Raw genomic sequence first — 57,671 nt, 5'->3', positions numbered from 1 at the left:
CATGTGTTAACCCGCACTCATCTGCAATTTTCCGGATCACTTCTACTGATTCATTTACGAAAACACCGATTTTTAACACGTTGGCTGGAAGCTCCTCAATGATTTCTTCCGCTCTCTTTGGAGTGATTTTCCGCTTACTTTCTGCAAAAACAAATCCGAGTGCATCTGCGCCGTATTCGCACGCACGTTTTGCTGTTTCCATATCAGTGATGCCGCAAATTTTCACTTTCATATATTCACCTTACAATCTTCAAAAAAACTACTAATAGAAGATGATGTCATAAGCGCCTCTCCAACTAATACACCTTTTGCTCCAGCTCTTTTAACACGAATAATATCTTCTTTTGAATGAATGCCACTTTCACTAATCCAAAGTAGTTTCTCCTCATTCAATCTTTTTCCAAGCTTTTCAGTTTGGCTTAAATCTACTTCGAACGTTTTTAAATTACGATTATTAATGCCAATAACGTGCGGATTTAATACAATCGCAGTTTCTAATTCCTGTACATCATGAACTTCAACAATCGCTTCCAATCCTTTTTCTAACACGTAGCTATACAACTCTTTTAACTTCTCTTTCGTTAACGCTGCTACAATTAGTAAAATAATATCGGCTCCCGCTTCATATGCTCTATCGATTTGAATCTTATCTATTATGAAATCTTTACATAAAAGCGGAATGTTACTTTCTTCTCGTGCTGTTTGTAAATCGTGAAACGATCCTTTAAAAAATTGACCATCTGTTAAAACAGAAACTGCTCCTGCACCACATTCCTCATATGTTCCCACTTGTTTTCGTACATCAACGTGTAAATTGATATCTCCTTTTGATGGTGATGCTCGCTTTACTTCTGCAATGATAGTAAACTGCTGTAACGCTTCTACAAGTGAATGTGTCTTTCTTTTTGCTTTTACTGGTGTATATATTTCATATAACTCCGTAACTTCCTTTTTCTTCTGTTCTACAATTTTATCTAAAATCGTCCCCACTTTAGTTCACCCTTTCTAATTTTTCGTTGCTTGCTGCAATTAATAAGTTTAATTTGGTTAATGCTTTTCCAGAGTCGATGCTATGTGTCGCGAGTTTAATTCCTTCTTCAATCGTTTCCGTTTTTCCATTTGCGAAAAGAGCTAGACCTGCATTTAATAAAACGGTATCACGATAAACACTCTTTTCTCCGCTCAATACGCCGACTGTAATCTTTGCATTTTCTTTTGAATTCCCCCCTCTAATTTCTTCATTTTTCACTCTTAAAAAACCATACTTTTCTGGATCAATACTCATTTCTACTATTTCATTATCTTTTAAAATGACTACGTGATTTTCCCCTTGTAATGACGCTTCATCTAAAAAACCACTTCCATTTACGACAAGCGCTTGTTTCCGGCCTAACTTTTGTAATACTTGTGCAACTGGTAATAACATATCTCGTTTATAAATACCGACAAATTGTGTTTCTAAATTCACTGGATTTGTTAAAGGACCAATTAAATTAAAGATCGTCGGCACGTTTAACTCTTTTCTTATTTTCATAATGCGCCTTAGTGCTGGATGCATCACTGGTGCAAATAAAAATGCAATGCCCACATGCTCTAGTAAATAATCAATTTCGTTTGGCGTACTACTAATATTTACACCTAGTTCTTCTAATAAGTCTGCACTTCCTGTTTTACTAGAAACAGCACGATTACCATGTTTTGCAACCTTTACGCCAGCTCCTGCCAGTACGAATGCTGATGTTGTGCTAATATTAAACGTTTGAGCACCGTCACCACCCGTCCCGCAATTGTCCATTGCTCCTTGTATATGGTTCGAAAATGGTAGTGCCTTTTCGCGAAGAGCTCGAACGAGACCGTATATTTCTTCTGCATTTTCACCTTTCGCTTTCAGTAAGACTAAGAAAGCTGCAATTTCACTTTCTAATATGTTTTCACTTAATAAAAGTAGTCCTGCTTTATACATTTCCTCTTCTGTTAAATGTTGACCCTCCACTAATTTACGAAGATAGTTATTCATACTCTTTCCTCCTCTTTTACTTCTGTTAAAAAGGCACGTATTAACTTTCCGCCTTCTTCTGTTGCGATTGATTCCGGATGAAACTGTAATCCGAAGAGCGGATAATAATTGTGACGGACTGCCATTATCTCTCCGTCGTCCATCGCTGTCGCTAATATGTCAAAACACTCTGGCAAGCTCGTTTGCTCTGCAACAAGGGAATGATAGCGCATTGCCGTTAACGGCTGTGTAGCGTATGAAAAGATTGACATTCCGTTATGTTTCACACGCGATGTTTTTCCATGTTTAATACGTTCTGCTCTAACAATGTCTCCTCCAAATGCAGCTATGATCGCTTGGTGACCAAGACAAATCCCTAATATGGGAACGTTCTTATAAAAATGACGGATGACGTCGATACAAATGCCAGCATCCTCTGGTTTTCCTGGTCCTGGTGAAAGTACAATTCCTCTTGGATTCATCTCTTCTAACTGTTCTATCGTTATTTCATCATTTCTTACAACTACAATTTCTTCTTCATGTTCGCCTAACAGTTGATACAAGTTATATGTGAACGAATCGTAATTATCGATAAGTACAATCATTTCATTACCTCCAAAAGCGCTCTCGCTTTATTTAATGTTTCTTCATATTCAGCTACTGGATCTGAATCGTAAACGACTCCTGCTCCTGCCTGAACGTATGCTTTTTCATCCTTTACGACCATCGTTCGAATAGCGAGCGCCATATCAAGATTTCCTGAAAAACTAACGTATCCAACTGCACCAGCGTATACATTTCTTTTTTCATTCTCTAGTTCATTTATAATTTCCATCGCTCTAATTTTCGGAGCTCCAGAAACCGTTCCTGCTGGTAAGCAATACGCTAACGCATCAAATCCGCCCATTTGTTTTCGCAATGTTCCGTAAACTTCAGATACAATGTGCATAACGTGAGAGTATTTTTCTACTTTCATATATTTATCTATCGTAATCGAGCCGATTTCGCTCACTCTACCAATATCGTTTCGCCCAAGATCTACAAGCATCATATGCTCTGCTCGCTCTTTCTCATTGCCTAACAGTTCTTTTGCGATTTCCTCGTCTTCCCTCTTCGTTTTCCCCCTCGGCCTTGTACCAGCAATTGGATTCGTCATCACTTTATCCTCCCTTACTGATAGTAAACTTTCCGGCGAAGAACCGAGTACAACATAATCTTGAAAATCGATATAGAACATATATGGTGATGGATTTGCAATTCGAAGTTTTCGGTATAACCAGAATGGATCCCCAATACATTCACTTTGTAAACGCTGTGATAGTACGACTTGGAATATGTCTCCCGCTCTTATATATTCTTTCGCAATTTCTACCATCTCACAAAACTCTTTTTCCGTTATAGAAGAAGTGAATGATAATGTGGATTGTATTGCATTTACTTCAGCTTCTTCTCCTTGTAGCACTTCCTCTTTGTATACTCGTAGCCTTTCGTATACTTCCTCATAATCTGCTGAATCATCTTCCCTGCATACATATACAAACGACAACTTTTGGCGTAAATGATCGTAAACGATAAACTCACGATATAGTACAAGGTGTACTTCCGGAATATTTAATGGGTCGTGTAAATCCGCTCCAATGTTTTCATACTGCCGAATGACATCATATCCAATATAACCAACTGCTCCTCCGCAAAATGGAAATGGGCTGTCTACTTGTGATGGTGCGATTACTTCTTCTAACACTTGTAGTACGTTACCTTGTAACTTTTCTGCCCGGCCGTAAATCGTTCGTTCCACTTCCGTACCAACGCTTTTTACTTCTCCATAAGGATTACATCCTAAGTAAGAATAACGCCCTTTATCTTGATGAAGCTGTGAACTTTCTAATAAAAATTTCTTCTTCCCTTTCATACGTCTATATAAAGAAATTGGCGTAATGCTATCTCCTTCTTCTTCAGTGATTACTAAAAATGTCTTTCTCGCTCTTTTTTGTTTTATAAATTCTTCTTTCGTCATCATGTCCTTCACCTCACTCTAGAAAAATAAAAAAGTCCCCTACATATCGAAAATATGTAGAGGACGATAAATATACCGCGGTACCACCTCGTGTTGGATGCAAAAGCATCCCGCTTTGTTCAGGTACAAAATTTATACCTTATCCTTGTAACGGCGGAACCCGGGTTGCCTACTGAAAATAATTGTTCAGCATACCTCTCGTAAGCCCATTCCGTATATGGCACCGTACCGGGCTCCCACCTATTCCCGGCTCTCTGTAACGTCTCCAATATACGTACTCTTCTTACTTAAACGATTTCATTTATTTAATTTTTTATACACAAAAAGGGAGTACTCATCCTATAGAAAGGACGGGTACTCCCGTGGTGCCACCTTAATTCGTTACAAATGTAACGCACTTTACCGTATCAAAAACAATACGTGTCTCTTGTATCGATGAGATCATGTCGCCAAAGCCTACTTCTTTCGTTTCGGTTTGGAAGCTCCGAAGCCCATTCCACATCAATTCCATACTGATTCGCACCAACCATCAGCTCTCTGACATGTTCATCATGTGTACTCTTCTTCATCAACGCTTGCATTTTTTTAAGTTGCACTCATTATAGACCTGACTTTTTTCACAAGTCAATACTTTTTCAAAAATTTAATTTTTCTTTCCTTTCAATATTATATTGACAAAACAACCTCTTTTTATGTAAATATAATAAATACTCTATTAAAAATAAGGTTTTTTGTATGAATATTATATATTAAAAAAGTAAAATGACATCAAAAAACGCTTACATTTCTGAAAATTCGTATTTCTATATGGATTTTTCAGAATAATCATGATAGATTATAAAGTGAAACTTTAATCAGTAGGGGTTTGTTCATCCCACTGATTATTAGTTAAATCAATCGGGCATTTACGGGCAGTTGCTCTCCCACCTAACTTCCTTGCCCAGCCAATTTTAAGGTGGGAGTTTTACTGCCCGTTTATGCGGGATAAATATGCATAACGCATCAAAAGACATGACAAAAGGAAGGGGAACTTCATGAGTACGCAGATGTTAACTTTAACTTCAATCTCTATTTACATGCTCGGGATGTTAGTAATCGGCTATTTCGCCTATAAACGAACGTCCAACTTAACAGATTATATGCTTGGCGGGCGTACACTAGGCCCCGCAGTAACGGCATTAAGTGCTGGAGCATCCGATATGAGTGGTTGGCTTTTAATGGGATTACCAGGTGCAATGTTTAGCGTTGGATTAAGTAGTAGTTGGATTGCGATCGGCCTAACACTAGGCGCATACGCAAACTGGCTTTATGTTGCTCCTCGCTTACGTACCTACTCAGAAATTGCAAATAACTCTATTACTATTCCAGAATTTTTGGAACACCGTTTCCACGACAAATCTCATATGCTACGTTTAGTATCTGGACTTGTTATTATGATTTTCTTTACTTTCTATGTAGCTTCAGGATTAGTTTCAGGCGCTGTATTATTTGAAAATTCATTTGGTATGAACTACCACGTTGGATTATTCATTGTAGCTGGTGTTGTTGTCGCTTACACATTATTTGGTGGTTTCTTAGCAGTGAGTTGGACAGACTTCGTGCAAGGAATCATTATGGTAGTTGCTCTTATTCTTGTTCCTATCGTAACAATTATGAATTCGAACGGACTGGGACCTGCATTTGATACAATTCGTTCTGTAGATCCAACACGTTTAGATATTTTTAAAGGTGCCTCTACTTTAGGGATTATTTCTTTATTTGCATGGGGCCTTGGTTATGTTGGACAACCTCATATTATCGTACGCTTTATGGCGATTTCCTCTGTAAAAGAAATTAAAAGCGCACGAAGAATTGGTATGAGCTGGATGATTTTCTCTGTTGTCGGAGCTATGTTTACTGGCCTTATCGGTATTGCTTACTACTCACAACAAGAGTTAACATTATCTAACCCAGAAACAATTTTCCTTGAACTCGGAAAAATTTTATTCCATCCACTTATTACTGGATTTTTATTAGCAGCTATTTTAGCAGCGATTATGAGTACAATTTCATCTCAATTACTCGTTACTTCTAGCGCTATAACAGAAGATTTATATCGTACATTCTTTAAACGTTCTGCTTCTGATAAAGAACTTGTATTTGTCGGTCGTATGGCTGTACTTGTTATTGCCTTAGTTGGGTGCGCATTAGCGTTTAAACAAAATGATACGATTTTAGCTCTTGTTGGGTACGCTTGGGCTGGATTTGGTTCTTCATTCGGACCTGCTATTTTATTAAGCTTATATTGGAAACGCATGACGAAGTGGGGCGCACTTGCTGGTATGATTTCTGGTGCCGCTACAGTCATTATTTGGACTCAATTCAAATTCTTAAAAGAATTCTTATATGAAATGATTCCTGGTTTTACTATTAGTTTACTAGTAATCGTAATTGTTAGTTTACTAACACAACCTTCAAAAGAAGTTAAAGAGCAATTTGAGGATTTCGAAAAACAACATCGTCATAATTTATAAAAAAATCTCTGCTGTTACGATAACAGCAGAGATTTTTTACAGTTCGACAATCTTCTTATCAAATTTAACAAATTCTTTATGTTTCGTTAAATTTAACATAACACTACTCCTTTATAGTATAAGTATCAGCACTTATACAGAAAGGGGACTCCAACATGTTAGCAGCTTTCCAGCAACAACAAACACGAAAATTTTCACCTATCACAAATACTTCTGCGTCTTGTTTAAACATGCAACCTAACCCGCCTAAAATTTCAATTGCTCCTTCTGTTATTTCAGTCATCGGTGTTCATATGGAAAAACATAAATTAAAAATAAAAACGGGACAAAACATTGTGTTATCAGCTTCCATTTTACCAATACAAGCAACGAATAAAGAGCTTATTTGGTCAAATATGAATTCTGATATCATCACCATATATCCAAAAGGTGACACCGTAACGATTACTGGAAAAAGTGCAGGTAAAGCAGTCGTAATTGTCACAACTGCTGAAGGCAAATTTCGTGACCTATGTGTCATTCATGTACAACCTTATATGACAAATCCAAAGTAAAAGAGTGGCTTCGTAGCCACTCTTTTACTTGATTTCAATATTTTAGTTTTTACTTTTTACAAGGTTAATAAAAAAAGATGAAGATTTATCTTGTTTATGATGGTTGAAATTCGAAATTGCCTGTTCTTCTGTATAAAAATTTGATGTAACTTCTTTCCCTGCTTCATCTATACTATGTTGCCTAACGCATCCTTTTAATACAAAATAACATTTTAACGGAACATTTCCTTGTCTTAGGAGCACTGTTCCTTTTTTATATTCTTCAATTTGTAATTCACTGAGGATCATTTGCTGCTCTTCTTCACTTAGTGTTGTAAATCTATTCATATACTTCTTTAATATCTCTTCCATTTTCCTCCCCCTTCTACGCCCGCATTTCTATAAAACAAAAAGAGAAGTATCATAACTTCTCTTTTCTCCCCTAACACTATAATTCCTGTGTATACACCGGCTCGTTTACGACATTTTTTGCTGTTCGCTTTTGTTGCTGCATTAAGAAAACAGATACACCAAACAATACGAGCATGCTACCGATCATTTGCATTGCATTTAATTTTTCTCCAAGTAAGAAGAACGCAAGTATAGATGCTCCAACAGGTTCTCCTAAAATACTCATTGAAATTGTCGTTGCATTTACATAATTTAATAGCCAGTTATTAATTACATGTGACACTGTCGGCACAACCGCAAGTAAAAGAAAAACAGTCCAATCCCACTTCGTATAACCTGTAAAGGGTACTTGTAATATAACATTATAAATCCCCATAAAAAGACCTGCGAACGCAAAGACTGTAAAGCTATAAATCCAGTGCGATACTTTCTTCACTGTCGTTTGCCCGATAAATAAATAACCGACAACCGCTATTACACTTAGAAAGGATAATATGTCACCATAAATTGCTTGCTTACTTAAACCTAAATCTCCCCAACCAATGCACATTACTCCTAAAATAGCGATTCCCATCGTTGCAATGGCTGAATATGTTGTTCTTTCTTTAAATAGAAAAAAACCTCCAACTAAAGATACGATTGGTTGAAGTGCCAAAATAATTGTTGAACTAGCAACTGTTGTATGCTTTAAAGATTCAAACCATAAAAGAAAATGAAGTGCTAAAAAGAAACCAGATCCAATTAAAAAGCCCCAATCTTTCATTTGAATCCTATTAAATTCCTCTCTTTTTTTCCATACGATAGGCAGCATAATAAGTACGATAATCCATAAGCGGTACATACTTAATATTGAAGATGGTGCTGAGGACATCTTTACAAAAACTGCTGCAAAGGAAATGGCAATTATAGAAATTGCTAATGGTAGTGCGATTGATTTTTCTTGTTTCAAATCCTGTCTCCCCTCTCACCTGTCAAAAATCCCACTTCATTATATCCGTTTTCTTTCGCAACTTAAATACTAATTTTTTAGATTCTTCGTACCATTATGGTAAAATAGAAATTAAGGCACCGATTAGTGAATATTTCTTTCCTTTTCACTACAAGCGTCGCTCTTACAATCGTTACAGTAAATTTTTATTTAGGGGGATTTACATGAGTCAAACAATAGGGAGAATTGAAGAAATTTCATTTTATAGCGCATCACTCCAAGAAGACGTTACACTTCTCGTTTATTTACCAGTAAATTACACGCCACTGCACAAACATACAGTTGTAATTGCACAAGATGGTAGAGATTATTTTCAGCTCGGTAAAGCGCACCGTGTAATTGAGCGCCTTCGTGAAACCGAAGAAATTGACCGTACAATTATTGTCGGTATTCCATATAAAAATGTACATGATCGTAAAGAAAAATATTTCCCAAATGAAGTAAAAAATGCTGCATATATTCGTTTCCTTGCTCATGAACTTGCACCATATATTGATGAAAATTATCCAACGTACCAAATGGGAAAAGGCCGTGTTTTAATTGGTGATTCTCTTGGTGGAACAGTTTCCTTTATGACTGCACTTATGTATCCGCATACATTCGGTAAAGTCGTTATACAATCACCATTTGTGGATGAGACAGTGATGAACTTAGCAAAAGAATTCAAAGATCCACAGGCGTTAGAACTGTATCACGTCATCGGTACAGAAGAAACGGCTGTAAAGCGTACTGATGGACAAGTATCTGATTTCGTAGGGCCGAACCGTGAGTTAAATACGCTTCTTACAGATAAAAACTTCATCACGCATTATGAGGAATTTGAAGGCAATCATACTTGGAAATATTGGCAGACTGATTTACCGAAAGCCTTCTCTCATATTCTATCAATGAAATAATAGAGAGCAGTATTCAGAATAATTTGATATAATAGATAAAGAGATTTATTTATCTCAAAATCTAACTAGACTTACAAAGGGAGGAATTGGAACATGAAATTAGGCATTGTAATTTTTCCATCTAAAATGATTCAAGATAAAGCGAACGGATTGCGTAAACGTTATGACCCGCACTACGCATTAGTTCCGCCACATATTACATTGAAAACACCCTTTGAGGCGCAAGATGAACAATTAGAGTCGATTGTAAACGAGTTACATACAATCGCAAGTAAAACGAACCCTTTCACCCTTCATGTTGGGAAAGTTGGTTCATTCGCACCTGTTAATAACGTCCTTTACTTTAAAGTAGAAAAAACACCTGAACTTACTTTCTTAAATGAAGAAATGCATAGCGGGTTATTCACGCAAGAACGCGAATATGCTTTCGTACCTCATTTAACAATCGGACAAGGCTTATCAGATGCAGAGCATGCTGATGTGTTGGGCCGATTACGTATGAAAGATTTCTATTACGAACAACCAATTGATCGTTTCCATCTTCTATATCAATTAGAAAATGGAACATGGACTGTACACGAAACATTCCGTCTTGGAAAGGGGAACAACTAATTTGCACGCACAGATTGTACAAACGGACGAACAACTAAGAGATGCATTCTCTGTACGTAAACAAGTGTTTGTAAATGAACAACGTGTCTCTGCTGAAGAAGAGTACGATGAGTTTGAAGAAACTTCAACACACGTTGTTATATATGACAATGATGTTCCAATCGGTGCTGGACGTTTTCGCGCCCTTGATGGTATCGGAAAAATGGAACGCATTTGCGTGCTAAGTTCTCATCGAAAAAAAGGTATCGGAAAAATTGTTATGGATGCGCTTGAAGCGTATGCAAAAGAAAATTCGCTACCAAAATTGAAACTTCACGCTCAAACACATGCCGAAGATTTCTATAAAAAACTTGGATATGTAACGAGTTCTGATGTATTTATGGAAGCTAATATCCCGCACGTCGTAATGATAAAAGAATTGTAATTTGAAAGCAGGAGGTGATCCCTCCTGTTTTTTTACATTGCTATTTTCTTTTTCTTCCGCTAAAGTTAAATGTTGATGCTATAGTTTTGAAGGTGAACATATGACACAAGAAAAATTTTCACAAAAATCGTTAACACACGCTGATATTCCGCGTGCGACATATCATATTCCGAAAACATCTACCCATTTAATCATGGAAGAAGATGTAGATGCGGCTTATTTCCGCGCTCTCGAACAACAAAATGTTTTTTTAAACGAAAAACAATTAGAAGCCGTGCGTACAACAGAAGGTCCTGTTCTTACACTAGCTGGTGCCGGAAGCGGAAAAACATCTGTTTTAACAACTCGCGTAGGTTATTTAGTAAATGTAAAACAAGTTCATCCACGAAATATTTTATTACTTACATTTACACAAAAAGCAGCTGAAGAAATCCGAAGTCGTGTTGCGAAGTTACCGGGTATGAATCATGCAGCAAGTAGTTACGTTGTTGCTGGTACATTCCACTCTGTTTTCTTAAAATTGCTTCGTAGCCAAGGGTATAATCAGCAAATTTTAGCAAATGAAAAACATAAACAAATTATGATAAAAAAAATTTTAAAAGAATTGCGTTTAAAAGACGATTATGATGCTGAAACGATGCTCGCGATGATTTCACTTGAGAAAAACAAATTAAATCGTCCGAAAGATGTAAAAGCGAAAACACCAGTCGAACAAGAATTTAAAGAAGTATACGAACGTTTTGAAGAGGTAAAACAAAGATACAATTATATTGATTTCGATGACATCTTATTGGAAACATATTATATGTTAGAAAATAATGCTCCTTTACTAACTCAATTACAACAACGTTTTCACTACATTGAAGTAGATGAGTTTCAAGATACATCCTATGCACAATATGAAATTGTAAAATTGTTAGCCACGCCAAGAAATAATTTATTTATCGCAGGTGATGACGACCAGGCGATATACGGCTGGCGAGGAGCAAGTCACCAAATTATTTTATCTTTTCCAAAAGAATTTGATAACACAACAATCATTGCACTAAATACGAATTATCGATCCAATCCCTTTATCGTCGGGCTTGGAAATGAAGTTATAAAATTAAATCAAGAACGTTTTGATAAAGAGCTATACTCTGTTCGTGAGGAAGGTGTACAACCTTTTTATGCAAGACCTGCTACGACTCTTGATGAAGCAAATCAAATTTTGCAGCTTATTCAAGAAAAAGTAGAGAGTGGTGAACGTAACTTTAAAGATTTTTGTTTACTGTATCGCACACATTCTGTAAGTCGTTCGTTACTTGATCAGCTTACCATCCATAAAATCCCGTTTATTAAACACGGAGCGAGCCAATCATTTTATGAACATTCTTTAATTAAGCCTGTATTAGATCATCTACGACTTGTGATTGAGCCGTTTCGACTAGAATCACTTTCAAACATATTGCCGACGATGTATATCGGACGTGATGATTGTATTTCATTTATTGAACGTGAACAATGGAAATATGGTGAGGGGCGCTTCCCTTCTCTTCTTCATTTCTTACTATTAAATCCAAGCTTAAAACCTTTTCAAGTGAAAAAGGTAAATGAGCGCATCGATTTTATTAAATTTATAAAAGAATTAGAACCGAAAAAAGCATTAAAAGAAATCATTCATGGTAAAGGAAAATATTTAGAGTACTTGCAAAGTAACGATCGTTCTTCCTTTACAATGCATAAAGACATACAAGAAGAAATGTTGGAAGAATTAATGGAGTCTGCCACTCGTTTCACCGATATTCCAGCTTATTTACAATTTATCGACGAGGCGATTCAAGGTCAAAAAGAAATGGAAGCATTAAAAACAATGCCGCAAAAAGATGCCGTTTCACTTATGTCAATTCATAACGCAAAAGGCCTTGAATTTCCATGTGTCTTTTTACTTGGAGCGAGTGATGGAATCCTGCCCCATACTTCTTCTTTAAAAGATGCAAATGATCGTGTTACGGAAACTTCTGAAGCGTTAGAAGAAGAACGCCGGTTACTATATGTCGCCATTACACGTGCGAAAGAAGAACTTTACATTTCTTCTCCGCAATTTTTCCGAGGAAAGAAATTAGATATATCTCGTTTTTTATATACTGTGCGAAAAGATTTACCTGAAAAGACATCCACTAAATAAGGATGTCTTTTTTTTATATCACGCTATGTACATCCCTCCTATATAAATTCCTTGTTTTTATCGTAAGAATTAACGTAATATCAGCCATATCCCACTCATATTGTAATAGTGTATGTCAGAACTCACGAGAAGGAGTGAACATAATGAGCTGCAATTGTAATGAAGATCATCAACATGAGTGTGATTTCAACTGTGTATCGAATGTCGTTCGTTTTATACATGAACTACAAGAATGTGCAACGACAACATGTGGATCTGGTTGCGAAGTTCCATTTTTAGGTGCACATAACAATGCATCAGTAGCGAATACACGTCCTTTTATTTTATACACAAAAACTGGAGAACCTTTCGAAGCATTTGCACCATCTTCAAGCCTTACTAGTTGCCGTTCTCCCATTTTCCGCGTAGAAAGTATAGATGATGATGACTGTGCTGTATTGCGTGTATTAACTGTAGTTTTAGGTGATGGTACCGCTGTACCACCTGGTGACGACCCAATCTGTACGTTTTTAGCTGTACCAAATGCAAGACTAATATCAACCTCCACTTGCATTACTGTTGATTTAAGTTGCTTCTGCGCTATTCAATGCTTACGTGATGTTTCTATTTAAAACTAAATAATGAGTTAAGCATGGATTGGGTGGCAGATAATTCTGCCACCCAATCCATGCTTAAAGAGTATTCTTATGTAAATTTCTTAAAATTGGGAACTTGTCTAGAACATAGAACCTGTCCTTTTCATTAACTGAAAGTAGAAACAGATAAAGGAGTGAAAAACATGTTCTCTTCTGATTGCGAATTTACTAAAATCGATTGTGAGGCAAAACCAGCTAGTACACTACCTGCCTTTGGTTTTGCTTTCAATGCTTCTGCACCTCAGTTCGCTTCACTATTTACACCACTACTATTACCTAGTGTAAGTCCAAACCCAAATATTACTGTTCCTGTAATCAACGATACAGTAAGTGTCGGAGATGGCATTCGAATTCTGCGAGCTGGTATTTATCAAATTAGTTATACATTAACAATTAGTCTTGATAACGTACCTACTGCACCAGAAGCTGGTCGTTTCTTCTTATCATTAAATACACCAGCTAACATTATTCCTGGATCAGGTACAGCAGTTCGTTCTAACGTTATTGGTACTGGTGAAGTAGATGTATCCAGTGGTGTTATTCTTATTAACTTAAATCCTGGTGACTTAATTCAAATTGTGCCAGTTGAGTTAATTGGAACTGTAGACATCCGTGCGGCAGCATTAACAGTTGCACAAATTAGCTAGTAAAAAAGCGGTATTCTAATACAGAAATACCGCTTTTATACATAATAAAAAACACTCACAGTAGCATGAGTGTTTCATTCTTCATATTGTTTTATTGTGTTCTTCTTTTTCCCGCAATTGCATCCCTTTTTCTTCACAAATCCTTGTTGTTGTAATTGTTCTTGATATGCCTGTTGTTGTGCTTGGTGTTGTTGCTGTATATGATACCACTGCTGCAGGTCATATGAATTCTGCCTTGGATTATTGCTCACAGCAAACATCTCCTCTACTGTCAATTCTGTCTATTTACTATATGAACAACTCTTTATTTCCGTTCCCTCATTCTTTTAAACTCCGCTTTTTCTCGTATTATGAAAATATATTATTCTCCCATAAAATATCCTGTAATTGTTTCAATGATGGCTGCTGCTCCTGCAATAGCTAATAATGCAAGTAACGGTTCCGCAACGATAGGGATCCAATTATATAAGACTAATAAAAAAGCACTAACCCATACACCTGTACACCAATAACAGCTTAATAATTCGCCAATCCACTTTCTTAATCCATTACCTTTCACTTTTGTAAACGTTGATACACTTCCATCCGGCTCCGTAATCTCTAATTCATCAATAAATGGTCTTCGCAAAAAGGCTGTAATTTTATCATAAACAATTAAACGAGTGAGCCTAAAGGCAGCTAACGCAAAAATAAAAAATAAAAGACCAGCTTGTAAACAGCATAATTCCACCTTCCCTTATCCTCTTTCGCCTATTTAAAAAAAAGGTCTTGAGATTGTGACCAAATCTCCTCGACTCCAATATCTTATTAATGTAAATACAAACAAGAAGATAAGGAGTGACATTAATGAGTTGTAACGAAAATAAACACCATGGCTCTTCTCATTGTGTAGTTGACGTTGTTAAATTCATCAATGAATTACAAGATTGTTCTACAACAACATGTGGATCTGGTTGTGAAATCCCATTTTTAGGTGCACATAATACTGCATCAGTAGCAAATACACGCCCTTTTATTTTATACACAAAAACTGGAGAACCTTTTGAAGCATTTGCACCATCTTCAAGCCTTACTAGCTGCCGTTCTCCAATTTTCCGTGTGGAAAGTGTAGATGACGATAGCTGTGCTGTATTACGTGTATTAACTGTAGTATTAGGTGACAGTTCTCCGGTACCACCTGGTGACGATCCAATTTGTACGTTTTTAGCTGTACCAAATGCAAGATTAATATCTACAACTACTTGCATTACTGTTGATTTAAGCTGTTTCTGTGCAATTCAATGCTTACGCGACGTTTCTATCGTAAAGTAAACTAAAAAACTATTGGGGTGGTAGAAGCTTTCTACCACCTTTACATATTTAAAAACCGGCCATACTAATCGATTGGATATCATCTATAGACAACCTAATATCTCTCATACTATTTTGCGGCATAATAGATACAATGCCATTACGATACGATATGATCGATCCAACATATGAGACTGTAGCTGTTTTTATTCTGCATCTTACTTTCGGAATGTAATGAGGGCGGTTTAGTAAAAAATGAATTTTTTCATCATTATTCATATCCTTAAATGATTTATTATACGGGACAGTTCTTACTGATTCTGGTTCTTGCTCTTCTTGTTCTATGTGTTCTTCTTTTTCTTCTTCTATTTTTTCTTCCACTTGCTGCTCTTCTTGTTGTTCTTGTTCTATTACCTCTTCCACAGCACTGCTTACAGCATTTTCGTTTCTATTACTGCTCTCTTTTCGATCCTCATTTTCAAAGTTTGTTAAGATAATCCTTTTTATTTTCGGTGCAGCAAGTTCCAAATTTACTTGCGCAATATATAACAACGGTTTTCCAACTGTTGAACTTTTATTTTTATTCTTCACACTCGTCCCTCCCACTTCCATACGTAGCTGAATAAATCGTGTACTATTATAGTTATATTCATTACGTAGTAAGAACTTTCGTTAAAAATCGTTCTTTCTCAGAACAAATAAAAAGGACAATCTCAGCATTTAGAGATTGTCCTTTAAAAATTAATATTATATTTATCCTAGGATATGATACCCTGAATCAACGTGAATGTTTTCTCCTGTTACACCGCGTGCTAAATCACTGAATAGGAATACTGCTGTATCGCCAACTTCTTCTGGAGTTGTTGTACGACGAAGTGGTGCGCGCTCCTCAATTTCTCTTAAGATTGAGTTAAAATCGCCTACACCTTTTGCAGATAACGTACGAATTGGTCCTGCAGAAATAGCGTTAACACGAATACCGTGTTGACCTAAATCGTTCGCTAAATATTTCACGCTCGCTTCTAATGAAGCTTTCGCAACACCCATAACGTTATAATTTTTCACAACACGCTCGCCGCCAAGGTATGTTAACGTTAAAATATTTCCGCCTTCTGTCATTACTTTTTTTGCTTCTCTTGCTACAGCTGTTAAAGAGAATGCGCTAATATTTTGTGCAAGTAAAAATCCATCGCGAGAAGTATCTACAAACTCACCTTTTAAGTCATCGCGATTTGCAAAAGCAATACAATGTGCTACACCGTGAATAGTACCTACTTCTTGTTTAATTGTTTCAAAGCAAGCTGTAAGTTCCTCATCATTCGTTACATCACAAGGTAATACAAGTGATTCTTGTCCTTCTAATGTGTCCGCTAATTCACGAACGTTTCTTTCTAAACGTTCTCCTGCATATGTGAATATTAATTTTGCACCTGCATTATGCAAAGAGCGAGCAATTCCCCATGCAATACTTCTTTGGTTCGCAACGCCCATAACAACAAATGTTTTCCCTTGTAATAGTTCCATGATATATCCTCCCAGAAATACTTATACTTGTTATTAGTACCTGATACTATAATTATAGTACCATAAAACCGCTTAAAGGCAAACAAAAAAGTCATTAACAGAAATTTGTTAATGACTTTTGGTTTCTATAAAAAACCGCTCTAATCCTTCTTCCCAAGACGGCATTTGTGAAAAACCATTTAATCGTAGCATGTTATGTTGAAAAACAGAATATTTGGGTCTCGCAGCTGCAGCCCCGAATTCTTCCGTTGAAACAGGTAATACATTCACTTTCATATTGGCGTACGAAAATATCTTTTGTGCAAATTCAAACCAAGAGCATGAACCACTGTTTGATACGTGGTATGTACCGTATAAAGAAGTATGAATGAGCTTATTAATAACCATATTTAAATCCGCCACATACGTAGGAGAGCCAACTTGATCCGCTACAACGGATATTTCATCTCTTTCTTTTCCTAATCGCATCATCGTTTTCACGAAATTATTTCCATATTTACCATATAGCCACGATGTGCGAACGATAAAATATTTATTATGTAACTCTTTGACGAACTGCTCCCCCGCATACTTAGAGGCCCCATATATATTTATCGGCGCTGGACTATGAAATTCGTCGTATCCATCTGGTCTGGCACCTTGAAATACATAATCAGTACTAATATAAACTAGCTTTGCCCCTACTAATTGTGAAGCAACCGCTACATTTCGAGCTCCGATTGCATTTATTCTATACGCAAAATCCTGTTCTTTCTCCGCATGATCTACTTTCGTATAGGCAGCACAATGAATAATTATATGTGGTTTTATTTCTTGTACCACTTGTTGTATTCGAGATATATTTGTCACATCTAATAACTTTTTATCAAATGGATATATATCATATTCTTCAGAGTCTAACTCTTCAAATAGTTGCTTTCCTAATTGACCGTTTGCTCCTGTTATGATAACCCTCTCTTTCATTTAACATGCCCCTTACTGGTCTTTTAGTGGTTTCCACCATTCCTTATTCTTTTCATACCATTTCACCGTCTCTTGTAATCCTTGTTCAAACGTGTATTTCGGTTCCCAATCAAATTCATTCTTCATTTTCTCTGCATCAATCGCATAACGACGATCGTGCCCTAAACGATCTGTAACATATTCAATGTCTTTTTTTGTTTTTCCTAAAAGAGTAATAATTTGTTCCACAACTTCTACATTTGTTTTTTCATTATTTCCACCTATATTATATACTTCTCCTACACGTCCCTTATGCAGAACAACATCAATCGCACTGCAATGATCCGTTACATGTAACCAATCTCTTACATTTAAACCATCACCATATAGCGGTAGTTTTTTTCCTTCTAGTGCATTCGTAACCATTAATGGAATTAATTTTTCAGGATACTGGTACGGTCCATAATTGTTAGAACAACGCGTTACTATAACCGGTAATTGATATGTTTTATAGTAAGATAGAGCTATCATGTCCGCGCTCGCCTTACTTGAAGAATATGGACTATTTGGAGCTAACGGTGTTTTCTCTGTAAACTTCCCTGTTTTTCCTAAAGAGCCATACACTTCATCCGTTGACACTTGCACAAGTTTTATATGCGAATATTTTTTAACTAGTTCTAATAAAGTAACCGTTCCAATTACATTTGTAGCATAAAAAGGAATCGGATTTTCAATACTACGGTCCACATGTGATTCAGCTGCAAAATTTACAATCACTTGTACGTCTCGCTCTTTTATAACGTGTTCTAATAGCTCTCCATTTTGAATTTCTCCTTTTACAAAAGAGTAATTCGGGTGATCCTGAAGAGATTTTACGTTATTTAAATTCCCACTATATGTTAATGCATCGTAATTAATAATTTTATATGTTTCATAACTTTGTAGCATGTAATGAACGAAATTACTTCCAATAAATCCAGCCCCACCTGTTACTAATATATTCATAAACAACTCTCCTACTTAAAAACTATCTTCATATTCCTCTAGTAATGGTAATATCTGATCCTTATCGGACAATATAGGATCGGTTACTGGCCAAGGAATTGCTAAATCTTTATCTTCCCAAAGTAATCCTGAGTCATGCTCTGCGCTATAATATTCATCTACTTTATACATAACGATAGTATGCGAGACAAGCGTGCAAAATCCATGTGCAAACCCTTTTGGCACTAGTAATTGCCGATGGTTATCTGCACTTAAAATATATCCTTTCCATTGTTTAAATGTCGGTGATTTTTTTCGTAAATCAACGATAACATCATAAATTGCCCCTTGCATAACTTGAATGAGTTTCGTTTGTGCTTTCGGATTTTTTTGAAAGTGTAGTCCCCGAATCGTTCCTGCCTTAGCCGAATAAGATACGTTATCCTGTACAAATGAATACGTTATCCCTAATGTTTCTAGCACCTGCTTATTATAGCTCTCTGAAAAAAAGCCACGATCGTCTCCAAACAACCTCGGTTCTAACAATTTTGCATCGGTAAAATTTGTTTCTACAACTTTCATATTCTCACCTATTCTCCGTTAAACTGTTTCCCAAAATTAATATCCCGTGCTAACGTATTCGCCTTTTGAAGCGAAGCATGAGTTCCCGCATCAGTCCACCAGCCGCTCATTTCATTATAAGTAAGTACCCCTCGCTTTAAATACCAATTATTTATATCTGTAATTTCAAGTTCTCCCCGTGCAGAAGGTTTTAATTCTTTAATATAAGAAAAGACTTTCGAATCATACAAATAAATTCCCGTAACCGCATAAGAACTTTTCGGCTCTTTCGGCTTTTCTTCAATTTCAACTATTTTTCGGTTTTGAATATGTGCTACGCCAAATCTTTCGGGATCTTCTACAGATTGCAATAGCACTTTCGCACCTTCTTTTTGGTTTGCAAACTCTTCAACATACGGAAGAATATCATCTGAAAAAATATTATCCCCTAATATAACTACCATACGATCATTCCCGACGAAATCTTCACAAAGTCCTAACGCCTGTGCGATCCCGCCCGCTTTATCTTGCACACGATACGTAAAGGACACTCCAAATTCATGACCACTCCCTAAAAAGCTAACAACATCCCCCATATGCTCTTTACCTGTAATAATCATAATATCTGTAATATCGCATTGTTTTAGCTTATATACCGCATGATAAATCATCGGATACCGACCAACAGGAAGTAAATGTTTATTCGTTACTTTCGTTATTGGATATAATCTCGATCCAGTACCACCTGCTAAAATAATTCCTTTCACTTTGCATCTCTCCTTTATGATGGAGATAATATATCTTTGTAATGTTCTACAAACACTTTCCGGTACTTCTCATATGTATCCGCATCAAACTCATCCCCGTTGTAATGAATACACCATAAATTTGCTTGATTTGGGATACCAATTAAATAACCAGCCCTTTGAAACTCTAAAGACTGTGACACATCATAAAAGTGAAACCCTTGAAACAAATCTTCTCGCCACGGAATATCATACTGCGTTGCCATGAATAAACCATCAATTGCCTGAACTGACAAAAATGGTTGATTACCATAAAAAACCTGATCTAAATTTAATAATTGATAATTCCGTCTTCTATACTCAATCACTTTCCCTACTAAATTTTTCCCTTCCCACCATATCCCGTTATTCGGTAAAAACTGAGCCCCAGCGACTCCTATTAAACCAAGCTTTTCATTTTCTTTAAACAGAGATATAAGTGTAGAAAACATGTCTCGATTAATAAGATATGTATCTTGATGTATATACACTTTGTATTTCGCTGGATATGAAAGGGCTCGGTTGTAAGCACTTGCCATACTTTGTGCATCTCGTATCGGAAAAATTTGTACTGTGTAACCTGGGGGAACAAAAATGTTTCTTATTTGGCTCTCACATTGTTTGAAAAGCTCCTCATTATTTACACAAACAACAACTAATATTGTATGATCTTTCATTTTTGTCCCCCCTTTTATTCTTCCTTATTTACATCTGACATATAGTGTTCCACAAATATTTTCCGATACTTTTCATAGTTCGTCATATTCACATCAAAATGATAATGGATACACCAAGCATCGCGCTGTACAGGTACACCGACTGTATATCCTGCTTTTTTAAATTCAAATGATTGAGATACATCATAAAAATCAAATCCGTCAAATAAATCTTCTCGCCACGGAACATCATATTGTGTCGCCATTAATAAACCATCAATACATTCTACAGGAATAAATGTTTTTGATTCATGATATGGTTGTTCTAAACTTGCCATATAAAACAAATCATTCATATAACCAATGACCTTTCCTACAATTCCACGCCCTTCGTTCCATACGCCAGTCGGAGGAACATATTGCGCTCCAACCATCCCAATCATCCCAAGGTGTTCATGTTCCTCAAATAATTGAAGTAATCCGTATAAAAAAGCCCTATTTATAATAAAAACATCTTGATGTAAATAAACTTTATACTTCGCTGGATGCGAAATGGCTTGATTGTATCCACTCGTCATACTTTTCGCATTTCGAATCGGCATAAATTGTACAATATACCCTGGCGGTACTAACAATTGCAATATATGACGCACGCAGTTTGCATACAATTTCCGATCATTTATACATGTAACAAATAATATTGTTTTGTCTGCAGCACTCATAATTGTGATTTTTCAGCTTCAATAATATACTGAAATACAACTGTCTCAGCCATGAAGCCACTTCCAAGACGATATTTTTTACAAATTCCATATAACTCCTCAATAAGCGGTTCATACATTTTATGATCAACATATACACGATCTACTTTACTAATAACATATCCTGCTTTTAAAAACATTCTTAGCATTTCATTAAATGTAAAGAAACGAATATGTGTTTTATCTAATAAACCATATTCTGTATACGTCCAGTTTCCAGCAAGTAAGGGAGCTAATACTGAAATATGAGCAACGTTTGGTATACTTGCTAGAATCACACCATTTTGCTTTATATATGGCTTTACTTTTTCTATTACAGCCCACGGATCAAATAAATGCTCTAATACATCCCCAAATATGACGCAATCAAATTGCCCCTCCTCATAAGGAAGATCTATTTTTTCTATATCCCCTAAAATAACATGATCTAGTCTTTCTTTCGCTTTTTCTGCCGCCTCTGGAAACGCCTCAATTCCTGATACACGTGTACCATTTTCTTTAATAGCCGCTCCCAATGCACCGCTCGAGCAACCAATATCAAGAACTTCTTTCCATTCCTTTTTTATATGCTTTAATAAATTCGGATTCGCTGCATTATAATAATGTTCGGATTTTTCTTCATATAAAGAACTTTTTTCGCGATTCATTTCACACACTCCTTATGCAAATTGAATTAGAAATATAAATCTCATATGAATTCTATAAAGTGCAGTTTTTGTTCCTCCCCATTGATTATTAGTCCGCAAATAGCAGTATAAAATTTTTTATCTATATTGGTTACGTTACTGATACTCTAATATATAACCAATCTATTAGAGTTAGAATAACGATAAATCATTTCTACAAAAAACGAAACCTATTACGCTTTATATGGTTTATCAAAAACTCCACGAAAATATTTACGGTTATATTCAATTGCAGCATTATTCGGAACATAAGAAGCTGCTAATTCATTGTAATAATATGCTTTATCCTGCTCTCCTAACCTGCTATAACAAATACACATTTGTAAATAGGGTAGCCATGTGTAGCTAGCTGGACTATGGAAAGGACTTTCCGTTGCCATTGGTACTTCCGTAGCAAGTTTAAACCAAAATATCGCTTCATTATATTTTTCTTGTTCCATATATATATATCCTATTCTTGTACAATTCTCTCCTCTAGGGACGTCATACCGAAACGACTTCACACAAGATTCGATTGCCTTCTCCCACATTCCGAGCTTTGCATAGCAATCTCCTAACTTACCACATGCATAAATTTTCTCTTCATACCATCCTTCGTCTTGATTAAGAAATGTTTCATATAGAAGAACTGCATCATCATATTTTTGGTTATCCGTAGATTCATTTGCGTAATAAAATAAATCTCTCGGACTTAATTCTTCACCTGCCGCTACAGTATTTTGAAAAATTTTCAAATTACGATTTGTTACTTTTTTTCTTTTTTATGTGTAATAGCAACATTACTACTAAAAACCTCACCAGAAATAGCTAAATACTCATGAACCTTTCCAAACCATTGAAATTGTTTTTCACGCTTTACAAGTCGATTTCTTTTTGTACAATATAAAGGTTTCCCGTTAGAATCCATTGCAAGGTGATAAGGCATCGAAACAGCATCAATTTTAGGATCTAATTCTCTTTTTAAAAGTTTCAATGCTTCTTGAGCATCTTCTAATAAGACGTCATCTGCATCTAGCCACAATATATACTCTTGCGTCGCTTTTGAAAAAGAAAAATTTCTTGCTGCTGCAAAATCATCAATCCACTGGAAATCATATATGTTAGAAGTGTATTTCTCTACGATTTCTTTCGTTCGATCGACGGAGCCTGTATCAACCACTATAATTTCATCCACAATTTTTTCAACTGTGTCTAAACAACGGGCTATTGTCTCCTCCTCATCTCGAACAATCATACATAAACTAATTGTAATTCCTTGCTTGTTCAACATAATCACCCTCTTCCAAATCAATCATATGTTATACATATACTAAACTTTCCATTTTTTTAAATTGTTCAAGTAGTTTAAGATTTCTTTTCAATAATTCAAATGTCCGTGTCATTTTCTTTCGGTTTTGCATCTACTATATAATGAACGCTTTATGGAGGTGAATTTATGTCAAATAATAATTATTCAAATGGATTAAATCCCGATGAATCTTTATCAGCTAGTGCATTTGACCCTAATCTTGTAGGACCTACATTACCACCGATACCACCGTTTACCCTTCCGACTGGGCCGACCGGGCCTACTGGACCGACCGGACCTACGGGGCCTACTGTACCTACGGGACCGACTGGGCCGACTGGGCCTACTGGACCTACGGGACCGACTGGTGACACTGGGACTACTGGACCTACGGGGCCGACTGGTGACACCGGGGCTACTGGACCTACTGGGCCGACTGGTGACACTGGGGCTACTGGACCTACGGGGCCGACTGGTGACACTGGGGCTACTGGACCTACGGGGCCGACTGGTGACACTGGGGCTACTGGACTTACGGGGCCGACTGGTGACACTGGGGCTACTGGACCTACTGGACCGACTGGACCAACTGGGGCTACTGGACCTACTGGACCGACTGGACCATCAGGACTAGGACTTCCAGCAGGACTATATGCATTTAACTCCGCTGGGATTTCTTTGGATCTTGGACTTAATGCTCCAGTACCATTTAATACTGTTGGATCTCAGTTTGGTACAGCAATTTCTCAATTAGATGCTGATACTTTCGTAATTAGTGAAACTGGATTCTATAAAATTACTGTTATCGTATACACTGCAGCAGTAAGTCTATTAGGAGGTCTTACAATCCAAGTGAACGGAGTACCTGTACCAGGTACTGGAACGAGTTTAATTTCAGTTGGATCACCTATCGTTGTTCAAGCCATTACGCAAATTACGACAACTCCATCATTAGTTGAAGTAATTGTTACAGGACTTGGATTATCATTAGCTCTTGGCACGAGTGCATCCATTATTATTGAAAAAATTGCTTAATTTTTTACTTAGCAGTAAAACTGATATCAGTTTTACTGCTTTTTCAATTTCAAATTCAATCATGAAACGTCCATTATGTACATAATCATATTGTTGTATGACATTTTGCAGGAGGCACAAATATGGAAAGTAAATCTGCTGTTCAGCTTTATCTCGAATTGCTAAAGAAGACCATTTTATTTGAAATATGGTTAGAATATGAGGCATACTTACCCGCATCTCTACATATTTCAAAAGAACTAGAATTCGAGCCAGTTACAGTCCCCCTCCCTTTATTCATTAAGCAATATGCTGAAAACCATAACTTAAAAATTGTAAAACCAAATGTTTCAAAAAGTGAACGCCATGATGGAATGGATTGGCCAAGAGCAGCACATAGCATGATCGGTCGAGAACGTATGAACCAATTACAAGAGGCAATGGAAACTGTTGTTCGTGAAAATATAGAGGGAGATTTTATTGAAACAGGTGTATGGCGCGGAGGATCGTGCATTTTTATGAATGGTTTTTTACAAGCAAACAACATTACGAATCGTAATGTGTGGGTCGCTGATTCATTTGAAGGTTTGCCAGCACCGAATCTAGAACAATATCCAAAAGATTACGGTGATTATTTGCACACATTCGATTACTTACGCGTCTCTTTAGAACAAGTACAAGAGAATTTCAAAAAATATGATTTACTAAATGATCAAGTGAAATTTTTAAAAGGCTGGTTTAAAGATACTTTACCAACAGCACCAATTGAAAAAATAGCAATTGCACGGCTTGATGGTGATATGTACGAATCCACAATGGATGGTCTCGTGAACTTATATGATAAAGTTTCTAAAGGTGGCTATATAATTATCGATGACTACGGGCTACCGCCATGCGCTGAGGCTGTGACAGACTTTAGAAACCAACGAAATTTAAAAGCCCCTATTACTAAAATTGATGTATTTGGCGTTTATTGGAGAAAAGAATAAAAAAGATTTAATCTATAGGAGATTTCATTTTCACTCATCCTTCTCTCACTTCTAATCCAATTAAGTATTCTTTTTCGGAATCTCCTTACATATAACAATTGTTTTCCTGTGTTCTCTCACTACAAATTAAAAATTTTATTAATAGATTTACTGCATCTTCTCATACAAGAAAGGGGTATACTCATGAGTGAACTTAACAAAGAAATGACTTTACTCCCCCCTCCTGAACTCGTCCAATATGTAGGTGGCGACTTCAAAAAAGTTGGAAAAGAGTTCCTAAAGCATTTTATTCAAATTGGCGCTTTAAAACCAAATGAAAAAGTATTAGATGTAGGCTGCGGCGTCGGCCGAATGGCTGTACCATTATTGAATTACTTACATGATGATGGAGCGTATTATGGATTTGATTTGTTTAAAGATGGAATTACTTGGTGTCAAAATAACATTTCAACTATGCGTAATAATTTTCACTTTGAACATGTTGACATATACAATCAATTCTATAATCCAGAAGGAAAAGAAGATGCCTCTCAATATCGTTTTCCCTATGAAGACGGGACATTCGATTTTATCTTTTTAACTTCTGTATTTACGCATCTTCTACCAGAAGAATTAGAACATTACGTATCTGAAATTGTACGTGTATTAAAAAAAGACGGGAGATGTTTCATTACATTCTTTCTTATAAATCCTGAATCGGCCTATTATTTAAATGCAGGACAAAGTACATTAGGTTTTTATCATCGAATCGAAAATTGCTACGTTGTAAATAAAGATATTCCGAATTTCGCAGTTGCTTATCCTGAGACAGATATTTGCAATCTATTGAATAAGTACGGCCTAGAAATAATCAATAAGCCGCATTACGGTTTATGGTGCGGCAGACATGAATATACAAGTTACCAAGATATTGTTCTTACAAAAAAAAGCTTCTGAAAGGAAGTTATGTATGATGAATGAAAAAAATCCACCTCTCGTTTCCATCCTTATTCCCACTTATAATCGGCCTCATTATTTCAAAATTGCTCTAGAAAGTGCATTGGCACAAACTTATTCTAATATTGAAATCATCATCGGAGATGATAGTACAAATGATGAAACAGCAACTTTAATACGTGAACAATACTTACCAAATTATAAAAATATAACATACATTCGAAATATCCCTACTCTAGGACAATTTCACAATGACCTTATGCTCATAGAAAAATCAAATGGTGAGTATATAAATTTTTTAATGGACGATGACGTGTTTTATAAGCATAAAATACAAAAAATGATGGCCTATTTTGAGCAAGATCCCAATAAAAACCTTGCTCTTGTTACTTCTTATCGAGTACGTATTGATGATCATGGAAATCTAATAGGTGATTCCCATCCAACACAAAGGTTATATAGTGAAGATACCCCATTAAACGGGATATTTTTAGGTAATTGGATGTTAAAGGGCGGACACAACATTATCGGTGAGCCTACAACTACTTTGTTCCGAAAGGAATTGCTCACTGAACCTTTTGGCACCCTTAAAGAGCGACAATATTCTTGTAGTGTTGATATGGCCTCATGGATTTCTTTACTTTCTAAAGGAAATGCAATATACATTTCTGAGCCTTTAAGTCAATTTCGCTACCATGCTGGACAACAAATACACAATAAGCTCCTTCAAGGTTGTGAAGATTTCACACACCTTGTTATAACAGCAAAAGAATATGGCTTTTTACAAAATACTACGGACTATAGAGCAGCTCTACTTAGTGCTTACCAATGGTGTAAAAGTTCCTTAAAATACTATCTTCATCAACTAGATATTTTTCCTGACGCACATGTACGTCTTTCCCATTGTTTGGATATAATTATTAAAGAGTTAAACAATTAAACTACTCTGCAAAATCAAAAGTGTATGGACTATATGTGAATTATTTGTATAGTTCATACATTCTTTCTCATACTATAAAGTGAAACTTTAATCAGCTCTCACCAATCGGGCTTTTACGGGCAGTTGATCCCCCACCGAACTTCCTCGCTTTCGCTGAATTTTGAGGTGGGGGTCTTACTGCCCATTAATGCGGGATAAAATCCATTACTATAAAGAGCAGTAGAAAGGAATACCTACATTGAAAGATCCAAATTCTCAATATCAAATAGACTACGTATTACTATTTATTTTATTTGCCATTGGGATTGTTAGTTGTTGTGCTATTGCAAGTGCGCAAGCCTCTTTACCGCCATTTTTACAAAACGTCAATTTTGTACTAAAACAAATCCAATGGTATTTCATTGGATTTATAGCCATTGGTGTTATTATGATTATCGATTTCGACCGTTATCAAAAAATCGCTTGGTATTTGTACAGCTTTGCAATGGTACTACTTATTGGACTAGAACTTCAAGTACCAGGTGCCGTTACAATTAAAGGCGCTACAGCTTGGTACAGGCTCCCAGGCATCGGAAATTTTCAGCCTTCTGAAATTATGAAATTATTTTTAATTATCGTCATTGGACGAATTATAGCAAACCATAATGAGAAATATTTTCTCCAAACAATACATGACGATTTTTTACTACTTGGAAAAATATTTGCAACAAGTTTGCCACCACTACTACTGATCGCAAAGGAACCAGATTTAGGAAATACAATGGTCATTTCAGCGATGCTTGCAGCAATGATACTAGTTTCTGGCATACGATGGCGTTTTATTTTCGGATTAGTTTCAGCTACTTTCGTGGCTGGATCTACATTAATATATATTTTTTTTACTCACACAGATTTCTTTAAAGCACATATTTTAAAAGAATATCAATTAAATCGCTTCTACGGATGGTTAGCACCTTACAAATATGATGCACAAGGATATCAATTAAGACAAGCATTCTTAGCGACTGGATCCGGAGAAATGCAAGGAAAAGGGTGGGAAAATGGACAAGTATATTTTCCAGAACCACATACAGATTTTATTTTCACTAATGTCGCTGAACAATTTGGATTTCTAGGCGCAAGTGTCATTATTTCTCTTTTTTTCTTACTCATTTTTCGAATGATTCATATTGCTTTAGAAAGTAATGACCCTTTTGGTAGTTACATTTGCGCTGGTACAATCGGAATGTTTACTTTCCAAGTATTCCAAAATATCGGGATGACAATCGGATTACTTCCCATTACAGGGATAACATTACCTCTTATGAGCTACGGAGGAAGTTCACTGCTTACATACATGATTGCGATTGGGTTCATTTTAAATGTTCGCTCAAGAACGAAAATCTTTATGTTTAAATGAACAACACAAAAACGCTATATTTTTATCTCTATCCTTTTTTAGATATACTAATGAAAAATACGATGGAGGTTTAAATATGAAATATGACATTATAGGAGATATTCATGGATGTTTCCAAGAGTTTCAAAATTTAACAGAGAAGCTAGGATATAACTGGAGTAGCGGTCTACCGGTTCACCCTGACCAACGCAAACTTGCATTCGTTGGCGATATTACAGACCGTGGTCCTCATTCATTACGTATGATTGAAATTGTATGGGAACTTGTCATACATAAAAAAGAAGCTTATTACGCTCCTGGAAATCACTGTAATAAACTATATCGATTTTTCCTTGGGCGTAATGTAACAGTCGCTCACGGACTTGAAACAACTGTTGCTGAATATGAGGCACTTCCTTCTCATAAGCAAAACATTATAAAAGAAAAGTTTATCACTCTTTATGAACAATCACCACTCTACCACATACTAGACGAAAAAAGAGTAATCGTATGTCACGCTGGGATTCGGCAAGATTACATAGGAAGACGAGATAAAAAAGTACAAACCTTTGTATTATATGGCGATATTACAGGAGAAAAGCATGCCGATGGCTCACCGGTCCGTCGCGATTGGGCGCAAGAATACAAGGGACAAGCTTGGATTGTATATGGACATACACCAGTAAAAGAACCTCGATTCGTCAATCAGACAGTCAATATTGATACTGGTGCTGTATTTGGTGGCAAATTAACCGGATTACGTTATCCTGAAATGGAGACTATCTCTGTCCCTTCTTCTTTACCTTTTGTCGCTGAGAAATTCCGTCCAATTTCATAACTACCTTACTTAGCATTATTTAGGCAGATTTCATATGAAACTAGGTAAAGTAATTAAAAAAAGATGCAATAAAGTGCATCTTTTTTTAATTACACTACATATAATGTCGCAGGAGGTGACAGAATGAAGAAAAAATCTTCTAAACAAAAAAGAAAATTTCCCCCTTTATATCTGCCCATGTACGGAATTAACAACTGGTGTAGTATTCGGGCTGCAGCGATAGAAGAACTGGAAGAACAAGAGTCATCAAAAAAAAGCAAAGTAAAACCAACATATGTCTCTTTAGAAAATGCTGTGATGAGCCGCATAATCGATCGCAGAAAAATAAAGATGCAACAAAAAAATAAACAGCTTTCAAATCAAGATGAACAGATACTACATTCTAACCAAACAGAAGAAAAGACGGAAGAAAATATTTCTGTAGCAATGAATAAAAAAGTGGAACCAGAAATTCCAGCTGCTATTATAAACAAAGTAAAAAAATAAAAGAAGCATTAGCTTCATCGAATGATATACAAATTGAAAAACCACTCATAATTGAGACACCTACACCTGAAAATACAAAAGTTAAAAGGGGCGGCCGATATGCATATGCAGAGGGGCTTCACTCTCATGCGGAGGGCATGGCAGCACATGCGGAAGGCTTATTAACACACGCAAAAGGTTCTTTCTCTCATGCAGAAGGATCAAACTCAAAAGCAACTGGACATAGTTCGCATAGTGAGGGAAGTGAAACGACAGCAGGCGGGGCTTATTCTCATGCGGAGGGTAAACAGACAATTGCTTTAGGCGAAGCAGCACACGCAGAAGGAAACGCAACTATTGCTAACGGATCCTCTTCTCATGCGGAAGGTCATCATACATCAACAGCTCATTTTGCAGGTAGCCATATTATGGGGCGCTTCGGCACTGCAGAAGAAGCTTATTCTTGGTTTATTGCAAATGGTGTAAGCGACACCGACCATAATATCGGGGCTAAATGGCTTGCTCATAATGGAGAAATGTACATTGAGGGCGCGTCTTACAATGCAAGCGGAACGGATTTTGCACAAATGTTTGAAACCGAAGGTTATAAACCTATTGATGTCGGTTATTTCGTTACATTTAGTAACGAAGAAAAAATTCGGATAGCTACTTCACGCGATTCGTTCATTTTAGGAATATCTAGTGCAACCCCTGCCCTTATAGGAAATAGCGGGGCTTTAAGTTGGCAAAAACGTTATAAAACAGATAACTTTGGAAAACGCCAATATGTATGGACGGAAGCCGAAGAAATACAACCTCTTTTAAATACAGAATGGGATCCAACTTGCAAATATGTAGCAAGAAAAGATCGCGCCGAGTGGCTTCCTGTCGGATTAATTGGACAAATGTTAGTACATGATGACGGCACTTGCGAAGCACATGGATATTGTCGTCCAAATGACAATGGCATTGCTACAAAAGCCGAAAGTGGATTTTTCGTTATAAAGCGTACGGGTGAAAACCAAATTTTAATATTATTCCGCTAAGAAAAAAGGGAACAAAATTCTTTATAATATAAGAATTTTGTTCCCTTTTTAAGTATGCCGCAACACTTCTTGCATATCGCTTGGAAGCTTTATAGTGAAAGACATCTCTTTCTCTAAAATAGGATGATAAAACGTCAAAGATTTACTATGAAGTGCTTGCCGTTTCATTTCATCCCTTCTCCCTCCATATAAGCTATCACCAAGTAACGGATGTCCTATATGAGCCATATGCACACGAATTTGATGCGTTCTTCCTGTCTCAAGCTCAAGCGCTACATGTGTCTTATGATATGTACTATCAATTACCTTAAAATGAGTAACTGCCCTTTGTCCATCCTCACAAACCGTTCGCTCAATAATGCTATCAGATTTTCGACCAATTGGTGCATCAATCATTCCTTCTCGTTCTACAATCCTTCCGTGAACAATTGCTTCATACGTTCGTTTCACAGCTTTTTGTTGATGCTGCTTCGATAAAAGATGATGCACGAAACGATTTTTTGCAATAAGCATAAGCCCCGAAGTATCACGATCTAAACGTGTTACGATGTGCACTGTACTTGCAAGGTGCTGCTTATCATAATGAGATAAAAGCGCATTTGCAACACTCCTTGTCGGATGTTCTCTAGACGGAATCGTTGACATGTTCGCCTCTTTATTAATGATAAGAACCGCGTCATCTTCATATACAATGCTTAAAGGGATATCTTCTGCCATCATCCCTTCACTTCTTTCCTCAACTGGAAAAAAGACACGTAATTCTTCACCAGCACGCAACTGATGACGAACACTCGCATGTTGACCATTTACTTCAATTGCCCCGCCGTGAAACTTTATATCCGTTAAAGCGGCTTTAGAAACGCCTTTCGTTTTCAAAAATTCCCTAACTAAAGTTCCCTCTTCAGCCGGCCCTATATCCCATTTCAATGTAAATCTGTTCAAATATATAACCCTTTCTATTTATCTGCAACAAACGAGTCACGAACTCGTTTCCAGAACGGGAATGGACGGAAACGAACAAATCGTACTTTCTCGTTTGCGACGCGATACTGGATTGATTTCACATCTTGATGAACCATCGTTAAATGATCCACTGTAATTTGTAAGTTCATTCCTGCAGCTGGCTTTAACACACATGTATGATGCTTCGGCAATACGAGCGGCGATCCTACAGTACGAAATACACGATTGTTAATGGACGCCATTTCTGCAATTTGTATCGCTTCAATAGATGGGTGAATAATCGCTCCGCCAAGCGCTTTATTATACGCGGTACTTCCTGAAGGAGTAGAGATACAAAGGCCGTCTCCGCGGAATGTTTCAAAATATTCTCCGCGTATTTCTACTTCTGTTACTAATGTACCTTCTTCACTTTTTACAGTCGCCTCATTCATCGCTAAATACTGTGACTCTTTACTTCCATTCACATAGCGAATAATAACTTCTAAAAGCGGATATTCCACCACTTGGAATGGTGTTTTTGCAATTGCAATTACTAATTTCTCTACTTCTGTCGGTAACCAATCTGCATAGAAACCTAGATGTCCTGTATGTACACCAACAAATGCCGTTTCAGCCAATCGATCATAATAACGATGAAATGCATATAAAAGCGTTCCATCTCCCCCAACAGAAATTACAATATCGGGTTCCTTTTCATCCATTATAAATCCGAAATCTAGCAAGTATTCTTTCATCGTGCTTGCCAGTGCATCTGATGATTGATCTCCCTTTGACATAATTGTAAATTTCATCGCACAACACCCTTTAGTTTATGATTCGGAATCTTTCGTTTCTTGCTTTCTTGAAAAAGCTTTCTGCGCTTCTTGAATTTCAAGACGGATAGAAGACATTTCTTCATCTAATAAAAATGCTGCTTCTGCTGCGCGTTGCAAGCGTATTTTAATATCTTCAGGAAAACGTCCACTATATTTATAATTTAAAGAATGCTCAATTGTTGCCCAAAAATTCATTGCTAGCGTGCGTATTTGGATTTCTACCAATACTTTTTGTTCACCCTGAATCGTTTGGACTGGGTAACTAATGACAACGTGATAAGAACGATAACCGCTATCTTTCTTCTGCGTGACATAATCACGTTCTTCCACGATTTCAAAGTCATTTCGTTTTCGAAGATATTCTACAACAGGCTTAATCTCATCAACAAATTGACACATCATTCGAAGGCCCGCGATATCTTGCATATCTTCTCTCAGCCGGTTCAGCGGTACATTTCTCTTCTCCGCTTTATCAATAATACTTGGAACCGACTTTACCCTTCCTGTTACAAACTCAATTGGAGAATGCTCTGTTAACATTGTAAATTGAGTACGCATTCCTTTTAGTTTCACTTTCAGCTCTGCCACCGCTTGGTGGTAAGGTGCTAAAAATTCTTCCCAATTTCGATTCATTTCAACCACCACCAAAATCAATCCATTTGCTTATAGAAATACTTTTTCTACAGCAGTTACTAGTTCTTCTCCGTAATTTGCATTACCTTCAATATTTTCAACTAAATATTCTACTTCTTCTTTTAATCCTTCTAATTCCATTTCAATTTCATTCACACGAACGAACATAACCACATCGTTATTCATCGCTTCATGCATTGCTTCCCAGCATGTGTGCGGAATACTTACATAAATGAAAGATGATTCGTTTTCTAAGATATATAAAAATGATAAATTGTCTGAGTCTACAAGTACATGATTACGTGCACTTAACTCCTTTACCTCTATTTCACTATTTTCCGCACAAAAAATAAGAGCATTCTCTCTCTTTTCTACGCTCTTAACTTGGATTTTATTTTGCATGCTCTAACTCCTCCATCTCAACTTCCTGTCTTACTTAACAGTATTATTGTATCATAACATGGACGCAAACAAATAAAACATTGAACCAAATTTATGAAAAAGCGATAATGTGTAAAGAATTATTTTTCAAAAGGAGATTATACAATGACACAAGAAATTGAAATTGAATTCAAAAATATCGTTACAAAAGAAGAATTCGATACATTATGTAAATCGTTTTCTATTGAAGCATTTACAAAACAAGTGAATCACTACTTTGAAACACCTGACTTCTCGTTAAAAGAAGCTGGCTCTGCACTTCGTATTCGTCATAAAGGAGAAACTTATACGTTAACGTTGAAACAACCTGCAGAAATCGGTTTATTAGAAACGCATCAAGTCGTAACAGAAGACGAAGCAAAAATGATGATGGAAACAAACACAATCATTCAAGGAGCAGTAGTAGATCAATTACACAAATTACAAATTCCTGTTTCTGCTTTAACATATATGGGTAGTTTAACAACAGAAAGAGCAGAAACATTATTTAAAGGCGGAACGCTTGTCTTTGATCATAGTTTCTATTACAATCACGATGATTATGAAATTGAATTTGAAGTGCAAGATGAAGAAACAGGAAAAGCTGCATTTATTGATTTATTAACGCAACATAACATACCTGTTCGCCATACAAATAACAAAGTAAAACGCTTTTTCCTTGCCAAACAAAACAAAGCACGCTAAAGTGAAAATTCCACTAGTGAATATGTTTCACTAGTGGATACATCTCACTAAAAAAGGTTACACCCGTAGAATAAGCAAAGAATCTTTGAGAAGTCTGTTTATTTGCCCTCTCGAACATTCCATTGCTACAATAGATATACATTTCATGGAAAAAGGAGTTTATAAAGGATGAGCAAGCAACCGATGACACCATTTGAAGCAATTGGCGGTGAACAATGCATTGCAATATTAGTAGATACATTTTATTCCTATGTCAGTAAACACCCTGACTTATCTCCCATCTTCCCGGAAGATTTAACAGAAACCGCTAGGAAGCAGAAGCAATTTTTAACACAATATTTAGGTGGTCCTAATTTGTACACTGAAGAACATGGGCATCCTATGTTAAGAGCACGCCATCTCCCGTTTGAGATTACCCCAAAACGAGCAGAGGCTTGGCTATCATGTATGGAGCAAGCAATGGATGATACTGGAGTGCATGGTCATATAAGAGAGTTTGTTTTTGAACGTTTAGCATTAACCGCTCAGCATATGGTTAATACTCCAAACGAAACAGGTGAAGTGTAATGGATAAGCAGGAAGCAAAGCATATAAATATGCCATCTCCTTCCGCATGCGAGCATAAGTCTGTAGAAGCATATTTATTTATTGATCCACTTTGTAAAGATTGCTGGGAAATTGAGCCTTTTATTATTAAACTATGGCTTGAATACGGGAAATACTTCTCTATTCGTCATATCGTAACAGGAAAAGTGGATGGAACGAACGCTTCCTCACACAAATGGAATAAACCTGCTAATATTCGATTTGTGTGGGAAAAGACAACCAGTTTACAAGGTTTTTCATGTGATGGAAAGGTACATATGCAAGAAGCATCGTCAACACCATATTTAGTTTCGATGGCAATTAAGGCAGCGGAGTTGCAAGGCCGAAAAGCAGGTTCGAAGTTTTTGCGAAAACTCCAAGAATACATTTTCCTTGAAAATGTATCAAACCCTGATTGCGAACTATTACTTGCATGTGCGAGAGATAGCAATATTGATGTAGAAGAATTTAAAAAAGATCTACATTCTGCTAGTGCAAAAAAAGCTTTCCAATGTGACTTGAAATTCACGAATGAAATGCATATTACAGAAATACCTTCCCTCGTCTTTTTTCATGCGAACTCAGATGAAGAAGGTATTAAAATCGCTGGAAATTATTCCTACGATGTATACGTACAATTATTGAAAGAACTTGTAAAATGTGAAATTGAGCCAGAACCATTACCACCTTTAGAAGTGCTACTAGAAGCAACACAATTTATATCTTCAAAAGAAGTAGCATTTATTTATGACTGTCCGCAACAAGAAATTGAACGCGAACTAAAAAAATTACAACTGAAACGAAAAGTACAAATGATAGAAGTAAAATGCGAACGTTATTGGAAATGGATAGCAAAAGAAAAAGACCTGGTGTAAACACCAGGTCTTTTTCTTTACGGCTTATAAAAATATTAAAGGGGATGGGAGAAATTTTCACGTTCAAACAAAGGGGTATATGTTTGTATGTGAATTCGTTCACGCTTATTATATTACAAGATTCGACGTCAGATGACAACCCCTTTTGTCGAATTTCACACTTTTGTCACATTCTAAACGTTTTCATTTTTGAATAAGCTATAAAAAAGGTCATTTAGGGGGTTTATTTATGAAAAAATCTTATATTGCTCTTCTCTTTCTAGCTGTCATCGTTTCTTTTTTCTTGTACATCCTCTCTCTACTACAAGCTTTTCCTAAAATTATTGCCTTACCTCTTTTATTCGGAATCATCGTTATCACACTCTCTTATTTCAATTATAAAAAACGATTCAAAGGGTTTTAATTTCAAAAATCAGCCGTAAAGCTATCCTTTCAGTTAGAAAAAACAAAGGAATCCACCTTTCTCTTCAACAAATATCGACATTAAATCTATTCAACAAAAAAGACGAGGATACAATCCCTCGTCTTTTTTCATTACTTTTCTTCAAATAATAATGCTTCTAATTCATTTAATTTCTCTTCAAATACTTGTAGCGCCTCTTTTACTGGTTCAGGAGATGCCATATCTACTCCTGCTTTTTTCAGCACTTCAATTGGATAATCAGAGCTTCCTGCTTTTAAGAACTCGTTAATATAACGTTCTACTGCTGGTTGTCCTTCTTCTAAAATCTGTTTAGATAGAGCTGTCGCTGCACTAAATCCTGTTGCGTATTGATATACGTAATAGTTGTAGTAGAAGTGTGGAATACGAGACCATTCTAAACCAATCTCTTCGTCGATTACTAAAGCGTCACCGAAATATTTCTTATTTAAATCGTAGTAAATTTCCGTTAGCATGTCTGGCGTAACAGCATGTCCTTCTTGTACTTTCTTATGAATAATATGTTCAAACTCTGCAAACATCGTTTGACGGAATACAGTACCACGGAACCCTTCTAAATAATGATTTAATAAATATAGACGCTCTTTCTTATCTTCTGTCGTTTTTAATAAATAATCATTTAGAAGCGCTTCATTACAAGTAGATGCCACTTCTGCTACGAAGATGGAATAATCACCATATACGTGCGGTTGTGTTTTTCTTGTATAGTAACTATGCACCGAATGACCAAACTCATGAGCAAGTGTAAATAAATTATTTACATTATCATGCCAGTTCATTAAAATATACGGATTTGTTCCATATGCACCAGATGAATATGCACCGCTTCGTTTTCCTTTATTCTCATACACATCTACCCAGCGATTTTCATATGCCTCTTTCAAAATATCAACATATTCATCACCAAGTACGTTTAAAGATTTTAATAAAAGGTCTTGCGCTTCTTCGTATTTCACATTCATTTTCACTTCTGGTACAAGTGGTGTATATAAATCATACATATGAAGCTCATCAAGTCCTAGTGCACGCTTACGAATATCGATGTAACGGTGTAATAAATGTAAGTTGTCATTTACTGTTTCAACGAGTTGATCGTATACTGCTTCCGGAATATTATTATTGCTCAGTGCAGCTTGGCGAGCAGAATCATATTTACGAACACGCGCATTGAAATTATTACGTTTTACTGCTCCGCTTAACGTACTTGCGAATGTGTTTTTAAATTTTCCGTACGTTTCATATACAGCTTTAAATGCATCTTTGCGAACACGAGGATCATCACTTTCTAAAAACTGAATGTAACGGCCATGTGTAATTTCTATTTCTTCTCCGTCTTCCCCTTTAATAGATGGGAATTTTAAATCCGCGTTATTCAACATACCGAATGTATTGCTTGATGAACTCATTACTTCAGATGCTTCCGCTAATAAAGCTTCCTCAGCTTCTGATAAGACGTGCGGGCGTTGACGTGTAATTTCTTCTAATGCATGTTCATATACACTTAAATCTCTATTTTCCTTCAAGAATGTTTGCAGTGTATCTTCTGAAATCGATAAAATTTCAGGCACAATATACGCTGTGCTACTAGATACTTGTGAATATAAATTTGTTGCGCGATCATTTAATGCTTGATATACAGAGTTTGTTGTATCTTGATCGTAACGCATATGAGCATATGTATATAACTTACCTAATCGCATTGAAATTTCATCTTCATATTGCAATGCCTCAAGTAAATTGTCCGCAGAGTCACCAAGTTTCCCTTTAAATTCAGTTAACTTCGGCAATAGCTCTTTAATAGCTTGGAATTCTTTTTCCCATTCTGCGTCCGTTTGGAAGATATCTTCTAAGCGCCACGTACTTGCTTCTTCAATCTCGTTGCGATCTGGTAATGCTTTCGCTTTGTTTTGTTCAGACATTCTTTAAGCCCTCCTTTAAATATCTCTACTTAAGTACAATTCGTTTTTTTCTTATGTAATTCCTTCACAATCATTCTTTATTATATCCCCTTTTCCTGCTCTCATGTTAAAATTTGCCTCAAATAAAGATAGCGCATGTATTAAGCAAATCTCATCATGTTTCATAATTTCCTCCTCTGTTTTTAACACCACGACATCCCTTATTTTCCGGTACGTATAAGTTCCCGCTTTACGCAAAACACCTATATAGCATAAAAATGTCATATATTCAGTAACTGCCACTTTCCATATGTGCTTTGAAAAGTACGGAAGTATCCGCCTTTTCGTATACCTTTTTGCATAACTACACACGTATTGAAGAGAAATACACTCTCCCACTGCAAGCTCCCCTATACACTTCATATAGAGGAAAGCTTGCCATATAAATGGGTTTGTTTGTAAAGCAAATGCAGAAGGGAGTGGAACACCAATTTCAGAAGGAAAGCTTGCTGGAGTACATTTAAATTGATATAAGAGGCGTAATAATGACTTATAATTATAATTCCAAATCGGCAGGGCATTTTTGCGGAAGTAGTTCTTTCTCTTCTCCCACTCTTCACCCAATCTTTCTTTCTCGAAAGGAACGGGAGAAAAAAGCATTTCAAAAGTAGTCGTATCAGTTGGTAAATATATAGTATGTGAGAAAAAAACATTTGTAGAAAAGGGAGTGACAAATGCACATTTCATAAATGATTTTTGTTTCGGACAGAAGAAAATAAGAAGTGGCTGAGGATAAGATTGTAAGGAGAAAGCCATAAGTGAGGAAAATTTCATCCAATATGCAGATTGCTTTTTCAATTGATTTCCACCAACGATCCAAATGACCTGTATACCAGCTTGCCAATACGAATATGTTCTTTTGTACAACTGTTCTATAGCGAGGTTTGCACATTGGTATTCAATTGCAATTTTTCTGCCCGCCCTCTCTACAAAAACATCTGGTCGTTGCTTAATTTCTGGAAGGTAGTACTCTATATCCACCTGAAAGTTTTGACGCTTGAACCATCTATATAACAATTCTTTACCGTGCATATGATACGTTGATTCCGCTTCATAAAAGGCAAGACATGAATCCACTTTTTTATGAGCAAAATGCCAACTTTTTTGTTTCCCTAATTTCATTTGCACTTCCTTTCCACAAGCTACACAAAAGAATCGTTCTTGTTGACGCATACGGCGCAAAAGCTTTTCATTACAATTATAGAGTAAATGAATTTTCTCTCCGTTTTCTCTTTTAGCGATAAATATCGTAATCACACCCTTTCAGCTCCTTATATTCTACAATTTGTTACAAATTCCTTTTAAAAAAGAGATGTCCCAATTTCGGACATCTCTTTTTATAATAAAGGTGATAATAAGCGGTATGTTGATTCAACAATTCGTCTATGAAGACGTCTTTTATGAAAATGATCAACATGAATTTCACTTGATTCTTCTAAATCATCTTTAAAGTCTTGAACAAGTTTTCGAATGCTATCTGTATCATATAAAAAGGCATTTACTTCAAAATTCAAATGAAAACTTCTCATATCCATATTAGCTGTCCCAATTGAAGCTAAATCAGAATCGACGATGACAACTTTACTATGAAGAAAACCTTTTTCATATTCATATATCTTTACACCTGCATCTAAAAGCTCTGGGAAGTACGATCTCGATGCGTAAAAGACAGTCCGCTTATCCGGTTTACTCGGCATTAATAAACGAACATCAATACCAGCAAGTGCAGCAACCTTTAATGCGGATAAAATATCATCATCCGGAATAAAATACGGCGTTGCAATCCAAATAGATTTTCGAGCAGAAGCGATCATTGCAAAATATAAATGCTTAATCGTTTCCCACTTATTATCGGGGCCACCTGCAACTAGCTGCACTCCTCCCCAATGATCACCCTCAACTGCTTTTGCTTGTAAATATTCAGGGGCTAGCACAGCCTCACCAGTCATATAAAACCAATCTTGAAGGAAAATAAGCTGCAAACTTTGTACAGCTTCACCACGCAAATATAAATGTGTGTCTCGCCAAAAGCCGAAGTACTTATCCTTCCCTAAATATTCATCACCAATATTTAATCCACCTACAAAGCCTTCATTTCCATCAATAATAACGATTTTTCGATGATTTCGATAATTAATTTTATCGTTTAAAATCGGAAAGCGTACAGGGAAGAACGGAATCATTTCGACTCCTGCATCGTTTAATTCTTCAATATACGATTTTGATAATTTAAAACTTCCAACCGCATCATACAAAAAACGAACGACTACGCCCTCTTTCGATTTTTGTATTAAAATATCTTTAATTTCTGTTCCTAACTTATCATCACGCACAATGTAATATTCCATATGAATGTGATGTTTCGCTCGTTTTAACCCATTTAAAATAGCCCGAAACGTTTCATCTCCATTTGTTAATGTCCTCGTTTCAGTTTGAAATGAAATATTTAAAGCACCTAATCGATCCGCTAAACGAAATAACAGCTCTTGATGCTTATGATTGCGTAAAATCCGTTCTTCGTAATCTTCATGCCCCTTATATTGTAAAAACGCTTGTTCATCAAGTAACGCCTTCTTTTGGAACATTCTTTTTCTCCGAAAATTTTGTCCGAATAATAAATAAGCGAAGAATCCAAATACCGGAAAAATTCCTAAAACAATTAACCATGTAAGTGTTTTAGATGGATGTCGATTTTCTAAGAAAATAACGCAACCAATTAAAAACGCAGATACTGTAAATAAAATACTGATAATACCTAAAATCGAAACATCTTTTATCCCAATCACATCTGAATAAAATGCTACATCAATAAACATACGTAACGAAACAAATAATGCGAACAATAGCAGTATAAAGAAAATCAGCTTTAACGTATTTTTCATCTCTTACCTCCTAACTAAGAAAGCTTTCCTATTCTTCATATAAAAAGCCGATTTCATACTACAGAAATCGGCCTACGTTTTAGCAGGAAAATTATTGCGAATCGTTTCAAGAGCATGCTCTTTCACAATTTGTTTTCCATACTCACTTACACGATGAATTGTTAAAGTTGATTCTTCCCCATATTCTAAAATAATACTTAAAATACGATCGATTTCTTCTTCATCATGTAGCACTTCATCGAATTCCACATATACATAATAGCGGTTCTCAAATGAATACAGCTCATCTTTTATATCTTCAAAGATAAGACGATGACTTAATGAAATGACATCTTCAAAATCATTAAACTTAATTAAAAAGCCAAACGTACCATCTTCATTAAAGTTTGTTCCTGTTTGTTCTTCTACCTCTTCGACTAATTCTTGTTGGAATAATGATTCGATGCCTTCATCTAGAGGAATATCTATAATTTTGTCTACCCCTATCGGTAGTTCCAGCTTTTGCCCGTCTTTTGAAAGCTCTGCTTTCGTGACAAGTACTTCAATCCCTTTATCGACTGCTTGCACTTGAATCCATAACGGTCCATCAATAAAGAAATCGTCATGATCACGAGCTTCGTCCATCATCTCCCAAAAGAGCTCTTCACTTCGTTCGCGATCATACCAAATCTCTTCACGATTAAATCCTCTATCCTCTATATCAATGTACGTAATAAAAAATTTCATCGTATGATCATTAATTCTTTCAATATCCAAAATACAACTCTCCCTTCCTGCTTAGAATTGTTATGAAGGGATTCCCCACTCATATGACAAATCAATAGATTCTTGTACTCTCATTTTATGATAAGATTCTCCAGAATGGAAATAAAATCGATTTATTTTACAAAAATAGTTATATGCCTATCTTTACTCGATCAACTACGTAAATATATTATTATAGCGATTTCTTACTTACAAAAAATTTGGACATACATTTCCACATTCCCCCGTACACTGTAATAAAGTGAAACTTCTATTAGAAGAGATTATTTAACAACAACTTTCTTCATCACATACATATAGTTCGCTTATTAAAACATCATAAATGGAGGCAGACGAATGGACTTAGAGTTTTTAACATCCGTACTAATGATTGTCGGTATCGATGTTGTATTAGGTGGTGACAATGCAATCGTCATCGCACTAGCTAGCCGAAATTTACCTGAATCGAAACGAAATAAGGCTATTTTGATCGGTACTCTTTTAGCGATTGTACTAAGAATTGTCCTTACTATACTAGCTGTCTATTTACTCGACATTCCATTTCTACAATTGATTGGCGGGGTTTTACTTACATTAATTGCAGTCAATTTATTAACCGATAATAGCAACGATCTTTCTTCTATTCAAGGAAAAACAACTTTATTTCAAGCTGTGCGGACAATTGTTTTCGCGGATCTCGTTATGGGGTTTGATAATGTTATTGCCATTGCAGGTGCAGCTCACGGGAGATTTTTACTCGTCATAATCGGCTTACTCATTTCTATCCCGATTATTATTTGGGGCAGCAAACTTATTTTAATACTTATGGAGCGATTTCCATTCCTCATTTATTGCGGTGCAGCAATTCTTGCCTATACTGCAGGAAAAATGGTTACACATGAAGACAGACTTGCAACCTTTTTTCATAACAATCCAAGTTTCACTGCAAGCATTCCTTATTTGTTCATTTTCACTATTTTATGCATCGGCTTTATTGTACAACAAGTTCGATTACGCAATGTGAAACATTAAAAAAAACCTTCTACTATATAATAGGTAGAAGGTTTTCATATTATTATAATTAATTTACAAGACGTTGTGCTTCACGTAATTGGAACGTTCTTACTGTACGTGGTAAGAAACGACGAATTTCGTCTTCGTTGTAACCAACTTGAAGGCGTTTCTCGTCAATCATAATTGGACGACGTAAAATCCCTGGATAGTCACGAATCATCTTATATAAATCTTGAAGTGGTAAAGACTCTAAGTTTACATTCAATTCTTGGAAAACTTTCGAACGAGTAGAAATAATCTCATCCGTTCCGCTTTCTGTCATACGTAAAATCTCTTTAATTTCCTCAATCGTTAATGGATCTGAGAAAATATTACGTTCTGTATAGGGAATATGATTTTCCTCTAGCCATAATTTCGCCTTTCTACAAGACGTACAGCTTGGAGAACTATATAATGTTACCATACAAAGCTCACTCTCCTTAAAGAGTACAAATTCTGTACTAAATACAGTTTTAATTTCTAACTTCAGCAATTTTTCGTGATAACTTGTCTTATTGAAAAGTACAAAAATCACATTTCATGTAAGCAACAACTTATAATAAACAACAATTACTTTTAATAAGTAACTTCTATAATCATTATACAATAGATTTTGCAAGAAATATACAGTAAATTTCCTGCTAGTTGAGAAAACTCTCCCGTGTATTTCACTGCTATGTAACATGATTACGCTCATTTCAGCTGTACTTTAACAATAACTTTCAACCCTTTTACTACTCACTTCCCATAGATTTTTCATATAATATATAGTTATTTATCTATAATCTTCCCTATGAAAAAGAGAACGTTTTCTTACTTTTTCTTGATAAATCAATTAAGAAATGTAAGACTATACAAATGAGAATAAAAAGGAACATTTGTTCTTATTTTAACAAATATCCTCCCTCCTGTCTACATGATTTCTAAAGTAAATTAAATATTTTTCTGACATTTCTTTCTTTTTCATTTTTTATCTCATACAATAAACATACAGACAGGCAAAGGGGGAGTTTTCAAATGATTGCTTTTTTTATTGATTTTATTACGGTTGCTGCCCTCATCATCGGAATAACAGCATTGATTGGTGTCATTACAAATAGCATCGGCGAAAAGCTCTTTGGTGGAAAAGAAAAAATGAAGTTTGTTAACAAAAGTTTGGATGTACAATCTGGCTGGAACCAAGTTGGCGGAAAAGGCATTTATAAGAAACGAACGTATTAAAAAAAGCAGGTGACCACCTGCTTTTTTTCTTATTTCTCTACTGACGCCCATTTAAAGCTTAAATCGCCGCCATATTTATGGTTATACATATTTTTAATTGAATCTCTTTGTAAATATGCTCTACCACGTTGATATACTGGAACGATCGCAGCATCATCAAGTAACATTTTTTCTGCTTCTAATAAGTTCTTCCAACGAGCATTTACATCGCTTCCATCTTTTTTCGCCTTCATAATGATTTCATCGTATTTTGGATTAGAGTACTTCATCTTATTTTGTGACCCATCTGTTACAAACATATCAAGATATGTAATTGGATCTGGGAAGTCCGCACTCCATCCAGAGAATGACATGACATAATCGCCCGCATCTTCTAATTTTAGTTTTTGTGCGAATGGTTGTTGTTTAATTTTTACTGTTAAACCTGGTAAATTCTTTTCTAATTCACCTTTTAAATATTCACCAGTTTTCTTTGATAACTCTACATCTTCATTTAATAATTCTAATTCGATTTCATTTTTACCAAGTTCTTTTTTACCAGCTTCCCAATATTTCTTCGCTTCTTTCACGTTTGGTTTTACAATATCCCCGTTTACAGCACGGAAATCTTTTTTATCTGGTCCTTTAATGAAGTTATCAGGAATTAATCCTGTCGCTGGCTTAGAACCGTTATTTAATAATGTATCCACGAATGGCTTACGGTCAAAAGCAAGTGAAATTGCTTTACGAATATTTTTATTTGCTAAAGCTGGATCTTTTTGATTTAAACGAAGGAAGAATACAGATGTATCTTCTACTGTTTGGAAATCTGGTTTTCCTTTATATTTATCAATAAACTCCGCTAATAACGACGCTCGATCAATTGCATTTGTTTCATATAAGTTAATTGGCGTAGATGTATCTTTTACAATATTAAAGTTTACTTCTTCAATCTTCACTTCTTTATTGTCCCAATATGACGCGCTCTTTGTCATTTTAAAGCTACGTTCATGTTGCCAATCACTTAATGTAAATGGCCCGTTATAAAGCGTTGTATTCGCTTCCAAACCAAACTTCGTACCTTGCTCTTTCACAAACTTTTCATTCACAGGATAGAAGATTGGATATACCATTAAATCTACAAGGTATGGAATTGAATTATCTAATTCCACTTCTAATGTATAATCATCAATCGCCTTTACCCCTAATTGATCCGGACTCATCTCTTTTTTATTAATTTTCTCTGCATTTTTTATATCATACATAATGTACGCTGATTTCGCAGCTGTATCTGGGTTAATCGCTCTTTGCCATGCATATACGAAATCTTTTGCCGTCACAGGCTCACCATTTGACCATTTTGCGTCTTCACGTAATTTAAATGTATATTTTTTACCATCTTCTGATTTTTTGAATTCCTTCGCTACACCAGGAACTAGCTTATCATCTTTTCCTAAACTGTATAAGCCTTCCATCGTATTAGTCATTACTCTTGAAGAAACTGCATCAGCTGATAACGCTGGATCCATCGTTGGAATTTCTTGTGTTTCAATTAAGTTAATAACTTGCTTCGCGCCGCTTTTTCCGCTATCCCCTTTAGCGTTTGCTTGCGATTCATCTTTTTGATAGCTACATGCCCCTAACATCATGCTCATCGCTACTGTTGATGCTACAAAAACTGGTATCTTTTTTTCATACTTCCACCCTCCAAAAAAATGTTAACCCTTTCATTTTCAAACAAAAAGAAATATATATATGTTCTAATAATTCATATTATACACACAAATATATTTTTTGTATATTTATATTTCTATTTCATTAAAATTTTTCGTTAAAAAATATACCTTTGTAAACGTTTCATATTGCTGATTATTCATACTAAAGTGTTAAAAATAATATTTTTTATATTTTTCTAAATTATCAGAGAAAAATGAATTTTATATCTCATAATACTTTATGTATAATTATCCTTTTGTTTTTATCATAAAATAGCACTCTCTTCATAATAAAAATATGTAGGCTAAAATGAGTGCAAAGGTTAAGAAAGTATGTTACGATACATTTTGCTAAAAATAGATATCGGTAAAGAGGGGACGGACATGGCAGCAATTCAGGCAAAAAACGGGCCTACTGAGAAATTAAGTTTATTCTTATTAACATGGCCTATTTTTCTAGAAGTTTTTCTTTTTATGTTAATGGGGATCGCTGATACTTTCATGTTAAGTGCATTATCAGACGATGCTGTATCTGGGGTTGGTGCAGCGAATCAATATCTTCATATTGCGATTTTGGTATTAGAAGTCATCGGGAACGGCGCTGCTATCGTTGTATCTCAATACCTCGGTTCCAAACGCTTTATGGAAGCATCTAAAATATCAGCATTAGCCGTCACATTAAATTTAATAGTTGGGCTCGTTATAAGCGCTGGTTTTCTTTTATTTTCGAAACATATGATGCTCGCAATGAACTTACAAGGCGATGTACTAACGTATGCGCAAAACTACTTATCTATCGTCGGAGGAGCCATCTTCCTACAAGCTATTATTAACTCATTAGCCGCAATTATCCGTGTACACGGTTTTACAAAGCAAGCGATGTTTATTTCACTCGGAATGAATATGATTCATATCGCTGGAAACTACGTACTCATTTTCGGGAAATTTGGTTTCCCTGAGCTCGGTGTACAAGGGGCTGCAATTTCTTCCGCTATCAGTCGATTGATCGCACTTATTGTTTTCTTCTGGTTACTATACCGCGTTATGGAATATCGTGTGAAATTACAATATTACTTCACTTTATCCAAAGAATACATTGGGAAAATTTTAAAAATTGGCATTCCATCTGCATTTGAACAAGTGATGTATCAAGCTTGTCAAATCGTCTTCCTTTATTACGCAACGTACTTAGGAACGGAATCATTAGCTGCTAGACAATACGCTACTAACATTTCCATGTTCACTTATTTATTTGCAATTGCAATTGGTATGGGAACAGCCATTATTATTGGCCGCCTCGTTGGTGGTGGCGAAAAAGATGAAGCATACGAACGCTTATGGAAAAGTGTAAAATGGGCAATTGGTGTAACTTTATGTATGGTCGCTCTCGTTATTACATTCCGTACACAATTAATGGGACTGTTTACAGATAATCCGCACATTATCGGGTTAGGCGCAAGTGTTCTTTTACTAAGTGTACTACTTGAAACGGGACGTACGATGAACATCGTCATCATTAATTCGCTTCGTGCAGCTGGTGATGCAAAATATCCTGTTTTAATCGGTGCATTCTCTATGGTGTTAATGAGTTTACCACTAGGTTACTTTTTCGCCTTTCATTTAGATATGGGGCTCGTTGGTATTTGGCTAGCAATCGCCATCGACGAATGGACACGTGCCATTATTATGTTCTTCCGCTGGAAAAGTAGAGCATGGGAGCGTTATGCGCTTGTTAAACCTGAAGAACAAGAGGAGAATGTTTCTGTTCAAGTTCAGTAATTTTGCATATGGATATCACTAATGATACATGAGATTTATATCGGCGATTCTTTAAATATATCGACTGACCGACAAATGTATACAATTCTTTTATATAGTAGAAAAAGAGCCATCCTTCCATAACAGAAGAATGGCTCTTTTTCTTATTGATAAATCTCTTTATATTTCTTGTACTCCGCTTCCGAACATAGTACGAAATGTCCTGGGCGAATTTCACGCATTGTTGGTGCTTCACTACCATAATTATGCTGTGATGGATCATATACGATACGTTTACGATTGCGCTCATAATCTGGATCTGGAAGTGGAATCGCTGATAATAGTGATTTCGTATATGGATGAATTGGATTCGCATATAATTCATCACTTGTTGTTAACTCAACGATTTGGCCACGGTACATTACACCAATACGGTCACTAATGTATTTTACCATTGATAAATCATGGGCGATGAATAAGTATGTTAAACCTTTTTCTTTTTGTAACTTTTTCAGTAAGTTTACAACTTGCGCCTGAATCGATACGTCAAGTGCTGAGATCGGCTCATCGGCAATGATAAATTCTGGGTCTACAGCAAGCGCTCGAGCGATACCGATACGCTGACGTTGTCCACCTGAGAATTCGTGTGGGAAACGGTTTGCGTGCTCTTTATTTAAACCAACTGTGTTTAATAGTTCATGAACACGGTCCATGCGCTCTTTTTTACTTTTCGCTAGTCCGTGAATATCGATACCTTCTGCAATAATATCCCCTACTGTCATACGAGGGTTTAATGATGCATATGGATCTTGGAAAATCATTTGCATTTTACGGTTGAATTTCTTCAGCTCTGCGCGTGATTTTTTACCATGTACATTTTCACCATCGAATAACACTTCACCAGCAGTTGCATCATATAAACGAATAATCGTTCTTCCAGTTGTCGATTTACCACAACCTGATTCTCCTACAAGACCAAATGTTTCTCCGCGGTAAATATCAAATGAAATATCATTAACCGCTTTGACAACACCACCACTCACGTCGAAGTGCTGCTTTACATTTTTTACTTCAATTAATTTCTCACGTTGTTTAGTCATGTTGTTCACCTGCTTTCATTTGAAGAATGCGTTTTTCAACGACTGCCGGCGGTTTTACTTCTGGAGCTTGCTCGTGAAGTAACCAAGTTGCCGCATAGTGCGTATCACTTACTTTAAATAAAGGTGGGTCCATTTCAAAATCAATTTTCAGTGCCTGTGGGTTACGTGGTGCAAAAGCATCTCCCTTTGGCGGCTTCAATAAATCTGGAGGTGTTCCAGGGATTGCATATAACTCTTCTTCTGAACCATCTAAACTTGGCATAGATGCGATTAAACCCCAAGTATATGGATGTTTCGGATTGTAGAAAATTTCATCTACAGTTCCAATTTCAACAACTTTACCAGCGTACATAACTGCCACTCGGTCCGCAACGTTTGCTACTACACCTAAGTCATGCGTAATGAAAATGATTGCTGCTTCTGTTTTTTGCTGAATGTCTTTCATAAGTTCTAAAATTTGCGCCTGAATCGTAACGTCTAGCGCTGTTGTCGGCTCATCGGCAATTAATAATTTCGGGTTACAAGCTAACGCCATCGCAATAACTACACGCTGTCTCATACCACCTGAGAATTGGTGAGGATATTGTTTTAAACGAGCTTCTGGATTTGGAATACCTACAAGGTCAATTAACTCTAAAGCAACTTTACGTGCATCTGCTTTACTCATCCCTTGGTGTTTAATTAGACCTTCCATAATTTGATTTCCAATTGTCATCGTTGGGTTTAATGATGTCATTGGATCTTGGAAAATCATCGCAATATCTTTACCGCGTACTTGCTGCATTTCTTTTTCTGTTAATTTTGTTAAGTCACGACCTTCAAATACGATTTCACCATTTTTAATGCGTCCAGGAGGATTCGGAATTAATCCCATTAACGCTTTAGAAGTAACTGATTTCCCTGAACCAGATTCTCCTACAATCGCCAATGTTTCTCCTTTTTTCAAATCAAAAGTAACGCCGCGTACAGCTTGTACTTCACCTGCATGTGTATCAAAGGAGACTTGTAAATCTTTTACCTCTAACAATGTTTTCATCTTTGCCTCTCCCCTCTTTTACTTACGCATTTTTGGATCTAACGCGTCGCGTAATCCGTCTGCCATTAAGTTAAACGCTAAAATTAATATACTGATGACAACCGCAGGGATGAACATCATATGCGGATACGTTTGAATAGATTTATAACCATCATTTACAAGAGAACCTAGTGACGCAAATGGTGGCTGAATTCCTAAACCGATGAAACTTAAGAACGCTTCACCAAACACCGCTGATGGAATTGTAAACATCGTCATTACGATAATAGGTCCCATTACGTTTGGAATTAAATGTTTCACAATTAATTGTGTATTTGTTGCACCTAATGTACGAGATGCTAATACATATTCTTGGTTTTTTAACTTTAAGATTTGTCCACGAACAATACGCGACATCCCTATCCAACCTGTAATCGCCATCGCAAGTGTAATTGACCAAATACCAGATCCCATAATGATTACCATTAAAATAACGATGATTAAGTATGGAATACCGTTAATAATCTCCATAATACGTTGCATAATGTTATCTACTCTACCGCCGTAGAATGCTGAAATACCTCCGTATGCAACCCCAATTACTAAGTCAATTGCTGCCGCTAAAAGAGCGATATATAATGATACGCGTGTACCTTCCCATGTTCTTGTCCATAAGTCACGGCCAAGGTCATCTGTACCAAACCAGAAGTACTCTTTAATATCACGTTTTTCATATTGGTCAACACCATATTGATCTGTACCGTCAAATGGTAACCAATGAACATTTTCAATAACTGGAATTTTTGGTGGTAATTTCGCACGACCTAAATCTTGCTCTTTATACGAGTGTTTACTTACCATCGGTCCAAAAATCGCTAATAGCGCAATGATAACTAACAATACAAGGCCAAGCATCGCACCTTTATGTTGGAATAAACGTCTTCTTACATCTTGCCAAAACGTTAAGCTTGGACGGGCAATGACTTCATTATCAACATTATTTTGATTGGCTTGTTGAAATAAATCTGGAGATAATTTTTGTACATCTTTCATCATTTTTTCCCTCCCGCTAAACGAATACGAGGATCAATAATTCCGTATAAAATATCGACAATGAAAATAACTAAAATGAAGATCGCACTATAGAAAATCGTAGTTCCCATAATAACTGTATAGTCATTTAAAGTAATCGATTTAACGAATTGTTCCCCAAGTCCTGGTACAGCATAAATTTGCTCGATAACAAGTGTTCCTGTAATTAATGCCGCAACCATTGGTCCTAAAATTGTTACAACTGGAATTAACGCGTTACGAAGTGCATGTTTGACAATGATAACGCCTTGGCTAATTCCTTTCGCTTTCGCTGTTAAAATGTAATCGGCTTGCATAACTTCAATTAATTCTGCACGAGAGAAACGTGCGATTGTCGCGATAACTCCCATCGATAATGCAATTGTAGGCATTACAGTAAACTCTGGTCCTTTCCAGAATGCTACTGGGAACCAGCCTAGTTTTACCCCTACGAAATATTGCAGTAATGCGGCGAATACGAATGATGGTACCGACATTCCGAGTACCGAAATAACTGTTGCACTATAATCTACCCACGTATTATTACGAAGTGCGGCAACAATACCTAAAATTAAACCGATAAATGTTCCTAATATAATCGCTTGTAAACCTAATTGGGCTGATGGTCCAATACGATCCACAATCATGTCTGTTACTGGGCGGTTATCATATTGGAATGATACCCCTAAATCACCTTTTGCTAAGTTACCTAAGTAACGTGCATATTGAACTGGTACCGGATCATTCAATCCGTATTTTTCAAGAATGATTTCTTTTTGTGCCGGTGATAGCTTCTCCTGGTTTTTAAGCGGAGAACCCGGAAGTAATTTCATCAAAAAGAAAGTCATTGTAGTAATTAAAAATAATGTCAAAGCCATGTACACGAAACGTTTTAATACATAACGTCCCATAGTCAAGCACCTCCCCGTTTTTCTCAAAAGCAATAAGATAGTTTAAAATATTCTTACTTTTATTTTTTTAAAATAAGAGCATATGCCCATCATAGGCATATACCCTTGTAAACGATGGAAAAAAAAGATTATTTTTGTTCAACAGATGCCCATTTGTAAGTTAATTTACCACCATAGTTAATTGGGATAATATCTTTTACGGCACCTTTTACTACATACGCTGAACCTTTTTGGAAGATTGGAGTGATAACTGCATCCTCTTTAATTAACATCTTCTCTACTTCTAGAAGGTTGTCCCAGCGAGCTTGTAAATCTTTTGTATCTGTTTTAGCTTTTAGGATTAACTCATCATATTTCTGATTAGAATACCCTGTTTTATTTTGAGAACCATTCGTAACAAACATATCTAAATATGAGATTGGATCTGGGAAATCTGGTCCCCAAATACCAAACGCAATATCATATTGCTGAGAATCTTCTAATTTATTTTTTTGTTGCGAATGGTTGCTGTTTAATTTTAATTGATAAACCTGGTAAGTTCTTTTCCATCTCACCTTTTAAGAATTCCCCAACTTTTTTAGCATCTTCATTATCAAAGTTTAAGAATTCTAGTTCGATTTTATCAGTTCCAAGCTCTTTCTTCGCTGTTTCCCAAAGCTTTTTTGCTTCTTTTGGATTTGTTTCAACTAGCTTTCCATTTTCAGCTCGGAAATCTTTTTTATTTGGACCTTCAGCGAAATCTTTTCCAACAAATCCGTAAGCTCCAATTGCGCCGTTATTTAAAATAACTTTTGCAATGTTATCACGGTCAAAGGACATTGAAATTGCTTTTCTTAAGTTTTTATTACTTAAGTACTGATTACTTTGATTAAATCTTAAGTAAGCAACCCCTGCCTCTTTTCTTGTTTGGAACTCTGGGCTTTTTCTAAACTTATCAACAAATTCAGACGTTAAAGCCGCTCGATCAATCGCGTTTGTCTCATATAAATTTACATCAGTTGCTGTATTTTTTACAATATTAAAGTTGATTTCTTCGATTTTAACCGTTTTATTATCCCAATATGAAGGATTCTTCTTGAATTGGAAACTTTGTTCATGTTTCCAATCACTCATAACGAATGGACCGTTATATAATGTTGTATTTGCCTCTAAACCAAATTTGTCACCTTGTGCTTTTACAAAGTTTTCATTTAGTGGGTAAAATACTGGATAAACTGTTAAATCGATAAAGTAAGGAACGGGATTGTCTAATTCTACTTCTAGTGTATAATCATCAATCGCTTTTACACCTAATTGGTCAGCAGGTAATTCTTTTTTATGAATTTTCTCTGCATTTTTAATATCGAACATAATGTATGAATACGTTGCTTTTGTATCTGGATTTACTGCTCTTTTCCATGAATACACAAAGTCTTTAGCTGTTACAGGTTCCCCATTCGACCATTTCGCATCTCTTCTTAATTTAAATATGTATTTCTTCCCATCATCTAGCTTTTCGACATCTTCTGCAACTCCAGGCATTCTCTTTTGATCTTTGCCAATACGATATAAACCTTCCATCGTATTATTTAATGCTGTAGAAGATGAAGAATCCGATGCTAATGATGCATCCATTGACGGAATTTCAGATAACTCTGTTAAATTAAGAATCTGTTTTCCGTTACTACTACTCGTAGCGTTCTCTTTCCCTTTTGCTTTTGCGTCATCTTTTTGGTAGCTACACGCGCTAAGCAACATACTTGCAGTTAAAGTTGATGCAAGTAATAACGGTATCTTTTTCTTCATGTTGTGTTGCCTCCCCTAATTGCACTTCCTGTACCCTCACTTGTTAAAAAGTAGAATTGAAAGAATAATCTCCAAGTTTCTACAATTTTCATTATACATATAATATAACAATTGTGAATATAGTTTTTTGTTTTTTGTTAAAATTTTTAATAAAATATTTATATTTTTAATTTTTCGTAAAGGGATACATTAACATTGCTACCATCATCTTAAAATCAGACCTTTAATTGCGTATAATTTTCAAAAAATTAATCCTAGTACTTATTATAGCTTTTATAGTATAATAATTCTAGTAATATTTTGACGGAGGGGAATATTTTGAATAAAGTTTTTTTCATACTTGTATACTAATTTTTATAGCGATGATTGCTTCTAGTATTGGTGCATTCCTCATTTCATCTCAATTTTTGTTGAACTTTGTCAACATTTTGTTTTATATTGCACTGTTTTTTATTCTTATCGGCGGTTTTTTATACATATTTCAAAATGGTTTTTTCAATGTAACCATTTACGCATTCCAAAGAGTATTTGGTACGAACAAAAAGATTGACTCTTTAATTGAAGAAGTCGAGGAACCTACAGATAAGAAAGAACGTATTTATAAAACATATTCATTCAAATGGACATATCCAATTTGTATTACAGGTATCTTCCTTGGGTTGTTCTCGACCCTCATTAGCTTTACTATTTTGATGTAGTTTGCAAACACTATCCCATATGATATAATAATCAGCAAAACATTTTGTTATAAAACTTTAGTTCTTTCATATTAAAAGAGCTCAAGTAACAATAAATAAATTTATATGTATGCGATGATAAAGAAGAGTACATATTGAGGCAATTTCAGAGAGCTTGTGGTTGGTGTGAACAAGTAATTGTACAGTATGGAATGGGCTTTTGAGCACCAAACCGAACCGAAAGTAGTAGGCTTTGGCGTTATATCCTAACGTTATTATGGATTAGAGAGATTTCACAGTAGTGAAATAATTAGGGTGGTACCGCGGTCCATTCGTCCCTATAGTTTTTGGGATGAATGGGCTTTTTTGTTTGCCTTCTCTTCCCCCCATCACGCATTCAATTTTAGGAGGAATTACTTATGTCAGTTATCTTTTCTGGTATTCAGCCAAGTGGAACGATTACACTTGGAAACTATTTAGGCGCCATGAAGCAGTTTACAGAGCTTCAAAATGAACACGACTGTTATTTCTGTATTGTAAACCAACATGCGATTACAGTACCTCAAGATCCCGTCGGACTTCGTAAAAACATCCGCAGTCTTGCTGCACTTTATGTAGCATGCGGCATCGATCCTGAAAAAGCTACTTTATTTGTACAATCAGAAGTACCAGCACACGCTCAATTAGGATGGATCATGCAATCTGTTGCTTACGTTGGAGAATTAGAACGTATGACGCAATATAAAGATAAAGCTTCGGGTAGAGATTCAGTTCCAGCTGGATTACTTACGTATCCACCATTAATGGCTGCTGATATTTTACTTTACAACACTGAAATCGTACCAGTTGGTGATGACCAAAAGCAACATATGGAATTAACACGCGACCTAGCAGAGCGTTTCAACAAACGCTTCCGTGAAGTGTTCACAATTCCTGAAATTCGTATTCCAAAAGTAGGCGCTCGCGTTATGTCATTAACAGAACCTACGAAGAAAATGAGTAAATCTGATCCGAATCCAAAATCAATGATCAGTATGCTTGATGAACCAAAAACAATTGAAAAGAAAATTAAGAGTGCTGTTACTGACTCTGAAGGTATTGTGAAATTTGATAAAGAAAATAAACCTGGTATCTCTAACTTATTAACAATCTACTCTTCATTCTCTAGAAAAACAGTTGAAGAAATTGAAGCAATGTACGAGGGAAAAGGATACGGCGACTTCAAAGGCGACCTAGCGCAAGTAGTCGTAGAAGCAATTCGTCCAATCCAAGACAAATATAACGAACTAATCAACTCACCAGAACTAGACGAAATTCTAGACAAAGGTGCAGAAAAAGCAAACCGCGTTGCATTCAAACAACTACGCAAAGTAGAAAACGCAATGGGACTAAGCAGAAAACGTAGGTAACATATAAAGCGGAGGCGACTGCTTAGCCCTGACGGCTAAGGTTCTTTCCCACAGAAGGTGCTTTTTACCTTCTCGTGGGGAAGGTTCTTAGACGCGAAGGGCTAGGAGCCGGAGCTGGATTTCTACATAAAGCGGAAGCAGCTCGTTTAGAATGTGAGGGGGATGGAGCTCCTGACGCAGAGGCGCTTTTTGCCTCGCAGGAAGGCGCGAAGCCACCGAACATTCTTGCCGCTGGAGCTGGATTACTACAAAATTAAAAAACCGCCAATTGGCGGTTTTTTAATTTACCTTTTGCTCATTTTCCATTTCCCATAACTTTTCAAAAAAATGGCTGTCCTTTTACGAGACGCTCGCATAATTGTTCATGCTTATCAGACCAGCCTGTTTTCGCTTCATCATACAGCTTAACCCAAATATCTTCAAATTCCATATGTTGAACCATTCCATATGCTGATGGATCCCACTCTGTGAACCAATAGCGAATTTCTGCTGTATTTTTCGTTGTATGTAATTGATCTAACGCCATAAATAATAATTGTTTTAGCTGTCTTTCTTTACGAGTCAAGCCATTCATAATGAAAGGCGATGGTGATAAAATGTGATGTTCTTTTTCTGTTTCTTCTACTTGGAACTCATACTTTTCTGCTTGTACGTTTTCTACCATCTCATATACCATCTGTTCTTGGCGTGGTATAAGTCTGCTTTTGCGAATTGGTACATTGTAGCCAATTGTGTCAATCGCAATAATTCCTTTTCCATCTGTAACAACAAAGCAATACTCTTGCTGCAAACGTTCATGATTTTTACGAATATAAGCCTTATGATGTACGTCTTCCAGCATTTTTTGCGGAAGCTCTAACAATTCGTTCTCGATGTAATGATATAATGTGGCATCTACTTTTAATAATGGCACTTGATCTAATAGCTCAATCGTATCATCTTTCCGCCATTCGTAAAAATGACAAACGTTATACCCATTTTCTTCACCTTCAAACCAATTTACCCATACATCATGTAGATATAACATTCACTACCCCTCACTTCACTACTGTTTGTACCAATCATTATGTTCATTTTTGCTTAACTTTATTCCACTTTAGGAAATATATTCTAATTATTATTTTTTCTTCTATTAATATTAAAAAAACAGGAAATAGAAATCCTGTTTTTTTATATATGAAATGTACTTGCTTTATTCAATATTTCTTTTGCATCTATAGATAATAAAGAAAGTGTATCTTCTTCTTCCAAAGTTACACAATCTTTGACAATATGAAATCCAAGCGCATAGCCAAGCATCTTCGGATAAGAGTGAAAGCCATTTAATAAGATGTCATGTTCCCTTGTTCCTCGTTTTATACTTATTCTTTCATGTACAATATTTTTCCAATAATAAATAGCCTCTTCCTTTGAAAGATACGCCGTCCACGGTGCATTGTTTTTTTCTGTATACCTTTCTGTTACTGCTTGTTCAGCTAGCCCTTCCATAATCATCGTATCAAGTAATGTATATTCTGTTTCTTTCGTCTCAATTTGATGTAACCTGCATATGTGATGATATTCATGCGCTAATAACACTTTTAATTCTTCTACCGAATTCCGTCCACATACGAATAAGAAAATAACATGACGCATAGATAATCCAGCCCTACCGTTATACTCTTCTTGTACAGTTCGATTATAGGAATCTGATAATAAAATAAAGACAGGGACATCTGGACCTTTTAACCAGTTTTTCAGTTTATCATACTCCAGGCTCAATTCTTTCCAAATTTCCTTTTCCTCTAATTCTTTAATTTCCTTTTCTCCGCGCATGATCGGGCGATACATCCCTTTTGAAATTAAAAAGCGATACAACCTTTCTTTTGGCAACGGAATATACTTCGTAAATTTCTCACAAAGTTTTTCTGGCCGCCCATAATATAAATGTAGCCATTCAGCTGTTTCAACAATCCCCATCTTTATCCCTCCTTTTTCTTATGTATATGCTACAGGAGAAAAAGGCGTAAAAATAAATAAGGAGTTTTTTCGTC

At 36.0% G+C, this 57,671-nt stretch carries 56 protein-coding genes, 6 pseudogenes and 3 other annotated features (1 of these 65 cut by a window edge); of the genes and pseudogenes, 26 read left to right on the top strand and 36 right to left on the bottom strand.

The features are described from left to right. The 5 genes in view from HMPREF1014_RS18185 to trpE are tightly spaced (at most 1 nt apart) and all read right to left on the bottom strand, a layout consistent with a single transcriptional unit that may run on beyond the window. A protein-coding gene (locus HMPREF1014_RS18185; protein ID WP_000865114.1) for a phosphoribosylanthranilate isomerase crosses the window boundary here: on the bottom strand, positions 1–232 show its 5' portion. 383 nt of this gene lie to the left of the window's left edge; the window shows 232 of its 615 coding nt (coding positions 1–232); the start codon lies at positions 230–232; the stop codon falls past the left edge of the window. After that, the gene (trpC, locus tag HMPREF1014_RS18180; protein ID WP_000536714.1) at positions 229–990 is read right to left on the bottom strand and encodes an indole-3-glycerol phosphate synthase TrpC; all 762 of its coding nucleotides are present in this window, start codon (positions 988–990) and stop codon (positions 229–231) included. Before trpC ends, HMPREF1014_RS18185 begins: the two co-directional genes overlap by 4 nt. A 1-nt stretch (position 991) precedes the next feature. Further along, positions 992–2,017: an anthranilate phosphoribosyltransferase gene (gene trpD / locus HMPREF1014_RS18175; protein WP_001067355.1), complete on the bottom strand. Its 1,026-nt coding sequence runs from the start codon at positions 2,015–2,017 to the stop codon at positions 992–994. After that, a complete protein-coding gene (locus HMPREF1014_RS18170; RefSeq protein WP_000636317.1) occupies positions 2,014–2,601 on the bottom strand; it encodes an aminodeoxychorismate/anthranilate synthase component II in 588 nt (195 codons plus the stop codon). The genes trpD and HMPREF1014_RS18170 overlap by 4 nt, the downstream gene beginning before the upstream one ends. Beyond that, positions 2,598–4,016: an anthranilate synthase component I gene (trpE, locus tag HMPREF1014_RS18165; protein ID WP_009327257.1), complete on the bottom strand. Its 1,419-nt coding sequence runs from the start codon at positions 4,014–4,016 to the stop codon at positions 2,598–2,600. Before trpE ends, HMPREF1014_RS18170 begins: the two co-directional genes overlap by 4 nt. A gap of 53 nt (positions 4,017–4,069) precedes the next feature. Beyond that, positions 4,070–4,314: a binding site (T-box leader), on the bottom strand. A 42-nt stretch (positions 4,315–4,356) separates the two neighbouring features. Beyond that, positions 4,357–4,594: a binding site (T-box leader), on the bottom strand. A 453-nt stretch (positions 4,595–5,047) separates the two neighbouring features. Here trpE and putP point away from each other — a divergent pair. Further along, positions 5,048–6,526, top strand: a complete 1,479-nt coding sequence (gene putP / locus HMPREF1014_RS18155; protein WP_000107205.1) for a sodium/proline symporter PutP — start codon at positions 5,048–5,050, stop codon at positions 6,524–6,526. Positions 6,527–6,681: 155 nt separating this feature from the next. Then, positions 6,682–7,080, top strand: a complete 399-nt coding sequence (locus HMPREF1014_RS18150; protein WP_000878734.1) for an Ig-like domain-containing protein — start codon at positions 6,682–6,684, stop codon at positions 7,078–7,080. A gap of 78 nt (positions 7,081–7,158) precedes the next feature. On the opposite strand, the pseudogene HMPREF1014_RS18145 reads toward HMPREF1014_RS18150, so the two are convergent. Both HMPREF1014_RS18145 and HMPREF1014_RS18140 read right to left on the bottom strand, forming a co-directional pair. Then, positions 7,159–7,431 (bottom strand): annotated as a pseudogene (locus HMPREF1014_RS18145) (Crp/Fnr family transcriptional regulator); the annotation flags it as partial. Between the two features lie 76 nt (positions 7,432–7,507). Beyond that, positions 7,508–8,419, bottom strand: a complete 912-nt coding sequence (locus tag HMPREF1014_RS18140; protein WP_000806941.1) for a DMT family transporter — start codon at positions 8,417–8,419, stop codon at positions 7,508–7,510. Positions 8,420–8,622: 203 nt separating this feature from the next. Here HMPREF1014_RS18140 and HMPREF1014_RS18135 point away from each other — a divergent pair, with 203 nt between their 5' ends. From HMPREF1014_RS18135 to exsF, 6 genes are all read left to right on the top strand, one after another. Next, positions 8,623–9,354 (top strand): alpha/beta hydrolase, encoded by a 732-nt coding sequence (locus HMPREF1014_RS18135; RefSeq protein ID WP_000084009.1) that lies wholly within the window; start codon positions 8,623–8,625, stop codon positions 9,352–9,354. Positions 9,355–9,447: 93 nt separating this feature from the next. Then, positions 9,448–9,966, top strand: coding sequence for a YjcG family protein (locus HMPREF1014_RS18130; RefSeq protein ID WP_000765863.1), 519 nt, complete (start codon positions 9,448–9,450; stop codon positions 9,964–9,966). Between the two features lies 1 nt (position 9,967). Then, positions 9,968–10,390 (top strand): GNAT family N-acetyltransferase, encoded by a 423-nt coding sequence (locus HMPREF1014_RS18125; RefSeq protein WP_000543293.1) that lies wholly within the window; start codon positions 9,968–9,970, stop codon positions 10,388–10,390. A 100-nt stretch (positions 10,391–10,490) separates the two neighbouring features. Beyond that, on the top strand, positions 10,491–12,557 hold the full coding sequence (locus tag HMPREF1014_RS18120) for an ATP-dependent helicase (protein WP_000191204.1): 2,067 nt from the start codon (positions 10,491–10,493) through the stop codon (positions 12,555–12,557). 143 nt (positions 12,558–12,700) lie between these two features. Then, the gene (gene cotY, locus HMPREF1014_RS18115; RefSeq protein ID WP_001277719.1) at positions 12,701–13,168 is read left to right on the top strand and encodes a spore coat protein CotY; all 468 of its coding nucleotides are present in this window, start codon (positions 12,701–12,703) and stop codon (positions 13,166–13,168) included. Between the two features lie 167 nt (positions 13,169–13,335). Then, positions 13,336–13,839, top strand: a complete 504-nt coding sequence (gene exsF / locus HMPREF1014_RS18110; RefSeq protein WP_000492942.1) for an exosporium protein ExsF — start codon at positions 13,336–13,338, stop codon at positions 13,837–13,839. Positions 13,840–13,913: 74 nt separating this feature from the next. Here the strand turns inward: exsF and HMPREF1014_RS18105 are convergent, their stop codons facing one another. Beyond that, complete coding sequence (locus tag HMPREF1014_RS18105) at positions 13,914–14,099, bottom strand: hypothetical protein (RefSeq protein WP_029948404.1); 186 nt, start codon at positions 14,097–14,099, stop codon at positions 13,914–13,916. A 101-nt stretch (positions 14,100–14,200) separates the two neighbouring features. Next, positions 14,201–14,561: pseudogene (locus HMPREF1014_RS18100) on the bottom strand (DUF1360 domain-containing protein). Positions 14,562–14,685: 124 nt separating this feature from the next. Here HMPREF1014_RS18100 and exsY point away from each other — a divergent pair. Beyond that, positions 14,686–15,150, top strand: a complete 465-nt coding sequence (gene exsY, locus HMPREF1014_RS18095) for an exosporium assembly protein ExsY (RefSeq protein WP_001277744.1) — start codon at positions 14,686–14,688, stop codon at positions 15,148–15,150. Positions 15,151–15,198: 48 nt separating this feature from the next. Here exsY and HMPREF1014_RS18090 read toward each other — a convergent pair whose 3' ends face one another. The 10 genes and pseudogenes from HMPREF1014_RS18090 to HMPREF1014_RS32245 form a co-directional block, all read right to left on the bottom strand. After that, positions 15,199–15,741, bottom strand: a complete 543-nt coding sequence (locus HMPREF1014_RS18090; protein ID WP_080008921.1) for a spore coat CotO family protein — start codon at positions 15,739–15,741, stop codon at positions 15,199–15,201. Positions 15,742–15,882: 141 nt separating this feature from the next. Then, positions 15,883–16,653, bottom strand: a complete 771-nt coding sequence (gene fabI, locus HMPREF1014_RS18085; protein WP_000421885.1) for an enoyl-ACP reductase FabI — start codon at positions 16,651–16,653, stop codon at positions 15,883–15,885. A 108-nt stretch (positions 16,654–16,761) separates the two neighbouring features. Then, the gene (rfbD, locus tag HMPREF1014_RS18080; protein ID WP_000664648.1) at positions 16,762–17,616 is read right to left on the bottom strand and encodes a dTDP-4-dehydrorhamnose reductase; all 855 of its coding nucleotides are present in this window, start codon (positions 17,614–17,616) and stop codon (positions 16,762–16,764) included. Positions 17,617–17,628: 12 nt separating this feature from the next. Next, positions 17,629–18,600 (bottom strand): dTDP-glucose 4,6-dehydratase, encoded by a 972-nt coding sequence (gene rfbB / locus HMPREF1014_RS18075; protein WP_001024168.1) that lies wholly within the window; start codon positions 18,598–18,600, stop codon positions 17,629–17,631. 15 nt (positions 18,601–18,615) lie between these two features. Continuing rightward, entirely contained in the window at positions 18,616–19,161 is a 546-nt protein-coding gene (rfbC, locus tag HMPREF1014_RS18070) for a dTDP-4-dehydrorhamnose 3,5-epimerase (protein ID WP_000869414.1), read from the bottom strand. Between the two features lie 8 nt (positions 19,162–19,169). After that, complete coding sequence (locus tag HMPREF1014_RS18065; RefSeq protein WP_000676160.1) at positions 19,170–19,907, bottom strand: sugar phosphate nucleotidyltransferase; 738 nt, start codon at positions 19,905–19,907, stop codon at positions 19,170–19,172. A gap of 14 nt (positions 19,908–19,921) precedes the next feature. Continuing rightward, a complete protein-coding gene (locus HMPREF1014_RS18060) occupies positions 19,922–20,602 on the bottom strand; it encodes a glycosyltransferase family protein (RefSeq protein ID WP_000651520.1) in 681 nt (226 codons plus the stop codon). A 14-nt stretch (positions 20,603–20,616) separates the two neighbouring features. Then, the gene (locus tag HMPREF1014_RS18055) at positions 20,617–21,303 is read right to left on the bottom strand and encodes a glycosyltransferase family protein (protein ID WP_001271183.1); all 687 of its coding nucleotides are present in this window, start codon (positions 21,301–21,303) and stop codon (positions 20,617–20,619) included. Then, positions 21,300–21,989, bottom strand: coding sequence for a class I SAM-dependent methyltransferase (locus tag HMPREF1014_RS18050; RefSeq protein ID WP_001078431.1), 690 nt, complete (start codon positions 21,987–21,989; stop codon positions 21,300–21,302). Before HMPREF1014_RS18050 ends, HMPREF1014_RS18055 begins: the two co-directional genes overlap by 4 nt. 212 nt (positions 21,990–22,201) lie before the next feature. Then, positions 22,202–23,298, bottom strand: a pseudogene (locus tag HMPREF1014_RS32245) (glycosyltransferase). 165 nt (positions 23,299–23,463) lie between these two features. Between HMPREF1014_RS32245 and HMPREF1014_RS18040 the strand changes: the two are divergent. The 7 genes and pseudogenes from HMPREF1014_RS18040 to HMPREF1014_RS31355 all read left to right on the top strand — a co-directional run bounded on the left by HMPREF1014_RS18040 (position 23,464) and on the right by HMPREF1014_RS31355 (position 30,922). Next, positions 23,464–24,351 (top strand): BclA C-terminal domain-containing protein, encoded by an 888-nt coding sequence (locus HMPREF1014_RS18040; RefSeq protein WP_000069717.1) that lies wholly within the window; start codon positions 23,464–23,466, stop codon positions 24,349–24,351. A gap of 122 nt (positions 24,352–24,473) precedes the next feature. Continuing rightward, entirely contained in the window at positions 24,474–25,319 is an 846-nt protein-coding gene (locus HMPREF1014_RS18035; protein ID WP_000444386.1) for a TylF/MycF family methyltransferase, read from the top strand. Positions 25,320–25,502: 183 nt separating this feature from the next. Further along, the gene (locus HMPREF1014_RS18030) at positions 25,503–26,255 is read left to right on the top strand and encodes a class I SAM-dependent methyltransferase (RefSeq protein ID WP_001292834.1); all 753 of its coding nucleotides are present in this window, start codon (positions 25,503–25,505) and stop codon (positions 26,253–26,255) included. A gap of 13 nt (positions 26,256–26,268) precedes the next feature. After that, positions 26,269–27,195 carry a glycosyltransferase family 2 protein gene (locus HMPREF1014_RS18025; protein WP_009327247.1) on the top strand — a complete coding sequence of 309 codons (927 nt, stop codon included), beginning with the start codon at positions 26,269–26,271 and terminating at the stop codon, positions 27,193–27,195. Positions 27,196–27,433: 238 nt separating this feature from the next. Further along, entirely contained in the window at positions 27,434–28,594 is a 1,161-nt protein-coding gene (locus tag HMPREF1014_RS18020; RefSeq protein WP_000654697.1) for an FtsW/RodA/SpoVE family cell cycle protein, read from the top strand. A 76-nt stretch (positions 28,595–28,670) separates the two neighbouring features. Then, positions 28,671–29,411 carry a bis(5'-nucleosyl)-tetraphosphatase PrpE gene (gene prpE, locus HMPREF1014_RS18015; RefSeq protein WP_000872699.1) on the top strand — a complete coding sequence of 247 codons (741 nt, stop codon included), beginning with the start codon at positions 28,671–28,673 and terminating at the stop codon, positions 29,409–29,411. A 123-nt stretch (positions 29,412–29,534) separates the two neighbouring features. Next, a pseudogene (locus HMPREF1014_RS31355) lies at positions 29,535–30,922 on the top strand (peptidase G2 autoproteolytic cleavage domain-containing protein). Between the two features lie 48 nt (positions 30,923–30,970). Here the strand turns inward: HMPREF1014_RS31355 and HMPREF1014_RS18005 are convergent. From HMPREF1014_RS18005 to HMPREF1014_RS17990, 4 genes are read right to left on the bottom strand one after another with little or no spacing between them, the layout of a single operon-like run. Further along, entirely contained in the window at positions 30,971–31,864 is an 894-nt protein-coding gene (locus HMPREF1014_RS18005) for an RluA family pseudouridine synthase (protein WP_001079141.1), read from the bottom strand. Positions 31,865–31,878: 14 nt separating this feature from the next. Next, the gene (locus HMPREF1014_RS18000) at positions 31,879–32,676 is read right to left on the bottom strand and encodes an NAD kinase (RefSeq protein WP_000673183.1); all 798 of its coding nucleotides are present in this window, start codon (positions 32,674–32,676) and stop codon (positions 31,879–31,881) included. 18 nt (positions 32,677–32,694) lie between these two features. Further along, complete coding sequence (gene yjbM / locus HMPREF1014_RS17995; protein WP_001081489.1) at positions 32,695–33,333, bottom strand: GTP diphosphokinase; 639 nt, start codon at positions 33,331–33,333, stop codon at positions 32,695–32,697. Between the two features lie 30 nt (positions 33,334–33,363). Next, the gene (locus tag HMPREF1014_RS17990) at positions 33,364–33,735 is read right to left on the bottom strand and encodes a UPF0738 family protein (protein WP_001180004.1); all 372 of its coding nucleotides are present in this window, start codon (positions 33,733–33,735) and stop codon (positions 33,364–33,366) included. Between the two features lie 144 nt (positions 33,736–33,879). Between HMPREF1014_RS17990 and HMPREF1014_RS17985 the strand changes: the two genes are divergently transcribed. From HMPREF1014_RS17985 to HMPREF1014_RS31680, 4 genes are all read left to right on the top strand, one after another. Next, positions 33,880–34,458 (top strand): CYTH domain-containing protein, encoded by a 579-nt coding sequence (locus HMPREF1014_RS17985; protein ID WP_000191120.1) that lies wholly within the window; start codon positions 33,880–33,882, stop codon positions 34,456–34,458. Positions 34,459–34,626: 168 nt separating this feature from the next. Next, positions 34,627–35,025: a globin domain-containing protein gene (locus HMPREF1014_RS17980; RefSeq protein WP_000043386.1), complete on the top strand. Its 399-nt coding sequence runs from the start codon at positions 34,627–34,629 to the stop codon at positions 35,023–35,025. After that, the gene (locus tag HMPREF1014_RS17975; RefSeq protein ID WP_000360656.1) at positions 35,025–35,918 is read left to right on the top strand and encodes a ClpXP adapter SpxH family protein; all 894 of its coding nucleotides are present in this window, start codon (positions 35,025–35,027) and stop codon (positions 35,916–35,918) included. Before HMPREF1014_RS17980 ends, HMPREF1014_RS17975 begins: the two co-directional genes overlap by 1 nt. Positions 35,919–36,147: 229 nt before the next feature. Continuing rightward, positions 36,148–36,321, top strand: a complete 174-nt coding sequence (locus HMPREF1014_RS31680; protein WP_000750355.1) for a hypothetical protein — start codon at positions 36,148–36,150, stop codon at positions 36,319–36,321. 131 nt (positions 36,322–36,452) lie between these two features. On the opposite strand, the gene pepF is transcribed toward HMPREF1014_RS31680, so the two are convergent. The 4 genes from pepF to mecA all read right to left on the bottom strand — a co-directional run bounded on the left by pepF (position 36,453) and on the right by mecA (position 41,956). Further along, on the bottom strand, positions 36,453–38,279 hold the full coding sequence (gene pepF / locus HMPREF1014_RS17965; RefSeq protein WP_000003348.1) for an oligoendopeptidase F: 1,827 nt from the start codon (positions 38,277–38,279) through the stop codon (positions 36,453–36,455). 51 nt (positions 38,280–38,330) lie between these two features. Then, positions 38,331–39,575 (bottom strand): competence protein CoiA, encoded by a 1,245-nt coding sequence (locus HMPREF1014_RS17960; protein ID WP_000628328.1) that lies wholly within the window; start codon positions 39,573–39,575, stop codon positions 38,331–38,333. Between the two features lie 80 nt (positions 39,576–39,655). After that, positions 39,656–41,200, bottom strand: a complete 1,545-nt coding sequence (locus tag HMPREF1014_RS17955) for a cardiolipin synthase (RefSeq protein WP_000799192.1) — start codon at positions 41,198–41,200, stop codon at positions 39,656–39,658. 72 nt (positions 41,201–41,272) lie between these two features. Continuing rightward, positions 41,273–41,956: an adaptor protein MecA gene (mecA, locus tag HMPREF1014_RS17950; protein WP_000350716.1), complete on the bottom strand. Its 684-nt coding sequence runs from the start codon at positions 41,954–41,956 to the stop codon at positions 41,273–41,275. Positions 41,957–42,301: 345 nt separating this feature from the next. Between mecA and HMPREF1014_RS17945 the strand changes: the two genes are divergently transcribed. After that, positions 42,302–42,976, top strand: a complete 675-nt coding sequence (locus tag HMPREF1014_RS17945) for a TerC family protein (protein ID WP_000362615.1) — start codon at positions 42,302–42,304, stop codon at positions 42,974–42,976. Positions 42,977–43,025: 49 nt separating this feature from the next. On the opposite strand, the gene spx is transcribed toward HMPREF1014_RS17945, so the two are convergent. After that, positions 43,026–43,421: a transcriptional regulator Spx gene (gene spx, locus HMPREF1014_RS17940; protein ID WP_000258267.1), complete on the bottom strand. Its 396-nt coding sequence runs from the start codon at positions 43,419–43,421 to the stop codon at positions 43,026–43,028. Positions 43,422–44,014: 593 nt separating this feature from the next. Between spx and HMPREF1014_RS17930 the strand changes: the two genes are divergently transcribed. After that, a complete protein-coding gene (locus HMPREF1014_RS17930) occupies positions 44,015–44,218 on the top strand; it encodes a hypothetical protein (RefSeq protein WP_000559971.1) in 204 nt (67 codons plus the stop codon). A 29-nt stretch (positions 44,219–44,247) separates the two neighbouring features. Here the strand turns inward: HMPREF1014_RS17930 and HMPREF1014_RS17925 are convergent, their stop codons facing one another. Then, positions 44,248–45,852, bottom strand: a complete 1,605-nt coding sequence (locus HMPREF1014_RS17925) for a peptide ABC transporter substrate-binding protein (protein ID WP_050544207.1) — start codon at positions 45,850–45,852, stop codon at positions 44,248–44,250. Between the two features lie 393 nt (positions 45,853–46,245). Here HMPREF1014_RS17925 and HMPREF1014_RS17920 point away from each other — a divergent pair, with 393 nt between their 5' ends. Then, the gene (locus tag HMPREF1014_RS17920) at positions 46,246–47,691 is read left to right on the top strand and encodes an MATE family efflux transporter (protein WP_009327244.1); all 1,446 of its coding nucleotides are present in this window, start codon (positions 46,246–46,248) and stop codon (positions 47,689–47,691) included. 143 nt (positions 47,692–47,834) lie between these two features. Here the strand turns inward: HMPREF1014_RS17920 and HMPREF1014_RS17915 are convergent, their stop codons facing one another. The 5 genes and pseudogenes from HMPREF1014_RS17915 to HMPREF1014_RS17895 all read right to left on the bottom strand — a co-directional run bounded on the left by HMPREF1014_RS17915 (position 47,835) and on the right by HMPREF1014_RS17895 (position 53,552). Then, a complete protein-coding gene (locus tag HMPREF1014_RS17915; protein ID WP_000166348.1) occupies positions 47,835–48,770 on the bottom strand; it encodes an ABC transporter ATP-binding protein in 936 nt (311 codons plus the stop codon). Continuing rightward, entirely contained in the window at positions 48,763–49,806 is a 1,044-nt protein-coding gene (locus HMPREF1014_RS17910; RefSeq protein WP_000854346.1) for an ABC transporter ATP-binding protein, read from the bottom strand. The genes HMPREF1014_RS17915 and HMPREF1014_RS17910 overlap by 8 nt, the downstream gene beginning before the upstream one ends. A gap of 18 nt (positions 49,807–49,824) precedes the next feature. Beyond that, positions 49,825–50,841, bottom strand: coding sequence for an oligopeptide ABC transporter permease (opp3C, locus tag HMPREF1014_RS17905; protein ID WP_000974106.1), 1,017 nt, complete (start codon positions 50,839–50,841; stop codon positions 49,825–49,827). Continuing rightward, entirely contained in the window at positions 50,838–51,767 is a 930-nt protein-coding gene (gene opp3b, locus HMPREF1014_RS17900) for an oligopeptide ABC transporter permease (protein ID WP_000534172.1), read from the bottom strand. The genes opp3C and opp3b overlap by 4 nt, the downstream gene beginning before the upstream one ends. 128 nt (positions 51,768–51,895) lie before the next feature. Continuing rightward, a pseudogene (locus HMPREF1014_RS17895) lies at positions 51,896–53,552 on the bottom strand (peptide ABC transporter substrate-binding protein). A gap of 362 nt (positions 53,553–53,914) precedes the next feature. On the opposite strand from HMPREF1014_RS17895, the gene HMPREF1014_RS17890 reads away from it, so the two are divergent. The 3 genes from HMPREF1014_RS17890 (at position 53,915) to HMPREF1014_RS17880 (ending at position 55,895) form a co-directional block, all read left to right on the top strand. Next, positions 53,915–54,250, top strand: a complete 336-nt coding sequence (locus HMPREF1014_RS17890) for a DUF3899 domain-containing protein (protein ID WP_001999305.1) — start codon at positions 53,915–53,917, stop codon at positions 54,248–54,250. Positions 54,251–54,355: 105 nt separating this feature from the next. After that, positions 54,356–54,572, top strand: a binding site (T-box leader). A 76-nt stretch (positions 54,573–54,648) separates the two neighbouring features. Continuing rightward, positions 54,649–55,638, top strand: coding sequence for a tryptophan--tRNA ligase (trpS, locus tag HMPREF1014_RS17885; RefSeq protein WP_000110987.1), 990 nt, complete (start codon positions 54,649–54,651; stop codon positions 55,636–55,638). Between the two features lie 74 nt (positions 55,639–55,712). Continuing rightward, positions 55,713–55,895, top strand: coding sequence for a hypothetical protein (locus tag HMPREF1014_RS17880; RefSeq protein ID WP_000521147.1), 183 nt, complete (start codon positions 55,713–55,715; stop codon positions 55,893–55,895). A 22-nt stretch (positions 55,896–55,917) separates the two neighbouring features. Here the strand turns inward: HMPREF1014_RS17880 and HMPREF1014_RS17875 are convergent. After that, positions 55,918–56,665 (bottom strand): annotated as a pseudogene (locus HMPREF1014_RS17875) (YjbA family protein). Positions 56,666–56,808: 143 nt separating this feature from the next. Beyond that, entirely contained in the window at positions 56,809–57,597 is a 789-nt protein-coding gene (locus HMPREF1014_RS17870; protein WP_000513274.1) for a DUF2268 domain-containing putative Zn-dependent protease, read from the bottom strand. Between the last annotated feature and the right edge of the window lie 74 nt (positions 57,598–57,671).

The organism is Bacillus sp. 7_6_55CFAA_CT2, assembly GCF_000238655.1.
Lineage (GTDB): Bacteria > Bacillota > Bacilli > Bacillales > Bacillaceae_G > Bacillus_A > Bacillus_A cereus.
Note: the sequence above shows the minus strand (reverse complement) of the source record. Positions and strands in the feature narration are given on the sequence as shown.

Excerpts from the sequence above, each read along its gene's own strand:
- trpD (WP_001067355.1), bottom strand. The coding sequence starts at position 2,017 with ATGAATAACTATCTTCGTAAATTAGTGGAGGGTCAACATTTAACAGAA.
- HMPREF1014_RS18170 (WP_000636317.1), bottom strand. The coding sequence starts at position 2,601 with ATGATTGTACTTATCGATAATTACGATTCGTTCACATATAACTTGTAT.
- trpE (WP_009327257.1), bottom strand. The coding sequence starts at position 4,016 with ATGATGACGAAAGAAGAATTTATAAAACAAAAAAGAGCGAGAAAGACA.
- putP (WP_000107205.1), top strand. The coding sequence starts at position 5,048 with ATGAGTACGCAGATGTTAACTTTAACTTCAATCTCTATTTACATGCTC.
- HMPREF1014_RS18150 (WP_000878734.1), top strand. The coding sequence starts at position 6,682 with ATGTTAGCAGCTTTCCAGCAACAACAAACACGAAAATTTTCACCTATC.
- HMPREF1014_RS18135 (WP_000084009.1), top strand. The coding sequence starts at position 8,623 with ATGAGTCAAACAATAGGGAGAATTGAAGAAATTTCATTTTATAGCGCA.
- HMPREF1014_RS18130 (WP_000765863.1), top strand. The coding sequence starts at position 9,448 with ATGAAATTAGGCATTGTAATTTTTCCATCTAAAATGATTCAAGATAAA.
- HMPREF1014_RS18120 (WP_000191204.1), top strand. The coding sequence starts at position 10,491 with ATGACACAAGAAAAATTTTCACAAAAATCGTTAACACACGCTGATATT.
- cotY (WP_001277719.1), top strand. The coding sequence starts at position 12,701 with ATGAGCTGCAATTGTAATGAAGATCATCAACATGAGTGTGATTTCAAC.
- exsF (WP_000492942.1), top strand. The coding sequence starts at position 13,336 with ATGTTCTCTTCTGATTGCGAATTTACTAAAATCGATTGTGAGGCAAAA.
- HMPREF1014_RS18105 (WP_029948404.1), bottom strand. The coding sequence starts at position 14,099 with ATGTTTGCTGTGAGCAATAATCCAAGGCAGAATTCATATGACCTGCAG.
- exsY (WP_001277744.1), top strand. The coding sequence starts at position 14,686 with ATGAGTTGTAACGAAAATAAACACCATGGCTCTTCTCATTGTGTAGTT.
- HMPREF1014_RS18090 (WP_080008921.1), bottom strand. The coding sequence starts at position 15,741 with ATGGAAGTGGGAGGGACGAGTGTGAAGAATAAAAATAAAAGTTCAACA.
- fabI (WP_000421885.1), bottom strand. The coding sequence starts at position 16,653 with ATGGAACTATTACAAGGGAAAACATTTGTTGTTATGGGCGTTGCGAAC.
- rfbD (WP_000664648.1), bottom strand. The coding sequence starts at position 17,616 with ATGAAAGAGAGGGTTATCATAACAGGAGCAAACGGTCAATTAGGAAAG.
- rfbB (WP_001024168.1), bottom strand. The coding sequence starts at position 18,600 with ATGAATATATTAGTAACAGGTGGGGCTGGATTTATTGGAAGTAATTTC.
- rfbC (WP_000869414.1), bottom strand. The coding sequence starts at position 19,161 with ATGAAAGTTGTAGAAACAAATTTTACCGATGCAAAATTGTTAGAACCG.
- HMPREF1014_RS18060 (WP_000651520.1), bottom strand. The coding sequence starts at position 20,602 with ATGAAAGATCATACAATATTAGTTGTTGTTTGTGTAAATAATGAGGAG.
- HMPREF1014_RS18055 (WP_001271183.1), bottom strand. The coding sequence starts at position 21,303 with ATGAGTGCTGCAGACAAAACAATATTATTTGTTACATGTATAAATGAT.
- HMPREF1014_RS18050 (WP_001078431.1), bottom strand. The coding sequence starts at position 21,989 with ATGAATCGCGAAAAAAGTTCTTTATATGAAGAAAAATCCGAACATTAT.
- HMPREF1014_RS18040 (WP_000069717.1), top strand. The coding sequence starts at position 23,464 with ATGTCAAATAATAATTATTCAAATGGATTAAATCCCGATGAATCTTTA.
- HMPREF1014_RS18035 (WP_000444386.1), top strand. The coding sequence starts at position 24,474 with ATGGAAAGTAAATCTGCTGTTCAGCTTTATCTCGAATTGCTAAAGAAG.
- HMPREF1014_RS18030 (WP_001292834.1), top strand. The coding sequence starts at position 25,503 with ATGAGTGAACTTAACAAAGAAATGACTTTACTCCCCCCTCCTGAACTC.
- HMPREF1014_RS18025 (WP_009327247.1), top strand. The coding sequence starts at position 26,269 with ATGATGAATGAAAAAAATCCACCTCTCGTTTCCATCCTTATTCCCACT.
- prpE (WP_000872699.1), top strand. The coding sequence starts at position 28,671 with ATGAAATATGACATTATAGGAGATATTCATGGATGTTTCCAAGAGTTT.
- HMPREF1014_RS18000 (WP_000673183.1), bottom strand. The coding sequence starts at position 32,676 with ATGAAATTTACAATTATGTCAAAGGGAGATCAATCATCAGATGCACTG.
- yjbM (WP_001081489.1), bottom strand. The coding sequence starts at position 33,333 with ATGAATCGAAATTGGGAAGAATTTTTAGCACCTTACCACCAAGCGGTG.
- HMPREF1014_RS17990 (WP_001180004.1), bottom strand. The coding sequence starts at position 33,735 with ATGCAAAATAAAATCCAAGTTAAGAGCGTAGAAAAGAGAGAGAATGCT.
- HMPREF1014_RS17985 (WP_000191120.1), top strand. The coding sequence starts at position 33,880 with ATGACACAAGAAATTGAAATTGAATTCAAAAATATCGTTACAAAAGAA.
- HMPREF1014_RS17980 (WP_000043386.1), top strand. The coding sequence starts at position 34,627 with ATGAGCAAGCAACCGATGACACCATTTGAAGCAATTGGCGGTGAACAA.
- HMPREF1014_RS17975 (WP_000360656.1), top strand. The coding sequence starts at position 35,025 with ATGGATAAGCAGGAAGCAAAGCATATAAATATGCCATCTCCTTCCGCA.
- HMPREF1014_RS31680 (WP_000750355.1), top strand. The coding sequence starts at position 36,148 with ATGAAAAAATCTTATATTGCTCTTCTCTTTCTAGCTGTCATCGTTTCT.
- pepF (WP_000003348.1), bottom strand. The coding sequence starts at position 38,279 with ATGTCTGAACAAAACAAAGCGAAAGCATTACCAGATCGCAACGAGATT.
- HMPREF1014_RS17955 (WP_000799192.1), bottom strand. The coding sequence starts at position 41,200 with ATGAAAAATACGTTAAAGCTGATTTTCTTTATACTGCTATTGTTCGCA.
- HMPREF1014_RS17945 (WP_000362615.1), top strand. The coding sequence starts at position 42,302 with ATGGACTTAGAGTTTTTAACATCCGTACTAATGATTGTCGGTATCGAT.
- spx (WP_000258267.1), bottom strand. The coding sequence starts at position 43,421 with ATGGTAACATTATATAGTTCTCCAAGCTGTACGTCTTGTAGAAAGGCG.
- HMPREF1014_RS17930 (WP_000559971.1), top strand. The coding sequence starts at position 44,015 with ATGATTGCTTTTTTTATTGATTTTATTACGGTTGCTGCCCTCATCATC.
- HMPREF1014_RS17925 (WP_050544207.1), bottom strand. The coding sequence starts at position 45,852 with ATGAGCATGATGTTAGGGGCATGTAGCTATCAAAAAGATGAATCGCAA.
- HMPREF1014_RS17920 (WP_009327244.1), top strand. The coding sequence starts at position 46,246 with ATGTTACGATACATTTTGCTAAAAATAGATATCGGTAAAGAGGGGACG.
- HMPREF1014_RS17915 (WP_000166348.1), bottom strand. The coding sequence starts at position 48,770 with ATGACTAAACAACGTGAGAAATTAATTGAAGTAAAAAATGTAAAGCAG.
- HMPREF1014_RS17910 (WP_000854346.1), bottom strand. The coding sequence starts at position 49,806 with ATGAAAACATTGTTAGAGGTAAAAGATTTACAAGTCTCCTTTGATACA.
- opp3C (WP_000974106.1), bottom strand. The coding sequence starts at position 50,841 with ATGATGAAAGATGTACAAAAATTATCTCCAGATTTATTTCAACAAGCC.
- opp3b (WP_000534172.1), bottom strand. The coding sequence starts at position 51,767 with ATGGGACGTTATGTATTAAAACGTTTCGTGTACATGGCTTTGACATTA.
- HMPREF1014_RS17890 (WP_001999305.1), top strand. The coding sequence starts at position 53,915 with ATGATTGCTTCTAGTATTGGTGCATTCCTCATTTCATCTCAATTTTTG.
- trpS (WP_000110987.1), top strand. The coding sequence starts at position 54,649 with ATGTCAGTTATCTTTTCTGGTATTCAGCCAAGTGGAACGATTACACTT.
- HMPREF1014_RS17870 (WP_000513274.1), bottom strand. The coding sequence starts at position 57,597 with ATGGGGATTGTTGAAACAGCTGAATGGCTACATTTATATTATGGGCGG.